Annotated in this window: 48 protein-coding genes, 1 pseudogene and 1 riboswitch (1 of these 50 only partly in view); of the genes and pseudogenes, 24 read left to right on the top strand and 25 right to left on the bottom strand. The window is 57.0% G+C overall.

Annotated elements, in window-relative coordinates; all coding sequences use genetic code 11:
- Positions 1-62: 62 nt before the first annotated feature.
- Positions 63-167, bottom strand: a pseudogene (locus tag ABLU87_RS02405) (hypothetical protein); the annotation flags it as partial.
- Between the two features lie 69 nt (positions 168-236).
- Here ABLU87_RS02405 and nadA point away from each other — a divergent pair.
- Together nadA and pnuC are read left to right on the top strand one after the other, a co-directional pair.
- Positions 237-1,280 carry a quinolinate synthase NadA gene (gene nadA, locus ABLU87_RS02400; protein WP_004848967.1) on the top strand — a complete coding sequence of 348 codons (1,044 nt, stop codon included), beginning with the start codon at positions 237-239 and terminating at the stop codon, positions 1,278-1,280.
- A 35-nt stretch (positions 1,281-1,315) separates the two neighbouring features.
- Positions 1,316-2,035 (top strand): nicotinamide riboside transporter PnuC, encoded by a 720-nt coding sequence (pnuC, locus tag ABLU87_RS02395; RefSeq protein ID WP_014228459.1) that lies wholly within the window; start codon positions 1,316-1,318, stop codon positions 2,033-2,035.
- Here pnuC and zitB read toward each other — a convergent pair.
- Together zitB and ABLU87_RS02385 are read right to left on the bottom strand one after the other, a co-directional pair.
- Positions 2,032-2,976, bottom strand: coding sequence for a CDF family zinc transporter ZitB (gene zitB, locus ABLU87_RS02390; RefSeq protein ID WP_014228460.1), 945 nt, complete (start codon positions 2,974-2,976; stop codon positions 2,032-2,034). The two genes, pnuC and zitB, sit on opposite strands and share 4 nt — an antisense overlap.
- A 117-nt stretch (positions 2,977-3,093) precedes the next feature.
- Complete coding sequence (locus tag ABLU87_RS02385) at positions 3,094-3,465, bottom strand: YbgS-like family protein (RefSeq protein ID WP_109241428.1); 372 nt, start codon at positions 3,463-3,465, stop codon at positions 3,094-3,096.
- A 314-nt stretch (positions 3,466-3,779) separates the two neighbouring features.
- Here ABLU87_RS02385 and aroG point away from each other — a divergent pair, with 314 nt between their 5' ends.
- Positions 3,780-4,832, top strand: a complete 1,053-nt coding sequence (aroG, locus tag ABLU87_RS02380; protein WP_048261185.1) for a 3-deoxy-7-phosphoheptulonate synthase AroG — start codon at positions 3,780-3,782, stop codon at positions 4,830-4,832.
- Positions 4,833-4,899: 67 nt separating this feature from the next.
- Here aroG and gpmA read toward each other — a convergent pair whose 3' ends face one another.
- The 7 genes from gpmA to modE form a co-directional block, all read right to left on the bottom strand.
- Positions 4,900-5,652, bottom strand: coding sequence for a 2,3-diphosphoglycerate-dependent phosphoglycerate mutase (gene gpmA, locus ABLU87_RS02375; protein ID WP_004100351.1), 753 nt, complete (start codon positions 5,650-5,652; stop codon positions 4,900-4,902).
- Positions 5,653-5,908: 256 nt separating this feature from the next.
- The gene (galM, locus tag ABLU87_RS02370; protein WP_064377840.1) at positions 5,909-6,952 is read right to left on the bottom strand and encodes a galactose-1-epimerase; all 1,044 of its coding nucleotides are present in this window, start codon (positions 6,950-6,952) and stop codon (positions 5,909-5,911) included.
- On the bottom strand, positions 6,946-8,094 hold the full coding sequence (gene galK / locus ABLU87_RS02365) for a galactokinase (protein ID WP_004848984.1): 1,149 nt from the start codon (positions 8,092-8,094) through the stop codon (positions 6,946-6,948). Before galK ends, galM begins: the two co-directional genes overlap by 7 nt.
- Before the next feature lie 2 nt (positions 8,095-8,096).
- Entirely contained in the window at positions 8,097-9,143 is a 1,047-nt protein-coding gene (gene galT / locus ABLU87_RS02360; protein ID WP_048261180.1) for a galactose-1-phosphate uridylyltransferase, read from the bottom strand.
- Between the two features lie 9 nt (positions 9,144-9,152).
- Positions 9,153-10,169, bottom strand: a complete 1,017-nt coding sequence (gene galE / locus ABLU87_RS02355) for a UDP-glucose 4-epimerase GalE (RefSeq protein WP_032694537.1) — start codon at positions 10,167-10,169, stop codon at positions 9,153-9,155.
- Positions 10,170-10,380: 211 nt separating this feature from the next.
- Entirely contained in the window at positions 10,381-11,850 is a 1,470-nt protein-coding gene (modF, locus tag ABLU87_RS02350) for a molybdate ABC transporter ATP-binding protein ModF (RefSeq protein WP_046878471.1), read from the bottom strand.
- Between the two features lie 67 nt (positions 11,851-11,917).
- Positions 11,918-12,706, bottom strand: a complete 789-nt coding sequence (gene modE / locus ABLU87_RS02345; protein WP_004848991.1) for a molybdenum-dependent transcriptional regulator — start codon at positions 12,704-12,706, stop codon at positions 11,918-11,920.
- 153 nt (positions 12,707-12,859) lie between these two features.
- Here modE and ABLU87_RS02340 point away from each other — a divergent pair, with 153 nt between their 5' ends.
- From ABLU87_RS02340 to modC, 4 genes are all read left to right on the top strand, one after another.
- Positions 12,860-13,009, top strand: a complete 150-nt coding sequence (locus ABLU87_RS02340) for an AcrZ family multidrug efflux pump-associated protein (protein WP_004848993.1) — start codon at positions 12,860-12,862, stop codon at positions 13,007-13,009.
- 144 nt (positions 13,010-13,153) lie between these two features.
- Positions 13,154-13,927, top strand: a complete 774-nt coding sequence (modA, locus tag ABLU87_RS02335) for a molybdate ABC transporter substrate-binding protein (RefSeq protein WP_064374983.1) — start codon at positions 13,154-13,156, stop codon at positions 13,925-13,927.
- Positions 13,927-14,616, top strand: coding sequence for a molybdate ABC transporter permease subunit (gene modB / locus ABLU87_RS02330; protein WP_004848997.1), 690 nt, complete (start codon positions 13,927-13,929; stop codon positions 14,614-14,616). Before modA ends, modB begins: the two co-directional genes overlap by 1 nt.
- Before the next feature lie 2 nt (positions 14,617-14,618).
- Entirely contained in the window at positions 14,619-15,677 is a 1,059-nt protein-coding gene (modC, locus tag ABLU87_RS02325) for a molybdenum ABC transporter ATP-binding protein ModC (protein WP_064374984.1), read from the top strand.
- Here the strand turns inward: modC and ABLU87_RS02320 are convergent, their stop codons facing one another.
- Positions 15,678-16,496 carry a pyridoxal phosphatase gene (locus ABLU87_RS02320; protein WP_048261177.1) on the bottom strand — a complete coding sequence of 273 codons (819 nt, stop codon included), beginning with the start codon at positions 16,494-16,496 and terminating at the stop codon, positions 15,678-15,680.
- A gap of 221 nt (positions 16,497-16,717) precedes the next feature.
- Here ABLU87_RS02320 and pgl point away from each other — a divergent pair, with 221 nt between their 5' ends.
- Entirely contained in the window at positions 16,718-17,713 is a 996-nt protein-coding gene (gene pgl / locus ABLU87_RS02315) for a 6-phosphogluconolactonase (protein WP_014228470.1), read from the top strand.
- A gap of 58 nt (positions 17,714-17,771) precedes the next feature.
- Here the strand turns inward: pgl and ABLU87_RS02310 are convergent, their stop codons facing one another.
- Positions 17,772-18,248, bottom strand: coding sequence for a GNAT family N-acetyltransferase (locus ABLU87_RS02310; protein WP_038424232.1), 477 nt, complete (start codon positions 18,246-18,248; stop codon positions 17,772-17,774).
- A gap of 133 nt (positions 18,249-18,381) precedes the next feature.
- Here ABLU87_RS02310 and ABLU87_RS02305 point away from each other — a divergent pair, with 133 nt between their 5' ends.
- Positions 18,382-19,851 (top strand): PLP-dependent aminotransferase family protein, encoded by a 1,470-nt coding sequence (locus tag ABLU87_RS02305; RefSeq protein WP_025108125.1) that lies wholly within the window; start codon positions 18,382-18,384, stop codon positions 19,849-19,851.
- Positions 19,852-20,094: 243 nt separating this feature from the next.
- Here ABLU87_RS02305 and ABLU87_RS02300 read toward each other — a convergent pair whose 3' ends face one another.
- The 3 genes from ABLU87_RS02300 to ycgZ all read right to left on the bottom strand — a co-directional run bounded on the left by ABLU87_RS02300 (position 20,095) and on the right by ycgZ (position 21,103).
- Positions 20,095-20,361, bottom strand: a complete 267-nt coding sequence (locus ABLU87_RS02300; RefSeq protein WP_004849010.1) for a biofilm development regulator YmgB/AriR family protein — start codon at positions 20,359-20,361, stop codon at positions 20,095-20,097.
- 54 nt (positions 20,362-20,415) lie between these two features.
- Positions 20,416-20,739, bottom strand: coding sequence for a hypothetical protein (locus ABLU87_RS02295; RefSeq protein WP_025108124.1), 324 nt, complete (start codon positions 20,737-20,739; stop codon positions 20,416-20,418).
- A 121-nt stretch (positions 20,740-20,860) separates the two neighbouring features.
- Complete coding sequence (ycgZ, locus tag ABLU87_RS02290; protein ID WP_004849015.1) at positions 20,861-21,103, bottom strand: regulatory protein YcgZ; 243 nt, start codon at positions 21,101-21,103, stop codon at positions 20,861-20,863.
- Positions 21,104-21,438: 335 nt separating this feature from the next.
- Between ycgZ and ABLU87_RS02285 the strand changes: the two genes are divergently transcribed.
- Positions 21,439-22,662, top strand: coding sequence for a diguanylate phosphodiesterase (locus ABLU87_RS02285; RefSeq protein WP_064374985.1), 1,224 nt, complete (start codon positions 21,439-21,441; stop codon positions 22,660-22,662).
- A 188-nt stretch (positions 22,663-22,850) separates the two neighbouring features.
- On the top strand, positions 22,851-23,582 hold the full coding sequence (locus ABLU87_RS02280) for a MerR family transcriptional regulator (protein ID WP_014228475.1): 732 nt from the start codon (positions 22,851-22,853) through the stop codon (positions 23,580-23,582).
- 94 nt (positions 23,583-23,676) lie between these two features.
- Here the strand turns inward: ABLU87_RS02280 and ABLU87_RS02275 are convergent, their stop codons facing one another.
- The 3 genes from ABLU87_RS02275 to ABLU87_RS02265 form a co-directional block, all read right to left on the bottom strand.
- Entirely contained in the window at positions 23,677-24,231 is a 555-nt protein-coding gene (locus tag ABLU87_RS02275; RefSeq protein ID WP_004849021.1) for a LuxR C-terminal-related transcriptional regulator, read from the bottom strand.
- 58 nt (positions 24,232-24,289) lie between these two features.
- Positions 24,290-24,508: a hypothetical protein gene (locus ABLU87_RS02270; RefSeq protein ID WP_014228477.1), complete on the bottom strand. Its 219-nt coding sequence runs from the start codon at positions 24,506-24,508 to the stop codon at positions 24,290-24,292.
- A 413-nt stretch (positions 24,509-24,921) separates the two neighbouring features.
- On the bottom strand, positions 24,922-26,205 hold the full coding sequence (locus ABLU87_RS02265) for a putative acyl-CoA thioester hydrolase (RefSeq protein ID WP_014228478.1): 1,284 nt from the start codon (positions 26,203-26,205) through the stop codon (positions 24,922-24,924).
- Between the two features lie 176 nt (positions 26,206-26,381).
- On the opposite strand from ABLU87_RS02265, the gene hutI reads away from it, so the two are divergent.
- From hutI to ABLU87_RS02240, 5 genes are all read left to right on the top strand, one after another.
- Positions 26,382-27,653: an imidazolonepropionase gene (hutI, locus tag ABLU87_RS02260; protein ID WP_241181492.1), complete on the top strand. Its 1,272-nt coding sequence runs from the start codon at positions 26,382-26,384 to the stop codon at positions 27,651-27,653.
- Between the two features lie 140 nt (positions 27,654-27,793).
- Positions 27,794-28,519 carry a histidine utilization repressor gene (locus ABLU87_RS02255; RefSeq protein ID WP_025108120.1) on the top strand — a complete coding sequence of 242 codons (726 nt, stop codon included), beginning with the start codon at positions 27,794-27,796 and terminating at the stop codon, positions 28,517-28,519.
- 143 nt (positions 28,520-28,662) lie between these two features.
- On the top strand, positions 28,663-30,351 hold the full coding sequence (gene hutU / locus ABLU87_RS02250; protein WP_004849031.1) for a urocanate hydratase: 1,689 nt from the start codon (positions 28,663-28,665) through the stop codon (positions 30,349-30,351).
- A complete protein-coding gene (gene hutH / locus ABLU87_RS02245; protein ID WP_122117454.1) occupies positions 30,348-31,871 on the top strand; it encodes a histidine ammonia-lyase in 1,524 nt (507 codons plus the stop codon). Before hutU ends, hutH begins: the two co-directional genes overlap by 4 nt.
- Before the next feature lie 112 nt (positions 31,872-31,983).
- The gene (locus ABLU87_RS02240) at positions 31,984-33,366 is read left to right on the top strand and encodes an amino acid permease (RefSeq protein WP_004849033.1); all 1,383 of its coding nucleotides are present in this window, start codon (positions 31,984-31,986) and stop codon (positions 33,364-33,366) included.
- A gap of 99 nt (positions 33,367-33,465) precedes the next feature.
- On the opposite strand, the gene ABLU87_RS02235 is transcribed toward ABLU87_RS02240, so the two are convergent.
- Together ABLU87_RS02235 and bioA are read right to left on the bottom strand one after the other, a co-directional pair.
- A complete protein-coding gene (locus ABLU87_RS02235; RefSeq protein WP_009653774.1) occupies positions 33,466-33,942 on the bottom strand; it encodes a kinase inhibitor in 477 nt (158 codons plus the stop codon).
- A gap of 69 nt (positions 33,943-34,011) precedes the next feature.
- On the bottom strand, positions 34,012-35,301 hold the full coding sequence (gene bioA / locus ABLU87_RS02230; protein ID WP_122117457.1) for an adenosylmethionine--8-amino-7-oxononanoate transaminase: 1,290 nt from the start codon (positions 35,299-35,301) through the stop codon (positions 34,012-34,014).
- An 85-nt stretch (positions 35,302-35,386) separates the two neighbouring features.
- Here bioA and bioB point away from each other — a divergent pair, with 85 nt between their 5' ends.
- From bioB to bioD, 4 genes are read left to right on the top strand one after another with little or no spacing between them, the layout of a single operon-like run.
- Entirely contained in the window at positions 35,387-36,427 is a 1,041-nt protein-coding gene (gene bioB / locus ABLU87_RS02225) for a biotin synthase BioB (RefSeq protein WP_014228484.1), read from the top strand.
- A complete protein-coding gene (gene bioF / locus ABLU87_RS02220; protein WP_102803320.1) occupies positions 36,424-37,581 on the top strand; it encodes an 8-amino-7-oxononanoate synthase in 1,158 nt (385 codons plus the stop codon). The genes bioB and bioF overlap by 4 nt, the downstream gene beginning before the upstream one ends.
- The gene (gene bioC, locus ABLU87_RS02215) at positions 37,565-38,320 is read left to right on the top strand and encodes a malonyl-ACP O-methyltransferase BioC (protein WP_196942103.1); all 756 of its coding nucleotides are present in this window, start codon (positions 37,565-37,567) and stop codon (positions 38,318-38,320) included. The genes bioF and bioC overlap by 17 nt, the downstream gene beginning before the upstream one ends.
- The gene (gene bioD, locus ABLU87_RS02210; protein ID WP_122117189.1) at positions 38,313-39,035 is read left to right on the top strand and encodes a dethiobiotin synthase; all 723 of its coding nucleotides are present in this window, start codon (positions 38,313-38,315) and stop codon (positions 39,033-39,035) included. The genes bioC and bioD overlap by 8 nt, the downstream gene beginning before the upstream one ends.
- On the opposite strand, the gene ABLU87_RS02205 is transcribed toward bioD, so the two are convergent.
- Positions 38,977-39,699 (bottom strand): ATP-binding cassette domain-containing protein, encoded by a 723-nt coding sequence (locus ABLU87_RS02205; protein ID WP_122117188.1) that lies wholly within the window; start codon positions 39,697-39,699, stop codon positions 38,977-38,979. The two genes, bioD and ABLU87_RS02205, sit on opposite strands and share 59 nt — an antisense overlap.
- A gap of 711 nt (positions 39,700-40,410) precedes the next feature.
- On the opposite strand from ABLU87_RS02205, the gene uvrB reads away from it, so the two are divergent.
- Positions 40,411-42,426 carry an excinuclease ABC subunit UvrB gene (gene uvrB, locus ABLU87_RS02200; RefSeq protein ID WP_004849041.1) on the top strand — a complete coding sequence of 672 codons (2,016 nt, stop codon included), beginning with the start codon at positions 40,411-40,413 and terminating at the stop codon, positions 42,424-42,426.
- 300 nt (positions 42,427-42,726) lie between these two features.
- On the opposite strand, the gene pmrB is transcribed toward uvrB, so the two are convergent.
- The 4 genes from pmrB to yvcK form a co-directional block, all read right to left on the bottom strand.
- Positions 42,727-43,824, bottom strand: a complete 1,098-nt coding sequence (gene pmrB, locus ABLU87_RS02195) for a two-component system sensor histidine kinase PmrB (protein ID WP_014228490.1) — start codon at positions 43,822-43,824, stop codon at positions 42,727-42,729.
- A gap of 4 nt (positions 43,825-43,828) precedes the next feature.
- Positions 43,829-44,500, bottom strand: a complete 672-nt coding sequence (gene pmrA, locus ABLU87_RS02190) for a two-component system response regulator PmrA (protein WP_004849045.1) — start codon at positions 44,498-44,500, stop codon at positions 43,829-43,831.
- On the bottom strand, positions 44,497-46,140 hold the full coding sequence (gene eptA / locus ABLU87_RS02185; RefSeq protein WP_025108112.1) for a phosphoethanolamine transferase EptA: 1,644 nt from the start codon (positions 46,138-46,140) through the stop codon (positions 44,497-44,499). Before eptA ends, pmrA begins: the two co-directional genes overlap by 4 nt.
- A 110-nt stretch (positions 46,141-46,250) precedes the next feature.
- Positions 46,251-47,156: a uridine diphosphate-N-acetylglucosamine-binding protein YvcK gene (gene yvcK, locus ABLU87_RS02180; protein ID WP_014228492.1), complete on the bottom strand. Its 906-nt coding sequence runs from the start codon at positions 47,154-47,156 to the stop codon at positions 46,251-46,253.
- A 209-nt stretch (positions 47,157-47,365) separates the two neighbouring features.
- Positions 47,366-47,504: riboswitch (molybdenum cofactor riboswitch) on the top strand.
- Between yvcK and moaA the strand changes: the two genes are divergently transcribed.
- The 3 genes from moaA to moaC form a co-directional block, all read left to right on the top strand.
- Positions 47,492-48,481: a GTP 3',8-cyclase MoaA gene (gene moaA, locus ABLU87_RS02175; protein WP_014837864.1), complete on the top strand. Its 990-nt coding sequence runs from the start codon at positions 47,492-47,494 to the stop codon at positions 48,479-48,481. Its footprint overlaps the riboswitch before it by 13 nt.
- A gap of 21 nt (positions 48,482-48,502) precedes the next feature.
- On the top strand, positions 48,503-49,015 hold the full coding sequence (gene moaB / locus ABLU87_RS02170) for a molybdenum cofactor biosynthesis protein B (RefSeq protein ID WP_009653795.1): 513 nt from the start codon (positions 48,503-48,505) through the stop codon (positions 49,013-49,015).
- Between the two features lie 3 nt (positions 49,016-49,018).
- Positions 49,019-49,082, top strand: the beginning of a protein-coding gene (moaC, locus tag ABLU87_RS02165) for a cyclic pyranopterin monophosphate synthase MoaC (protein ID WP_014228494.1). The gene runs 425 nt beyond the window's last position; only the first 64 of its 489 coding nucleotides appear in the window; its start codon is at positions 49,019-49,021; the stop codon falls past the right edge of the window.

Below are 49,082 nucleotides of genomic sequence, written 5' to 3'. Positions count from 1 at the left end.
GGGCGGCGCTTGACGCGCCTTGCCCGGGCTACAGATTCGTGCGTTCTGCAGGTTTGGCAGCCCGGACAGATGCGTAGCATCGCCTCCGGGAAATGCTTCCTGAGGGAAAAATTCCTCACGACATTTTCTGCACAATCGGCTATCTTGTTTAGCATATAAAACACCATGACCGATTAATACCTTTCTTCAGGCATTATTACGGTCTGAAAGTTAAGCCAGTGAAACGAGACTGCAAGATGAGCGTAATGTTTGACCCGGAAGCGGCGATTTATCCTTTTCCTCCGAAGCCCATGCCGTTAAACCGCGATGAGAAGCACTTTTATCGCGAAAAAATTAAACGCCTGCTGCGCGAGCGCGATGCGGTGATGGTGGCCCATTACTATACCGACCCCGAAATTCAGCAGCTGGCCGAAGAGACCGGCGGCTGTATCTCCGATTCTCTGGAGATGGCGCGCTTCGGCGCCCGACATTCTGCCTCGACGCTGTTGGTTGCCGGCGTGCGCTTTATGGGAGAAACGGCGAAAATCCTCAGCCCGGAAAAAACCATCCTGATGCCCACGCTCCACGCGGAGTGCTCGCTCGATCTGGGCTGCCCGATCGAGGAGTTTAGCGCTTTCTGCGATGCGCATCCGGATCGTACGGTCGTGGTCTACGCCAATACTTCAGCGGCGGTAAAGGCGCGCGCCGACTGGGTTGTGACGTCGAGCATCGCCGTGGAACTCATTGAGCATCTTGATAGCATGGGTGAAAAAATCATCTGGGCGCCGGACCGCCATTTAGGCAGCTATGTGCAGAAACAGACCGGCGCCGACGTACTGTGCTGGCAGGGCGCCTGCATCGTTCATGATGAATTCAAAACTCAAGCGCTGGCGAGAATGCGGGCGCTTTATCCGCAGGCCGCGGTGCTGGTTCACCCGGAATCACCGCAGGCGATTGTCGATATGGCTGACGCGGTGGGGTCAACCAGCCAGTTGATCAATGCCGCTAAAACGCTGCCGCACAAGCAGCTCATCGTCGCCACCGACCGCGGCATTTTCTACAAAATGCAGCAGGCGGTACCGGAAAAAGAGCTGCTGGAAGCGCCTACGGCAGGCGAAGGGGCAACCTGTCGCAGCTGCGCCCACTGTCCGTGGATGGCGATGAACGGCCTGCAGGCGATTGCGGAGGGGCTGGAAAAGGGAGGCGTTGAACATGAAATTCACGTTGATGAACAGCTGCGAACCGGGGCGCTGGTTCCGCTAAACAGAATGCTCGATTTTGCGGCTACACTTCGGGGATAGCTCATTACTGCGTTACAGAACGCTCTGGGGATAAGATGGATTTTTTTAGTACGCAGAACATATTAGTGCATATACCCATTGGCGCCGGAGGATATGACCTGTCGTGGATTGAAGCGGTAGGCACCGTCGCAGGATTGCTGTGCATCTGGCTGGCGAGCCTGGAGAAGATTGCCAACTATGCCTTTGGGCTGATCAACGTCACGCTGTTTGCCATTATCTTCTTTCAGATCCAGCTCTACGCCAGCCTTCTGCTGCAGATCTTTTTCTTCGCGGCCAACGTCTACGGCTGGTACGCCTGGTCACGACAAACCAGCGATAACCAGGCGGAACTGCAAATCCGCTGGCTGCCGCTGCCGAAAGCGTTAGGCTGGCTGGCGGCCTGCGTGGTGGCGATTGGCCTGATGACGGTATTTATCGATCCGGTTTTTGCGTTTCTGACCAGGATTGCCGTCGCGCTGATGCACACCCTGGGCCTGCAGGTTGCTATGCCGGCGCTGCAGCCAGACGCTTTCCCGTTCTGGGACTCCTGCATGATGGTTCTCTCGGTTGCGGCGATGATCCTGATGACGCGCAAATACGTCGAAAACTGGCTGCTGTGGGTGATTATCAACGTCATCAGCGTGGTTATTTTCGCCCTGCAGGGCGTTTATGCGATGTCGCTCGAATATCTGCTGCTGACCTTCATCGCCCTCAACGGCAGCCGTATGTGGATTAACAGCGCGCGTGAGCGCGGCTCTCACGCGTTTTCCCGCTAATGGTGATGATGATGTCCATGCCCGGCGTGCGTCATGTTCAGACGGCACTCCGGGCCGCTGCAGGGCTGATACTCCATCTGAACCGTAATGTGTTCAATTTCATACTTATGCTGTAAGAAGCCCTGGATTCGTTCAAGCAGGCCGTCGTGATCGTGCGGCGGTACCACCTGCACGTGCAGCGTCATCACCGTTTTTTCTCCAACCAGCCACGCATGAACGTGGTGTACGTCGCGAACTTCCGGTATCGAGCGGCGCAAATCGCGCTTTAAGGCGTCGACGTCAAGCGAACGCGGCGCGCCCTCCAGCAGCTCATTAACGCTCTCCTGCAGCAAACGCCATGCGCTGCGCAGAACCAGGCACGATACCAGCACGGACAGAATAGGATCGATAGGCGTCCAGCCGGTGGTGATGATCACGATTGCGGCAATAATAGCCCCAACCGAACCGAGTAGATCCCCCAGCACATGCAGAGCGGCGGCCCGCACGTTGAGGTTACGCTCTTCACTGCCGCGATGGAGGATCCAGAAGGCCAGAATATTGGCCAGCAGGCCGGCAACGGCGATGATCATCATGGTTTTACCGGCTACCGGTTGCGGATGATGAAAACGCTGAATGGCCTCCCAGACGATTAATATCGTAATGACCACCAGGGCGATAGCATTGAGAAAGGCCGCCAGCGTGGTCAGCCGCAGCCAGCCAAAGGTGTGTTGAGCATTAGGCGGGCGACTGGCGAAACGCACGGCCAGAAAGGCGAACAGCAGCGCTGCGGCGTCCGTCAGCATATGCCCGGCATCGGCCAGCAGCGCCAGCGAACCTGAAATGAGTCCGCCTGCAACCTCAACCAACATGAATCCGGCCGTGACGCAGAACGCCAGCAGCAGCCGACGGGCATTATTATCTTCGGTGGATTGCGGAGAATTATGCGAGTGTGATTGCCCCATGGTGCCATCCCTACATTATTATTTTGATGATTACTTTATGACATGATTCACCTCTTGGGGTGAATAAAATGAAAAAAGGAGAGCCTTAGCTCTCCTTCCGGGCGGATACCGCGCAGATTATTGAGTGGTACCGTCGGTTTTCGTCGCCTCGTCCTGGCCGACCTTTTTATCGGTATCCGGGCAGCGGCCATCTTTGCACATTGAGTTCTTGTGGACTTCATCGCTCGACATCCCGTCGTGGTTCATGGTCGAGCCGTTGGGGTGGAGCATGGTGCCGCCGGTATCGGTGGAACCGGCGTTAATTTTACCGTTGTCCACGTTGTTTGGCGCCACGTTTTCACGCGCGTCTGGGGCGACCTGACCCGCGTCGGCTGCCGAATTGGCCTGCCCGTTATTCGACTGCGCGCCGGTATCGGCGGCCAGCGCCGCGCCGCTGGCCATGCCCAGGGTTGCTGCGAGGAGAAGACTGGTTAGCTTGTTCATTTTCATTGGATGCTCCTGTTATATCGATTTACCGAATTACCTCTTCCAACAGTGCATTGCCGGAGGTTCTACTCGTTGTGGTTAAAGCTTCGCTGTTAGCGAGCGGCATTAATATATAATGCTGAATGCTAAAGAAAATTAAGTTCTAACAGTTAAAAATTATAGCTTGTGGCCACTATTCCGCGACTTTATGGCGTTTTTTAGCCTATTTCCAGGAATATTCTGCCGCTACTGTAAAATCACGTTTACACTTTTTGAGTGAAGAGATAGATTGGAGGGATTGCATTTAACTAGATAAGTATGGCAACGCTGGAAATAAGATGAATTATCAGAACGACGATTTACGCATTAAAGAGATCAACGAATTATTACCTCCCGTTGCGCTCCTGGAAAAATTCCCCGCTACCGAAAACGCCGCCAACACCGTTGCGCATGCGCGCAAAGCGATCCACCAGATCCTGAAAGGTCATGACGATCGGCTGCTGGTCGTGATCGGTCCATGCTCCATTCACGATCCGGCGGCGGCAAAAGAGTATGCCGAGCGTCTGCTCGCGCTTCGCGAAGAGCTTAAAGGCGAGCTGGAAATCGTGATGCGCGTGTATTTTGAAAAACCGCGCACCACCGTGGGCTGGAAAGGGCTGATCAACGATCCGCATATGGATAACAGCTTCCGCATCAACGATGGTCTGCGGATCGCGCGCAAGCTGCTGCTTGATATTAACGACAGCGGACTGCCAGCGGCCGGGGAGTTCCTCGATATGATCACCCCGCAGTATCTTGCCGACCTGATGAGCTGGGGCGCGATTGGCGCGCGTACCACCGAGTCACAGGTGCACCGCGAACTCTCTTCCGGCCTCTCCTGCCCGGTAGGCTTTAAAAACGGCACAGATGGCACCATTAAAGTCGCTATCGACGCCATCAATGCCGCCGGCGCGCCGCACTGTTTCTTGTCGGTGACCAAATGGGGACATTCGGCGATTGTGAACACCAGCGGCAATAGCGATTGCCATATTATCCTGCGCGGCGGTAAAGAGCCGAACTACAGCGCGCAGCACGTGGCAGAAGTGAAGGTGGGTCTGGAGAAAGCAGGCCTGCCCGCTCAGATCATGATCGATTTCAGCCATGCCAACTCCAGCAAACAGTTTAAAAAGCAGATGGATGTCGGCACAGACGTATGCCAGCAGGTTGCCGGCGGCGAGCGGGCGATTATGGGCGTGATGATCGAAAGCCATCTGGTGGAAGGCAATCAGAGCCTCGACAGCGGTGAGCCGCTGGCCTACGGTAAAAGCATTACTGATGCCTGTATCGGGTGGGAAGATACCGATACGCTGCTTCGTCAGCTGGCGAATGCGGTAAAAGCGCGCCGCGGTTAGGTTTTACGGCGAGTCTCAAAATAAAAAAGCGTGGAGTGCTCCACGCTTTTTTTACATCCCGCGAAAATTACTTCGCTTTACCCTGGTTCGCTACGGCAGCGGCTTTCGCGGCGATCTCGTCGGCGTTACCCAGATAGTAATGTTTAATAGGCTTGAAGTTCTCGTCGAACTCATACACCAGCGGTACGCCGGTCGGGATGTTCAGTTCGAGGATCTCTGCTTCGCCCATATTGTCGAGGTATTTCACCAGCGCGCGCAGGGAGTTACCGTGAGCGGCGATAATCACGCGCTCACCGCTTTTCAGACGCGGCAGAATGGTTTCATTCCAGTACGGTACGACGCGGTCGATGGTCAGCGCCAGGCTCTCGGTGGTAGGCAGCTCAGCGTCGGTCAGTTTTGCATAGCGCGGATCGTGACCCGGGTAGCGCTCGTCGTCTTTGGTCAGCTCCGGCGGCGTTACCGCAAAGCCGCGACGCCACTGCTTAACCTGCTCGTCACCGTATTTTTCAGCGGTTTCCGCTTTATTGAGGCCCTGCAGCGCACCGTAGTGACGCTCGTTCAGTTTCCAGGACTTTTCTACCGGCAGCCAGGCCTGATCCAGTTCGTCCAGCACGTTCCACAGGGTGTGGATGGCACGTTTCAGCACAGAGGTATAAGCAAAGTCGAAGCTGAAGCCTTCTTCTTTCAGCAGCTTACCGGCCGCTTTTGCTTCACCCACGCCTTTTTCAGACAGGTCAACGTCATACCAACCGGTGAAACGGTTTTCGTTGTTCCATTGGCTTTCGCCGTGACGAACGAGTACCAGCTTAGTTACAGCCATACACTTACTCCTCAATACACGTCATCTTTCTCGCCGCCTTGATGCGACCCGAAATCTGTAGTGTGTATATTTATTGATTGATAACTATTCTCATTATATTGCCGCGACTTACCTCACGGCAATGCTTATCCCTAACCATAGCGAAAATAGTCGCTCAGTGTAAGGTGCTTGTAAAACAGAGGTTATGTTTTTGTCTGTAAGTGGCGTATTTTTCAGCGAAAGGATAAAAAAAGCCCTCCATCAGGAGGGCTGGGTATTATTTCGCAATAAACTGATATTCCGTCAGGCTGACGTACTCTTCGCCGGGGCGCAGTACGCAGTCCGGCTGCGGCCATTCCGGATGGTTCGGTGAATCCGGCAGGAACTCGCTCTCCAGAGCCAGACCTTGCCAGTCAGCGTAAGGCTGCGCCGTGCGCGACGGCGTGCCGGCCAAATAGTTGCCGGAGTAGAACTGCAGCGCCGGAGCGGAGGTATAGACCGTCATCTGCAGCTTTTCGTCCTGCGACCAGACGTGAGCCGCAGGGCTTTTGGCATTGCCCAGCGCCTGGAGCAGAAAGGCGTGGTCGTAACCTTTGACCTTTTGCTGGTCTTCATCGCGCAGGAAATCGTCCGCCAGCATCTTCGGCGTGCGGAAATCGAAGCTGGTCAGGGTGACGTTTTGCAAATCGCCTCCTGGAATACCGTCGCTCTCAACGGGCAGATACGCATCGGCAAAGATTTGCAGCTTATGGCTACGCACGTCGCTCTGCACGCCATCAAGGTTGAAATAGACGTGGTTGGTCAGGTTTACCGGGCAGGGCTGATCAACGGTGGCGCGATACTCGATGGCGATACGATTATCGTCGGTCAGGCGGTAGTGCGCCGTAGCCGTCAGATTGCCGGGGAACCCCTGATCGCCATCGTGGGAGGAGAGTGAAAACAGCGCGTGACGATCGTCGGCGCTGACAATCAGCCAGCGGCGCTTATCAAAACCTTCAGGACCGCCGTGCAGCTGATGGCCGGCCTCGTTGGAGGGCGTCAGATTAACGCTACGGCCATCAAGGGAAAAGCGGCTGTTGGCGATACGGTTCGCGTAACGGCCTACGGAAGCGCCGAGATAGGCGGCCTGGCGCGTATAGTCGCCAGGGGTCGCGCAGCCGAGCAGCGCTTCGCGTACGCTGCCGTCGGCCAGCGTCACGCGCGCGGAGAGCAGCGTCGCGCCCCAGTCCATTACGGTGACCGTCATGCCTGCGTCGTTACGCAGGGTGTGGAGATTCCACGGCTGGCCGTCCGGCGCCAGCTCCGTTGTTGGGTTTAGCATTGTCCAGCTCCCTGCGACGGTTTGCAGACGTAAAAGGTCTCTTTGATACCGGTTTTCGCTTCATACTCTTTGGCAACGGCCTGCTGTACGGTCTCGACCAGATCTTCCGGCACCAGGGCGACGATACAGCCGCCGAAACCGCCGCCGGTCATGCGAACGCCGCCTTTATCGCCGATGGTCGCCTTGACGATGTCCACCAGGGTATCAATCTGCGGGACGGTGATTTCAAAATCATCGCGCATGGAGGCGTGGGATTCCGCCATCAGCTCGCCCATCCGCAGCAGGTCGCCTTTTTCCAGCGCCGCAGCGGCTTCTACGGTACGGGCGTTTTCAGTCAGCACGTGGCGAACGCGTTTGGCGACCACCGGGTCAAGCTCGTGGGCGACGGCGTTGAACTCTTGCAACGTGACGTCGCGCAGGGCCGGCTGCTGGAAAAAACGCGCGCCGGTTTCACACTGTTCGCGGCGAGTGTTGTATTCGCTGCCGACCAGAGTGCGTTTAAAGTTACTGTTAATAATCACCACCGCGACGCCTTTCGGCATCGAGACCGCTTTGGTCCCCAAGGAGCGGCAGTCGATCAGCAGCGCGTGATCTTTTTTACCGAGCGCGGAGATCAGCTGGTCCATAATGCCGCAGTTGCAGCCGACGAACTGGTTTTCCGCTTCCTGGCCGTTCAGCGCGATTTGCGCGCCGTCGAGCGGCAGATGGTACAGCTGCTGGAACACGGTGCCGACGGCGACTTCCAGCGAAGCCGAAGAGCTTAACCCCGCGCCCTGCGGCACGTTGCCGCTGATGACCAGATCCGCGCCGCCGAAAGCGTTATTCCGCTGCTGGAGATGCTTCACCACGCCGCGGACATAGTTTGACCACTGCTGGGTATCGTGGCTGGTAATCGGCGAGTCGAGAGAGAATTCATCGGTCTGATTGTCGTAATCGGCGGCAATCACCCGCACGGTACGATCGTCGCGCGGCGCACAGGCGATGACCGTCTGGTAATCAATGGCGCAGGGCAGCACGAACCCATCGTTATAGTCGGTATGCTCGCCGATCAGGTTAACGCGGCCAGGGGCCTGGATAACATGGCTGGCCGGATAGCCAAATTTCTCAGCAAACAGGGCTTGGGTTTTCTCTTTCAGACTCATAGTTATACTCCGGATTCGCGAAAATGGACGTCGCTCACAGCGCGCAGACGTTCGGCGGCCTGCTCGGCCGTCAGGTCACGCTGGGTTTCAGCCAGCATTTCATAGCCGACCATAAATTTACGCACCGTCGCGGAGCGCAGCAGCGGCGGATAAAAATGCGCGTGCAGCTGCCAGTGATTATTCTCTTCATCGTTAAACGGCGCGCCGTGCCAGCCCATAGAGTAGGGGAATGAGCACTGGAACAGGTTGTCGTAACGGCTGGTCAGCTTTTTCAGCGCCAGCGCGAGGTCGCTGCGCTGGTCATCGGTTAAATCAGTCAGGCGCTGTACGTGCGCTTTCGGCAACAGCAGCGTCTCGAAGGGCCACGCTGCCCAGTAAGGGACCACCGCGAGCCAGTGTTCGGTCTCGACGACGGTGCGGCTACCGTCGGCTAATTCTCGCTGCGCGTAATCCACCAGCATCGGCGCGCCGTGCCCGGTGAAGTACGCTTTTTGCAGACGATCTTCGCGTTCCGCCTCGTTAGGCAGAAAGCTGTTTGCCCACACCTGGCCATGCGGATGTGGGTTGGAGCAGCCCATTGCCGAGCCTTTATTTTCAAAGACCTGCACCCACGGGTAGGTTTTTCCGAGGTCGGCGGTCTGCTCCTGCCACGTTTTAACCACGCCTTCCAGCGCCTCTACGCTCAGTTCCGGCAGCGTTTTGCTGTGGTCTGGCGAGAAGCAGATGACCCGGCTGGTACCGCGGGCGCTCTGACAGCGCATAAGCGGGTCGTCGCTTTCCGGGGCGTCAGGGGTATCGGTCATCAAAGCCGCAAAGTCATTGGTAAAAACAAACGTACCGGTGTAGTTCGGGTTTTTGTCGCCGGTGACGCGGGTATTACCCGGGCACAGGAAACAGTCCGGGTCGTGCGCGGGCAAGGTCTGTTTTGCCGGCGTTTCCTGCGCCCCCTGCCAGGGGCGCTTGGCGCGATGCGGAGAAACCAGAATCCACTGCCCGGTTAACGGGTTATAACGACGATGTGGATGGTCGACGGGGTTAAATACGCTCATGAAGGTTCCTTAGTCGGGATAACCCTGCGGATGACGGGACTGCCAGTGCCAGGTGTCCTGCGCCATTTCGTCAAGGTTGCGCGTCACGCGCCAGTTCAGCTCGCGATCGGCCTTTTCAGCGTCCGCCCAGTAGGCCGGGAGGTCGCCTTCGCGGCGCGGTGCGAAGTGGTAGTTAATCGGTTTGCCGCAGGCTTTGCTAAATGCGTTGACCACGTCGAGCACGCTGCTGCCGACGCCTGCGCCAAGGTTGTAGATATGCACGCCGGCTTTATCGGCCAGTTTTTCCATCGCCGCGACGTGGCCGTCTGCCAGGTCCATCACGTGAATGTAGTCGCGCACGCCGGTGCCATCTTCGGTTGGGTAGTCGTTGCCGAATATCGCCAGCGATTCACGGCGGCCAACCGCGACCTGCGCGATATACGGCATCAGGTTGTTCGGAATACCCTGCGGATCTTCCCCCATATCGCCCGACGGATGCGCGCCGACCGGATTGAAGTAGCGCAGCAGCGCGATGCTCCAGTCCGGCTGCGCTTTTTGCAGGTCGGTCAGGATCTGCTCAACCATCAGCTTGCTTTTACCGTAAGGGCTCTGAGGCGTACCGGTCGGGAAGCTTTCGACGTAAGGGATTTTGGGCTGGTCGCCGTAGACGGTCGCGGAGGAGCTGAAAATAAAGTTTTTCACGCCCGCGGCGCGCATGGCGGAAACGAGTTTCAGTGTGCCGGTTACGTTGTTGTCGTAGTACTCCAGCGGCTTAGCGACGGATTCCCCGACGGCTTTCAGGCCGGCGAAATGGATCACCGCTTCAATGGCGTGATCGTGGAGAATTTCCGTCATCAGCGCTTCGTTACGAATGTCGCCTTCGACAAAGGTGGCGCTTTTCCCGCCGAGACGTTCAATGATCGGCAATACGCTGCGCTTACTGTTGCAGAGATTGTCGAGAATAATCACTTCGTGTCCCTGCAGTAGCAGTTGAACGCAGGTGTGACTTCCAATGTAACCGCTACCACCTGTAACCAGTACTTTCATGATTCGCTCCAATAGGCTTATCGTGTGAGAAGAAGATAGCATACCAAAGAAGCCAAAAGTGTGACACAGGCCAAATTGGTGGAATCGTTTACACTAAAATTTTTAAACAGCCCATTTGAGTTTTTTTGTTTTAAAAACAGGGTGATGTTATGTCTGGTAGCTATTATTCTGAAAAAAACAGGGATCAGCAGACCCCTGTACAGGCTTAATTTTACAGCGGATCCAGCTGGTAAGTGTAACCGTCTCCACTACTCACAAAGGCCAGTCGGTGGGTGATACAGTCCGGGGCGTCTTCGGCGTGATGAGAGACAAACAGCAGCTGCGTCGCCCCTTCGCCAATCAGCACATCAACGAAGCGGCGCACCAGCTGGCGGTTGAGCGGGTCCAGCCCCTGCAGCGGTTCGTCAAGGATCAGCAGAGTGGGATGTTTGACCAGGGCGCGGACGATCAGCGCCAGCCGCTGCTGCCCCCAGGAGAGGCTATGGAACGGCGCATCGGCGGTGCGTTTGTCGATACCCAGAATATCCAGCCAGTTCTGCACCAGCTTATGCTGCTTGTCAGATACGGCCTGATAGATGCCGATTGAGTCGAAGTAGCCGGAGAGAATCACGTTACGCACGTTGGTGCTGACGCGGTATTCAAGGTGCAGGCTGCTGCTGACGTAGCCAATATGCTTTTTGATATCCCAGATGGTTTCACCGCTGCCGCGGCGGCGGCCAAACAGGGTCAGGTCGTTGCTGTATCCCTGAGGATGGTCGCCGGTAATCAGGCTGAGCAGCGTGGATTTACCGGCGCCGTTGGGGCCGACTATCTGCCAGTGTTCGCCAGGGTTCACCGTCCAGCTCAGGCGGTTAATGATCGGACGATCGTTGTACGAAACCACGCCGTCGTTCAGCACGATGAGCGGCGCTTCGGCGTCCAGCGCAAGACGCGCTGCCGGTGCGTCCGGCTCCGGCAGCGTCATGCCGTCAAGCTTTTCGCTATGGGCGAGCTGGGCAATAAGCGCCTGCTGCAGCAGGGCCTGCTTTTCGCCGGTTTCGCTCAGCACGCAGTCCGCCAGCACCCCGGCATACTGAACGAACGCCGGGATCTCGTCAAAACGATTGAGGACCAGCACCAGGGTGATACCTTCGCCGTTCAGCGCGGCCAACATCCCGGCGAGCTGCTGGCGCGAGGCGACATCAAGACCGTCGAACGGCTCATCAAGAATAAGCAGGTCGGGATCGCCCATCAGCGCCTGGCACAGCAGGGTCTTGCGCGTTTCGCCGGTTGAGAGATATTTAAAACGGCGTTCGAGCAGGTGGCTAATTGCAAACTGTTCAGCAAGGCGAGCGCAGCGGGAGGGGTCTTTAAACTCATCCTGGATAATTTCCGCCGTCGTGCGGCCGGTGTCTTCTTCTCCCGGGCTGAGCAAATCGGTGTTATTGCGCTGCCACTCATCGCTGACCAGCTTTTGCAGCTGCTCAAAAGAGAGACGGGTGATGCGCGAGAAGGTGCACTCACGCTGCCCGCTTAGCAGGGTCAGCTCGCCGGAGAGCGCCCGCGCAAGCGCCGATTTCCCGCTGCCGTTGCTGCCGACGAAAGCCCAGCTCTCGCCAGCCTGCACGCGGAGGTGTTCAATATTTAACGTTTTTGTATCGCTAAGACGAAACGTGCCTTGCGAAATTTGCAACAATGACATTGTGTATCCCACTTTTTGCAGCGATTTGCTTCAGGGATACGTCTTCGCGAGCGCAATGTCAATGCCGTTAGCACAACGTGGCAAGAATGATGCGATCGGCATTAAAATATGCTATCACCTCCGCCCCTTCCGCCAGATCGCGCGTCTGTTCCACCGGCAGGGTGGCGCAAAGGCTCTGCCCATCCGGGAGCGCCATCAGCACTTCACACTGTTCCGGCCCGCGTTCGATGTGGTTGATACGTCCGGCCAGCTGGTTGTCGGCCCGTTCCGCCTGTGCGGCATCCTGAGTAATGCCAACCCACGGCGCTTTCAGCAGCACCAGTACCTCCTGGCCTTCCTCAAGGCCCAGACGATCGGCGCTTTGGGCGGTAATCGCGACCTTAAAGCGGGTTTGGCCGTCGGCCAGCAGAACGTCAACGTGCTGCTGGACCTGCTGATGGTCGCGGCCGGTAATGGTGCCAAACCACTGGTTGCGCGCGCTGGTCTGCAGAGAGAATCGCGAAATGGCAGCCAGCAGGCTGTCGAGGGGAAGGGCGTCATCATCGCTCAGGACATCGAACGCTTTTTGCTGAATCTGCGCCAGCAGGTCGTAGAGCTGAATCAGCCGCTGCCCGTAGCGGGTGAGGACCGCGCCGCCGCCGCCTTTGCCGCCGGTCGCCCGGTCAACCAGGGTTTGCTCGCTGAGCTGATTCATTTCATTAATCGCATCCCAGGCGCTTTTATAGCTAATGCCCGCGTTTTTTGCCCCCTGGCTAATCGAGCCGGTCTGTTCAATCTGTTTCAGCAGGGCGATACGGCGAGGATCGGCGAACAGGCGCTGCTGTAATTTGAGGGTAAGAAGAATTTCAGCCTGCATAATCATATCCTGATGAAAAAGGGTATTGTGACCGATAGCGGTCATCTTGCAAGATGCATCTCTCACGGTGGCCAGCGGGGCACCGCACAAATGGGGCGTGTTTTTCCGGCTGAATTGGTTACAATAAACTATTCGTACTTTCTGGAGCCAACCATGTTAGAGCTATTGAAAAGTCTGGTTTTTGCCGTAGTCATGGTCCCTGTGGTGATGGCGGTCATTCTGGGCCTGATTTACGGGCTGGGCGAAGTGTTTAACCTCTTCTCCGGAGCCGGTCATAAAGACAGCAGACCGCAAAATCACTGATTTCCCCCGCGCCCGGTTCTGCCGGGCGTTCTTATTTCTTCCCCCCTCCATTTTTCGAACGCTGATTACCCCTAATTTTCGCTGGGAAAAACCTGGCGCTATCGTTATATTGTCTATTACATAACGAACCGACGGGAGATTCAGATGACAGGTCAATGGTTACGCTTTTTTGCCGGAGCAACGTTAACGCTCTCCGTTGCGGGCCACGCGCTGGCGGAAGAGGGCAAAGTGACGGTTTTTGCCGCGGCATCGCTCACCAACGCCATGCAGGATATCGCCAAAGAGTATAAAAAAGAGAAGGGCGTGGAGGTGGTTTCTTCATTTGCCTCTTCATCGACTCTGGCACGGCAGATTGAAGCGGGGGCGCCGGCGGATCTGTTTATCTCCGCCGATCAAAAATGGATGGATTACGCGGTCGAGAAAAAGAGCATTGATACCGCCTCGCGCGCGACCCTTCTCGGTAACAGCCTGGTTGTCGTGGCGCCAAAAGCCAGCGCGCAGGGCGAGATAAACATCAGTGATAAAACCGACTGGACCAGCCTGCTGAAAGGCGGCCGCCTGGCCGTAGGTGACCCGGAACACGTGCCTGCTGGCATCTATGCGAAAGAGGCGCTGCAAAAGCTGGGAGCCTGGGAAATCCTGTCGCCGAAGCTGGCGCCGGCAGAAGACGTGCGCGGCGCGCTGGCCCTGGTTGAACGCAGCGAAGCGCCGCTGGGGATCGTTTACGGCTCCGATGCGGTCGCCAGCAAGGGGGTAAAAGTTGTCGGTACCCTCCCGGAAGATTCGCATAAGAAAGTGGAATATCCGCTGGCAATCGTCGACGGCCATAAAAATGCCACGGTCAGCGCGTTTTATGACTATTTAAAAGGGCCGGAAGCGTCCGCCATCTTTACACGTTACGGATTTACTACCCACTAATGTTCTTAAGCGATCCTGAATGGCAGGCGGTACTGCTGAGCCTGAAAGTCTCCTCCCTGGCGGTGGTACTGAGCTTGCCTTTTGGCATCTTTTTCTCCTGGCTGCTGGTGCGACGAGATTTTCCCGGTAAAGCGCTGCTCGATAGCATTCTCCACCTGCCGCTGGTATTGCCACCGGTGGTGGTAGGGTATCTCTTGCTGATCGCGATGGGGCGACGCGGTTTTATCGGCAGCTGGCTGTATGACTGGTTTGGTCTGAGCTTCGCGTTTAGCTGGCGCGGCGCGGTACTGGCGGCGGCGGTGATGTCCTTTCCGCTGATGGTGCGGGCCATTCGCCTCGCGCTGGAAGGGGTGGACATCAAGCTCGAGCAGGCGGCGCGTACCCTCGGAGCTGGCCGCTGGCGGGTGTTTTTCACTATTACGTTACCGTTGACGCTACCCGGCATTATCGTTGGCACCGTCCTGGCTTTCGCCCGCTCGCTGGGCGAGTTCGGCGCCACCATCACGTTTGTTTCCAATATTCCCGGCGAAACGCGCACCATTCCTTCGGCCATGTATACCCTGATCCAGACCCCCGGGGGAGAAGGCGCGGCCGCGCGTTTATGCTTGATTTCGATTGCGCTGGCGCTGGTATCGCTGCTGATTTCCGAATGGCTGGCCCGCCTCAGCCGTCAGCGGATGGGGAAATAAACATGCTTGAGCTCGATTTTACCCAGACGCTGGGTAGCCACTGTCTGCAAATTCGCGAGACGCTTCCCGCCAGCGGAATTACGGCGGTGTTCGGCGTCTCCGGCGCGGGTAAAACCTCGTTGATTAACGCCATTAGCGGCCTGACGCGCCCGCAGCAGGGGCGCATCGTCCTCAACGGCAGAGTGCTGAACGACGTTGATAAAGGTATCTGCCTGGCGCCGGAAAAGCGCCGCATTGGCTACGTTTTTCAGGACGCGCGCCTGTTTCCGCACTATAAAGTGCGCGGCAATCTGCAATATGGCATGGCGAAGTCTATGGCGGCGCAGTTTGACAAGCTGGTGGCGCTGCTCGGCATTGCGCCGCTGCTTGACCGCCTGCCGGGCGGCCTCTCCGGTGGGGAGAAACAGCGGGTGGCGATTGGCCGGGCGCTGCTTACCGCGCCGGAGCTGCTGCTGCTGGATGAGCCGCTGGCATCGCTGGATATTCCGCGCAAGCGCGAGCTGTTGCCCTATCTGCAGCGTCTGGCGCGCGAAATCAAGATCCCGATGCTGTACGTCAGCCACTCTCTGGATGAAATCCAGCATCTGGCGGATAACGTGCTGGTGCTGGAAGAGGGGAAAGTGAAAGCCTTTGGCTGTCTGGAAGAGGTGTGGAGCAGCAGCGTGATGCACCCCTGGCTTCCCCAGGAGCAGCAAAGCACGATCCTGAACGTGACCGTTGCCGCTCAGCATCCGAAGTATGCCATGACCGCGCTGGCGCTGGGGGATCGGCAGATATGGGTTAACCGTCTTGACAGGCCGCAGGGCGAAAGCGCGCGGATCCGCATTCAGGCCTCGGACGTTTCTCTGGTACTGCAGCCCGCTCAGCAAACCAGTATCCGCAATATTTTACCCGCGCAGGTCATGCAGTGTATTGAAAGTCATGGGCAGGTTGAGGTCAGGCTGGAGATAAGCGGTCGTACCCTGTGGGCGCGCATCAGCCCCTGGGCTCGCGATGAGCTGGGGGTGACCCCGGGCCAGCGGCTGTATGCGCAGATAAAAAGCGTGTCGATAGCCGCCTGATTACAGCAGGTGGCGATAGATGTAGTCGGCGATGCTGGTGGTTTCGTTTTCACCGATCACCACGTTGGCGCGCGCTTTGACCTCTTCCACCGCGTTGCCCATCGCCACGCCGGTACCGGCGGCTTCCAGCATGCTGAGGTCGTTATAGTTGTCGCCGAAGGCGATAACATCCTGCATCGCCAGGCCCTGCGACGCGACCCACTGCGCCAGGCGTTTACCTTTGCTGTTGCCTTCCCGGGCAATGTCCACCTGATCGTGCCACGACCATTCGCACTCCAGACCCAGCGTCTGGCCAACGTGTTGGGCAAAGCGCTGCAGTTTGGCGGTATCTTCATCGGTCAGGGCGAATTTCCACACGGCGTTAACTTCCCGGGCCGCCTGCGCCAGAGAATCGACCTGAGTGAATACCGGACGCTGCTCGACGGGGAGCGATTGCGCCCAGCTGGCGGTGCGGATAACGTGCCCGGTCGGCTGCTCGTACAGCATGGCGTCATCGACGTACATCAGGCCGTGAATATCATGCTCGTTCAGCATTTCCGTCAGGCTCAGGGCTTTATCTACCGGCATCGGGTCGGATTCAAGCACCTTTTTTGCATGATAATCATACAAATAAGTGCCATTGCAGCAAATTGCAGGTGTATCCAGCGCCAGCGCCTGATAAAAAGGATGGATAGCGACGTGATGTCGGCCGGTGACGACGATGATCTGATATCCCGCGTCTTTGGCGCGAGCCAGCGCATCGAGCGAGGCGGGGAGGATGGTCTTTTTGCCGGTTAAGAGCGTGCCGTCTAAATCGAGGGCAATCACGCGTGAGGTCATGGGTTGTTTCCGGTTAATGATGAAAAGTTAGCAGGCTATGATGGTACACCGCTGTGCCATTCCGGCAAACTTTTCAGCATCTACCGCTAAAGAGCCGATACACTTGATCTTTCAGGCTGCCAGGAGGCAACCTGAAGAGCGTTGTGTATGCATATTGTGTTTTTCAGGGTGTCGTTAGTCTGAAAAATGAAATTTCCACGTGCAGTGAGGAAGGAGTATTCATGAAACAAACCGTTTATACCGCCAGCCCGGAAAGCCAGCAGATTCACGTCTGGGATCTGGATCTTGAGGGGAAACTGACCCTGGTGCAGGTTGTTGATGCCCCGGGCCAGGTGCAGCCGATGGTGGTGAGCCCGAACAAAGAGTTTCTCTACGTCGGCGTGCGTCCGGAGTTTCGCGTACTGGCCTACCGCATTGCGCCCGATAATGGCGCCCTGACTTTCGCCGGCGAAGCCGCGCTGCCGGGTAGCCCAACGCATATTTCTACCGATCGTCAGGGGCGCTTTGTGTTCAGCGCTTCCTATAACGCGGGCTGCGTGAGCGTTACGCCGCTGGTGGACGGCCTGCCGCGAGAAGCGGTGGCGGTGGTTGAAGGTCTGGAAGGCTGCCACTCGGCAAATATCTCTCCCGATAATCGCACCCTGTGGGTACCGGCGCTGAAGCAGGATCGTATCTGCCTGTTTACCCTGAGCGACGACGGTTTCCTCGCAGAACAGGAGCCGGCTGAAGTGACCACCGTTGAAGGCGCGGGCCCGCGTCACATGGTGTTCCATCCGAATCAGCAATACGGCTACTGCGTCAACGAACTGAACAGCTCCGTTGACGTCTGGGAGCTGAAAGATCCGTACGGAAAAATCGAATGCGTGCAGACGCTGGACATGATGCCGCCTGATTTTGCCGGCGTGCGCTGGGCGGCGGATATTCATCTGACCCCGGATGGCCGTCATCTCTACGCCTGCGATCGTACCGCCAGCATTATCACTATCTTCAGCGTCTCGGAAGACGGCAGCGTGCTGTCCATCGAAGGCTATCAGAATACCGAGACCCAGCCGCGCGGCTTTAACCTCGATCATAGCGGCAAATATCTGATCGCCGCCGGTCAGAAATCGCATCATATCGCGGTGTATGAAATCAAAGGCGAGCAGGGGCTGCTCCAGGAAAAAGGGCGCTATGCCGTAGGCCAGGGCCCGATGTGGGTCGTGGTCAACGCTCGCTAAGTTCTCTGTCAGTGACGAAACCTCGCCGCGGCGAGGTTTTTTTACGCCTGCGCAGGGGCTACTTCACCCGCATACGATACTCAATCATGCCGCTTTTCTCCGCGACCCAGTTATACAGACGCTGGCCCCGAAGGTTGGTCTCATGCGTGTGCCAGTACAGGCTGGCTGCGTGACGTTTGCGCGCCTGCAGCTGAACATACTCAATCAGCTGCTTGCCGATATGCTGACCGCGAACGGCCGGGTCAACGAAGAGGTCCTCCAGATAGCAGTAGTCGCTTTCGGCCCAGGTGGAGCGGTGGAAGAGATAATGTACGAAACCCACTATCCTGCCTTCCTGTTTTGCCACTGCGCAGAACATCGGCTCGGTGGGATGGAAAAAGCGCTTCCAGGTGAGCTGCGTGATGCTTTCCGGGATGTCGACGCGATAAAACGTCTGGTAGCTTTTCCACAGCGGCAGCCACTGGGCAAAGTCGCTTTCAGCCGCGGGGTGGAGGGTTACCTGCGCGAGGTTAACGTCGGTTTTGTTGCTATTCATGGCTGTTCCTTATTTTTATCAACCGGGTGATTTGACCTGGCGCTATGGTAGGTGCTGTTCTGGTTCCTAAAAAGTGACACTTTCTGTATATTTATAGGATCCACTTTTATGCCGTCGATGCCCGCTGCCGCTCATGCCAAAACCCATTGCCCCTCTGTTTCAGGAACTGTTATTAGCCCGCGGCGTGATTAAAGATCAGGTCTACCACGCCCTGCGTCAGGCGATTCTGGATGGCCGATTGTCGGCGGGTTCAAAAATCCCCTCCAGCCGGGCGCTGGCTGAGATGATGGCGATCTCGCGAAACTCGGTTATTGCCGGTTTTGACCGCCTGATGGATGAGGGGTACCTCGTCACGCGCAAGGGGGCGGGCACTTTTGTCTGCGAGCATATCCCGGATAACCTCATTAGCGAGTATGACGCGTCGACGCCGCCCGAAACGGCAATAGCCGCCGCAGGGCCGCTTAATCCTGATGTCGCCGCACTGGTTTCATCATGGTCAGAAAGAGAGGACAGCGGCGAAATGCGTCAGGTTTTTGCCGTCGGTATCGGCTGTACCGATCTCTTCCCTCATGCTTTATGGGGGCGGCTGCTGGGGCGCGTCTGGCGGCAATCGCGTCGTGAGCTGGGAGCGCACGCCACGCCCTATGGATATCAACCTCTACGCCAGGCGATTAGTCGCTATATTCAGGCGACGCGCGGCGTCAATTGCCACGAAGATCGGGTGATCATTGTCAACGGTATTCAGCAAGCGCTTTCCATCACCGCTCAGGCTTTACTGGAAAAGGGCGATGAAGTCTGGCTCGACGATCCCGGATACAACGGCGCCCGCGGCGCATTCGCCGCCAGGGGAGCGGTGGTCCGGCCCGTTCGGGTTGACGAGGAGGGCATGGATATTCAGGATGGCATTCGCCATTACCCGCAAGCTAAGCTGGTCTATACCGCGCCGTCGCACCAGTTCCCGCTCAGTGGAACGCTTAGCCTGCCCAGAAGGCTCGCCTTACTGGAATGGGCGGAAGCCCATCGGGCGTGGATATTTGAAGACGATTACAATAGCGAATTCCGCTATGCCGCCCGCTCTCTGCAGGCGTTGCAGGGGTTAGATAATCATCAGCGGGTCATCTACGCGGGCACATTTTCTAAGATGATGTATCCGGAGTTCCGGCTGGGCTTTTTAGTGGTCCCCGAGCATTTGCGTGAACAGTTTGCCATGACGAAATATTACACCGATCTCTGTAGTGGGTATCTCGAACAGGCCGTCCTGGCCCGTTTCATCAGCGAGGGGCACTATGCCAGCCACGTCCGTCGTATTCGCAAAGCCTGTTTTGAGCGAAAAAGCGCGCTGGAGGCGGCTATTGCCCGCTACTTTGCCGGGCGCATGGTCGTACATCCAACGGATTCGGGTATTCACATAGTCTGCTGGCTATCAGCGGGTTTAAAGGCAGAAGAGGTCGTCGCTAAGGCGCGCCAGCCAGGTTTCGGCGTGCAGACGTTTGAGCGCTATTGTCAGCGGCCGATGTCGCGCGAAGGAGTTCTATTCGGTTTTGCAAACCATCCCCCAGCGGTTTTGACCGAGGGAATTCGCCGCCTGGCTGCGATGTTTTAGCTCAGCAATACGGGAAATATTTTGCAGGGGATTAATGGCATTCATTGCCGGATTATATTGCAGACAATGATTATCTTTTTGGAAAACCTGCCCCGTCCTGATTATTCATCTGACAACAGGGGCAGAGTTTTAAAAAGAGAGATACCGCGCCTGGATTTAACGTATATCCACGGCTTCTGTAATAATATAACCATTCGCTTAGCGATATGTGACTTCCCTGTTTAATTACAGCCGGTTAATAAATCAGATATCATCCATGGTGTAGCTGACGACGATTTCCAGGGTTTTGCGGATAACGTCTGCAGTTACGACATCGCTGGTGGTTTCCAGCGCCGTAATTAACCACAAAATAATCGCCTTGTTGCTGAGGTGACCCTCAGACTCAAGGATGCTGCTGATAGCCAGCGACATCACCGCTGATTCATCGATCAGTCTGTCGCCTGCGTTGCGGAAATATTCAGAGAGTGCGGTATCGTTCAGGCCTGCGTAAATATCCGGTTGCTGATGCATAGTCTGTCTCATCATATTCTCTACTTTGTAAGTTAAACATTAGACCAGTAGTGGTCAGTGTATTTTATTCGTACCTGGCTGCTGAGGAGAACCTAATAACGAATTCGGCTCATCCCAATTATGCTTAGCGCCTGAAGTACCCACGGTATTGTTTTTTCCACGGCGAGCTACCATATTACTGATTTCATCGATAATACGCCCAAGTGCATTCCGCCGTTTTTTATCCTGTTCCCCAGCCTGCATGGCCTGGAGTTTCCCGATCAGTGCTTGTTTACTAATAGGCCCCTTATTTTTGAGTAGAGAGAGGACAGCCTCTCCAATCAATAAATCGGTTAGTGGATCATAATCATTGCGATTCATAACGGTATCTCTGATCATTGTCATCTCCTTGACTGGGAATTTAGTAGCAAGCCGGTAATCCGTGTCAGATACTGGCCCATCCCTTATATTTCCTCATTCAGTAACGACTTAAATCACCAGATAGCTGAAGCCACTTTTATCACTGATGCTCAAACAAGAGACCAATCAACGTTTGATAATGGTTTTCTTCTTCAGGTTCTGAAGCCACTTCAAGGCGACCCAGCAGTTTCGTACACAGGGATTTGCGATTCAGGTTGCGTCCTTCATTAAGGATATCCATTACAATCTGCCCTAACGTCTCCTGCTGCGAAGGTAACGACGCTTTATTGAAGTAGTGGGCAATAGCGTTAGCCGTGTCAGGAATGTAACCGTTCTGCTGCATATGTGCTCCTGTAAGTTCAATTATCAGTGAAGTTGCGATTAAAGTTATACAATGTTTATCAACTTGTACATAGGAAATGGAAAAAATATGTTAATTTTCTTAATGTTTTTTATAACGTATTGATTTATATGGTTTTAAAATTGTACAAATCTTAAGGTAAACATCGAGTGGAGATGTACGAATTGTACAGGTATACAGGAAGGCAAGAACGCCAGCGAAAAGAGGGTGTTAATGTGATTTATTTGTTAATGATTCGGGCGCTTTTACAGGACTTATGCGGGTAGACCTGCTACTGTAATATCTTATTAGCTTTCATCTCTTCTGTCGGAAACTTCATGCTCACTACCATTATTTATCGCAGCCATATCTGCGACAACGTGTCAATTAAATCGCTCGAAAGCATGGTTGCTGAAGCAAATGTCAAAAATAGTCAGGAAAACGTGTCGGGTATTCTGCTTTTTAACGGCACCCACTTTTTTCAGCTATTAGAAGGACCTGAAGAGAAGGTTGAGGAAATTTACCGTCTTATCTGCGCAGACCCGCGGCACCATAACCTCGTGGAGCTGCTCAGGGATCATGGACCGATGCGGCGCTTTGGTAAAATTGGCATGGAACTCTTTGATTTACGAGAGTTTGACCGCGATGAAGTGCTGCAGGCTGTGCTGGATAAAGGGACCACAAAATATCAGCTCACCTATGACGACAGAGCGCTCCATTTTTTCCGTACCTTCGTCGAAGCCACGGAAAAGGAAAACTATTACGAAATTCCTGAGGCTGAAAGCTGGGAGTTTGTGATAGAAGACGCTGCCTGCTACCCTGAAACTCCGCTGCAAGAGGCCGAATGCAGCTTTGCTTTTCAGCCGGTCATCGATCCGTTTGCCAAAGAGGTCGTCTCCTACGAAGCGCTGCTGCGCACGACTTCCGGTGATTCGCCAGCGGTCTATTTTGACGGACTTTCGCGAGAGGAAATCTACTGGACGGATCTCCACAGCAAGCGCATTGCCTTCGCCATGGCGGGACTTTTGCACCTCCGTGGACGCACGTTGTCGATTAATCTGCTGCCCATGACGCTGGTGAATGTTCCCAACGCTGTCGAATTTCTGTTAGCGGAAATTGAAGCCAGCGGTTTGATCCCTGAGCAAATTATTGTGGAATTTACCGAAAGCGAAGCCATTTCCCGTCTTGATGAATTCACCGATTCCGTGCGTAAGCTCAAGTCTGCGGGAATTCGCGTGGCTATCGATCATTTTGGCGCCGGGTTTGCCGGGTTATTGCTGCTGGCTCAGTTTCAGCCGGATCGCATCAAGATTAATCGCCAGCTGGTCAAAGATATCCATAAGCACGGCCCAAAACAGGCAATCGTTCAGGCGATTATTAAATGCTGTCACTCCCTGGAAATCGCCATTTCTGCGGTAGGTATCGAGCAGGCGGAGGAGTGGATGTGGCTGGAGTCAGCGGGGATTACGCATTTCCAGGGAAATTTATTTGCCAGTCCGTGTCTGGGAGGCATTCCGCCGGTAGCATGGCCAGAGAAAAAAGTAGCGTGTGAGCTTCTTTAAATTTTGACCCCGGCTCAGCGCAGCGTGTCGGTTAAAAAGCGGTGTATAACGGTAAAATAAGCCCTGTTTTTTGCCCGGTATATCGGCGCCCGACCTGTTTATTTTAGCTGTACAAGAAAAGTTAATTGTACAACCAGGCTAAATTCGTTAATTTAGTCGGTAAAGTATTATCAGGTTAGAGGGCGCTAATGGCATATTACAGCATCGGTGAGGTTGCCGAACGTTGCGGAATCAACCCCGTGACTTTGCGTGCATGGCAGCGAAGATATGGTTTGCTAAAGCCGCAGAGAAGCGAGGGAGGCCACCGCCAGTTTGACGAGGAGGACGTTCAGCGCATTGAGGAAATCAAACGCTGGATCGATCGCGGAGTCTCCGTGGGCAAGGTTAAGGCGCTTCTGGAAGGCCATCAACCTGAAACGCAAGACGCTGCCGTCCTGCTCCAGGAAGAGATGATGACGCTTCTGCGAGGCGTCCAGCCCTCAAAATTACGCACCCGCATCATGTCCCTCAGCCATGAATATCCCGTAGATAAACTGATTGACCGGCTCTTTGTCCCCGTCCGCAGTAAGCTCAATCTCGATCCGAATACCTCCATGGCGATTATCAGTATGCTGGACGGTATCCTGATTGATTGCGTAGCGTCCATTCTTGCGGAATCGCGCAAAAAGGTGGGGAAAGAGACGCTGCTGGTGGGGTGGGGTAATGAAGACCGTACCCGTCTGTGGCTGGAAGCGTGGCGTTTATCGCAGCGCGCCTGGCACGTCAACGTGCTGGCGGAGCCGCTGGATTCTCCTCGCCCGGAACTGTTTCCTGGTCAGCACATTTTTGTCTGGACCGGCCGCGCGCTGACCCCCTTGCAGGCAGAATTACTTAGCCACTGGCAAAGCCAGGGCTTCACCATTGAGTTTCACGGAGAGTAAGCGTCTTAGAGGGTTAGCAGCGGAACATTTTTAGAGATGTTATTCCGCCGCTTGTCTTCCTGAAGCATGGCAACATGCGCTGGCAGGTAAATTATCAGAAATTGAGCTGGGTCCAGGCTTTAAACGTTTCGCTGCGGCTAATATTAAAAAAATCTGTCCGACCCGAGCAGCCGAGCTTTTTGATTAAGGTCAGGCGAATTTGATAAATTGTTTTAATATGTAAATTCAGCGACTTCCCTATATTTGCCATCGCTTCACCATCGTTCATCAGGCGAATCACTTCTTTTTCGCGATTGGTAAAAACGATACTTTCAGATTCCCGGTCAGGCTTCTTACCGAACAAGGTGGGGCGGAGAATAAACGATTTTATCTCAGCGGGCGTTGAGCGCGCTGGGATTCTGTACATTGGTATTTCGCTCAGGAAGTTCAAATCATTACCGTCGGTGAGCAGGACAAAACGAACTCTTTTGCGATCGTAATGATGATTAAGCACCGCATAATAGTTATCGCTGGTGAAAAAGACATATTTTCCATGAAAACAGCCTGGTGATAATGAATCGAGTACAAGCTGTAATCCTTGACGAAGAAGGTTATTGTTAATCCAAAGATCGTAATGATTAAAAAAGTGACCTTGCTTGTCGTTATTCATTTGTCCTCCGAGGTAGAAGTGTTAATAATGGCTTAATTTAACAAATCACATATCATGCTTAGTGATGGTTTTTACCACGTAGCACATGCAGCGTTTGGATATATAAATCGGCGAGTATTTCATTTTTCTCGAGATTCAGGCGCCGCTGAACCTCAACGATTAAACGCTCGTGGCTAACGGCTTCGCTCTCCGTCTGGGTCTGCACCATGTGTTCGATATTTTTCAGCAAAGCAGAGTTAGAAATAAACTCTGCAGGAATAGTATTTTTAATCTGCATGGTATATCTCGGGTTATGTTAGACAATAAATCAACAAACAAAGATGCGGGATAAAAATCATCTTTGCTCTACGGTTCTTCACCATTTCAAAGGAAATGGTGTGCATTTTTTTAAATCATAAGAATGCTGTAATGCAGAATTTAAAACTTACGTAATAACTATAGTCACGATCTTCAGGATGTACAATTTTTCCGAATTAATTTTGTACATTTAGTTGGTTTTTTTAACATTGACTTATAAGATATTGTTTTGTAGAGTTATTTTTTGTAAAGATAATGTGAAAAAGTTGTACAGAACGGCGTCTGTACAGGGATAACCTACAGGATGAGGGGATAGCGGTGAAGAAGCGGGAAGGGCACAGCGGGAAGAGAAAGAGACAAAGGGGGAATAGCTTCCCCCTTTTGGCGTAAGCGTTACTGCTTCGGTTCAGCGACGACAAAGCTTCCCACGCCGCGGTTGTTGTATTCCCACATGCGGTTGAAGTTAGCGTCATTCAGGTTACGCTGCGGGTTGCCTTTGGCATCCGCAGTACCGGTGTTGCCGCTAAACGGACGGTTTGAACCGACGGCATCAGCCCACGGTTTGGCAATATTAAAGCCTTCATTAATGACGCTATCGCGAATAACGACCTGGCCATTGGTGTTGCCGTCAACGTCCAGAGAGCGGCCCAGCTGCGCGACGTTATCGCCGGAAGCGGTAAAGCGGCTGTTGATCGCCAGGAAGCCGTAGGTCACGCTCTTCAGGGTCGCTGGCGCAAAGACGTAGCCCTCTTTCTGGGTGCGCGAATTGACCACGCGGAAGTCGGTATTGTCGAACACGACCGCCCCACGACCGGAAACGATATCGACGTCGCCTTCAATATAGCTGTTGCTGACCAGGGTTCGGGTCTGACGGTTATCCTGCAGGCGGTTTTGTACGCCGCTGTTGGTCACGAAAAAGGTGTTCTGGCGACCGAGGATATTCACCTTGTTAATCTGTACCCGATCGCCATCGCTACGCAGCGCCACGGCCTGATGGGTGCCCGCGTCTACGCTGTCGCCGAGGTTGTTGGCGATAGTCAGGTTCTGTAGCTGGAGATCGTTATTCTGCGACCAGAATACCGCTGAGCACATCACGCCAACGGTGGCGGCACGTCTGCTCTGGCAGCTGTCGTACATATACCAGGCCGGTTTGCCCGGCATATATTTGCCGCCCGGATTAACCTGGTGACGCCAGGAGACCGGATCCATTTCTGAATCAATCGCTGCGCTGATTTTTACATCAATCGGCTTCTCACCGGTGCCGTACAGGGTCAGCGCGCCAGGCGCCGCCGGAACGTATACGGTGCCCGCATATTCACCCGGCATGATGGCGATAAACTGACGACGATTGGAGTGGCGGGTAATCGCTGCATCCACCGCGGCCTGAATCGTGGTGTGGGTTACCCCCTGGGTACCCGCAGGACCCACAACAAAATCCGGCTGCGCCGGGAGGCTGATGGCGGACGGGCTCCACGCCGCGGCGTTAGGATCGAGAGACTGGAAATAGCTCGCCGGTAAGAAGTTTTTCGCCTCATCGGCGGTTAAAACTGGACGAGAGGCCGTGCCCGGCGCTGTTTGCGTTGAGGGCTGTTGATCGGCAGGCGTCGAACTACAGGCGGACAACGTCACGCCAAAGGCCAGCGCCAGCGCCAGGCGGGAAACGGAATATGTGTTCATGTTGCTCCGGGCAAGAATAAATTAAGGGTATAGGTCCTTTAAAGCCTGCTGTTTTATACCAACTTAAGCGAAACGGGAAGACGTAGCGCAAAAAAGTTGTTTCTTTACATAATAAGAGCCGGAAACGAGCCGCTTTTGATCACAAATAAATAACATTTGCCGGGGGCTGAGTTGACATTTCTCGCGTAATCAAAATAAATGTCTATACAACCCATGACAAGTTGACCGCTATGACACACACACCTTCCGAACGCCTAATCTGGCGAAACGTCCGTCTGGCCACGCTCGATCCGCGTTTCTCTCAGCCGTATGGACTCGTGGAGCATCATGCGCTGCTGGTGCGCGATGGGCGCATTGAAGCCATTGTGCCCGAAAGCGAGGCGCCCGCAGGGCAGAGTATTGACCTCGGCGGCAGGCTGCTCACGCCGGGGCTGATTGATTGCCACACGCACCTGGTCTTCGGCGGCAGCCGGGCGCAGGAGTGGGAGCAGCGCCTCAACGGCGTCTCCTACCAGACCATTAGCGCCAACGGCGGCGGCATTAACGCGACCGTGCGCGCCACCCGGGAAAGCAGCGAAACGGTGCTGCTGGCGCTGGCCCGGCAGCGGCTGGCTCGTCTGCTGCGCGAAGGGGTCACCACCCTGGAGATCAAGTCCGGCTACGGGCTGGATCTCGCAAACGAACGTAAAATGCTGCGGGTTGTACAACAGCTTGCCGCAACGCATACCGTTGAGATTTCCCCCACGCTACTCTCCGCCCACGCCACGCCGCCGGAATATAAAGGCGACCCGGACGGCTATATCAATCTGGTATGCGAAACCATTCTGCCCACGCTGTGGGAAGAGGGGCTATTTGAAAGCGTCGATGCCTTCTGCGAAAACGTCGGCTTTACCCCCGCGCAGACTGAACGGGTTTACAGTACGGCCCAGGCATTAGGTATCCCGGTAAAAGGTCACGTTGAGCAGCTCTCTTCGCTGGGCGGCGCCGAATTAGTGAGCCGCTATAAAGGCCTGTCCGCCGACCATATTGAATACCTGACCCCAGAGGGCGTGGCGGCGATGAGCCGCAGCGGCACCGTGGCGGTGCTCCTGCCCGGCGCGTTCTATTTCCTTAACGAAACCCGCAGGCCGCCGGTTGAACTGCTGCGCGAATATCAGGTTCCGATGGCGGTGGCGACGGACTACAACCCCGGCACCAGCCCCTTCGCCAGCCTGCATCTGGCGATGAATATGGCCTGCGTGAAATTTGGCTTAACGCCGGAGGAGGCGTGGGCAGGCGTAACCCGTCATGCGGCGCAGGCGCTGGGCCGCCAGGCGAGCCACGGCCGGCTGGCGCCGGGCTTCGTTGCTGATTTTGCTATCTGGGACGCGGAGCATCCGGTTGAGATGGTTTACGAGCCGGGGCGCAGCCCGCTCTGGCAGCGCGTGGTGCGAGGAGAAATCGCATGAAGCTATGACAACCGACGGCCGCCGGGATTTGTCAGGGGCGCGACCACAGCGCGGAGGCGCGGCAAATCGCCCATTGGTGGCAGTAGCGATTCAGTATATTCTGGACGTTTCGCCGCCCATTCGCACAAGGAAGCCCGGCCATGTTCTCATCGCAACCTCGTTCCGCGCCTGCGCCTTTCTATGAAAAGGTGAAACAGGCTATTAGCGAAAAGATCCACAGCGGCGTCTGGCGTCCGCACGATCGCATTCCTTCGGAGGCGGAGCTGGTGGCGCAGTTTGGCTTTAGCCGGATGACCATCAATCGGGCGCTGCGCGAGCTGACCGATGAAGGCCGGCTGGTGCGATTACAGGGGGTGGGGACGTTTGTCGCGGAGCCGAAAGGGCAGTCGGCGCTGTTTGAAGTGCGCAGCATCGCGGAGGAAATTACCTCTCGTCATCATCAGCACCGCTGCGAGGTGGTGCTGCTGGAGGAAACGCAGGCGGATCTGATTCAGGCCGCGGCGCTCAACGTGGCCGCCGGTACGCGGATTTTCCATTCGCTGATGGTGCATTTTGAAAATGAGGTCCCGGTACAGATTGAGGACCGCTGCGTCAACGCCTCCGTGGTGCCGGACTATCTGCGTCAGGACTATACCGCGACCACGCCCCACGACTATCTGTCGCTGATCGCCCCTCTGACCGAAGGGGAGCACATTGTTGAGGCGGTGCAGGCAACGGCGGAGGAGTGCGCGCTGCTGCATATTCACGCGCACGACCCGTGTCTGCTGATCCGCCGCCGCACCTGGTCCACCACCCATATCGTTTCCCACGCGCGCCTGATTTTCCCCGGCAGCCGCTACCGTCTGCAGGGCCATTTTGGTTCCTGATCTTCCTGCGCGTCGGCAAAACGTGATTGCTGACGCAATATAACAAAAATGTATCTTTTGTGTTAAATCCTGGCTTGCGTATGCTTGTATAGACAAGTATATGTATCTACGTACACAACGTTAATTGTCAGGAGAAACCCCCGATGTCGCAAAGCAAATACCGCCAGCAGGACGTACGTGCACCGCGTGGCACAACGTTAAATGCGAAGAGCTGGCTGACCGAAGCTCCGCTGCGTATGCTCATGAATAACCTCGACCCGGATGTCGCCGAAAACCCGCATGAGCTGGTGGTGTATGGCGGCATCGGACGCGCGGCGCGCAACTGGGAATGCTATGACGCTATCGTGAAGGCGCTGAAAAACCTGGAGAGCGACGAAACGCTGCTGGTGCAGTCCGGTAAGCCGGTGGGTGTATTCAAAACCCATGAAAACTCGCCGCGGGTGCTGATCGCCAACTCCAACCTGGTGCCGCACTGGGCAACCTGGGAACACTTTAACGAGCTGGATGCCAAAGGGCTGGCGATGTACGGCCAGATGACCGCCGGCAGCTGGATCTACATTGGCAGCCAGGGCATCGTGCAGGGCACCTATGAAACCTTCGTTGAGGCAGGCCGCCAGCACTACCAGGGCAGCCTGAAGGGGCGCTGGGTGTTGACCGCCGGTCTGGGCGGCATGGGCGGCGCGCAGCCGCTGGCCGCGACCTTAGCGGGCGCCTGCTCGTTGAATATCGAATGCCAGCAGAGCCGCATCGATTTCCGCCTGCGAACCCGCTACGTTGACGAACAGGCGACGTCGCTGGATGACGCGCTGGCGCGCATCAAAAAATACACCGCCGAGGGCCGGGCAATCTCTATCGCACTGTGCGGCAATGCGGCAGAGATCGTGCCGGAAATGGTCAAACGCGGCGTGCGCCCGGATATGGTGACCGATCAGACCAGCGCCCACGACCCGCTGCACGGCTATCTGCCGAAAGGCTGGAGCTGGGAAGAGTACCAGGCTAAGGCCGAGTCGGACCCGCAGGGCACTATCCTGGCGGCGAAACGCGCAATGGCCGACCACGTGCAGGCGATGCTGGCATTCCACGAAATGGGCGTGCCGACGTTTGACTACGGCAACAACATTCGCCAGATGGCCCAGGAGATGGGCGTTGGCAACGCGTTTGCTTTCCCAGGCTTCGTTCCCGCCTATATCCGCCCGCTATTCTGCCGCGGCATCGGCCCGTTCCGCTGGGTTGCCCTGTCCGGCGACCCGCAGGACATCTATAAAACCGACGCGAAAGTGAAAGAGATCGTTAAAGACGATAAGCACCTGCATCACTGGCTGGATATGGCCCGCGAGCGTATCAGTTTCCAGGGGCTACCGGCGCGTATCTGCTGGGTAGGCCTCGAATGGCGGCAGAAGCTGGGGCTGGCGTTTAACGAAATGGTCCGCAGCGGCGAAGTCTCCGCGCCGATCGTCATTGGCCGCGACCATCTTGACTCCGGCTCCGTCGCCAGCCCGAACCGCGAGACGGAAGCGATGCGCGATGGTTCCGACGCCGTCTCCGACTGGCCGCTGCTCAACGCCTTACTGAATACCGCCAGCGGGGCGACCTGGGTGTCGCTGCATCACGGCGGCGGCGTCGGGATGGGCTTTTCGCAGCACTCCGGCATGGTTATCGTCTGCGACGGTACCGATGAAGCGGCGGCGCGCATTGCCCGCGTCCTGCACAACGACCCGGCGACCGGCGTGATGCGTCATGCCGACGCGGGCTACGATATCGCGATTGAGTGCGCGACAGAACAAGGTTTGAATCTTCCGATGGTGGCAGCAACGCAGGGGCACGCTAAATGAACGCTTTAACACTGATTCCGGGTCAACTCAGCCTGTCGCAGCTGCGCGACGTCTACAGCCAGCCGCTGAACATTACGCTAGACGAAAGCGCGTTCGCGGCGATTGATGACAGCGTTGCCTGCGTCAACGCGATTCTGGCGGAAGGCCGCACCGCCTACGGTATCAACACCGGTTTTGGCCTGCTGGCGCAGACGCGCATCTCAACCGAAGATCTGGAAAACCTTCAGCGATCGCTGGTGCTTTCGCACGCGGCGGGGATTGGCGAACCGCTGGATGATGACCTCGCGCGTCTGATTATGGTGCTGAAAATTAACAGCCTGTCGCGCGGCTTTTCCGGCATTCGCCTGAGCGTGATTCAGGCGCTGATTGGCCTGGTCAACGCGGGCGTGACGCCGTGGATCCCGGCGAAGGGATCGGTCGGCGCCTCCGGCGACCTCGCGCCGCTGGCGCATATGTCTTTAACCCTGCTTGGCGAAGGGAAAGCGCGCGTGCGCGGCGGGGAGTGGCTGCCGGCGACGGAAGCGCTGCGTCAGGCGGGGCTTGAGCCGATTACTCTGGCGGCGAAAGAGGGGCTGGCGCTGCTCAACGGCACGCAGGCGTCGACGGCGTTTGCCCTGCGCGGCCTGTTCGAAGCCGAAGACCTGTTCGCTTCCGCGGTAGTTTGCGGGTCGTTAACCACCGAAGCGGCGCTCGGTTCGCGTCGTCCGTTTGATCCGCGCATTCACGAAGCGCGCGGTCAGCGCGGGCAGATTGACGCCGCGGCGCTCTATCGCCATCTGCTGACCGACGACAGCGCGATTTCCCAGTCGCACCATAACTGCACCAAGGTGCAGGACCCGTACTCCCTGCGCTGTCAGCCGCAGGTGATGGGTGCCTGCCTGACCCAGCTTCGCCAGGCGGCGGAAGTGCTGCTGGTTGAAGCCAACGCGGTATCCGATAACCCGCTGGTGTTCGCCAGCGAGAACGACGTGATTTCCGGCGGTAACTTCCACGCCGAACCGGTGGCGATGGCGGCGGATAATATCGCGCTGGCGATTGCCGAAATCGGATCGCTGTCGGAGCGCCGTATCGCGCTGATGATGGACAGCCATATGTCGCAGTTGCCCCCTTTCCTGGTCAAAAACGGCGGCGTCAACTCCGGGTTTATGATTGCCCAGGTGACGGCGGCGGCGCTGGCCAGCGAGAACAAAGCGCTGTCGCACCCGCACAGCGTGGACAGTCTGCCGACCTCCGCTAACCAGGAAGACCACGTCTCGATGGCCCCGGCCGCCGGCCGCCGCCTGTGGGCGATGGCGGAAAATACCCGCGGCGTACTGGCCGTGGAGTGGCTGGCAGCCGCGCAGGGTCTGGATATGCGCGAAGGCCTGAGCAGCAGCCCGCTGCTGGAAGAGGCGCGCCACCTGCTGCGCGAACGGGTGACCCATTACACCGAGGACCGCTTCTTCGCCCCGGACATCGAAAACGCCATTGCGCTCCTGGCGGCGCGTCATCTGACGCGGCTGCTGCCTGCCGTGCTCTGAGACCAACGCTAAACCATCGCTGTTCTCTGTACCTGCGCCGGGAGGATCTCTTCCTCCCGGCCACCCTACACGCATATTTGTCGTCGTATAAAAACTATCAGGACACTTGCATATGCAACAACAAAACAAGCCACATCTGCTGCGCGGGCTGAATGCCCGGCACATTCGTTTTATCGCCCTCGGCTCCGCCATCGGTACCGGGCTGTTCTACGGCTCGGCATCGGCGATCAAGGCCGCGGGCCCGGCGGTACTGCTGGCCTATCTGATCGGCGGCGCGGCGGTGTTTATCGTGATGCGGGCGCTGGGGGAAATGGCGGTACGCAACCCCGTTTCCGGCTCCTTCAGCAGCTACGCGCGCCAGTATCTTGGCCCGCTGGCGGGTTTTATTACCGGGTGGACCTACACCTTTGAGATGGTGATCGTCGCCCTCGCGGACGTTACCGCGTTCGGCATCTATATGGGGCTGTGGTATCCCGATGTTCCCCGCTGGATCTGGGTGTTGAGCATTATCTTTTTTATCGGCGCCATGAACCTGTGCAGCGTGCGCGTTTTCGGCGAGATGGAGTTCTGGCTGTCGCTGATCAAAGTGGTGGCGATTATTGCCATGATTGTGGCGGGCGGCAGCATCATTTTCTTTGGATTCGGTAACGCCTTTCCGGCAACCGGGCTGGAGAATTTGTGGAGCCACGGCGGCTTTGCCCCTAACGGCTGGGAGGGGATTATAGCCTCGCTCGGTATCGTGATGTTTGCCTTTGGCGGCGTCGAGATTATCGGCGTGACCGCGGCGGAAGCGAAGAATCCGCAGAAGGTGATCCCGCAGGCGATCAATACTATCCCGCTGCGAATCGTGCTGTTCTATGTCTGCACCCTGGCGATTCTGATGGCGATTTTCCCGTGGAACAGCTTCGGCGAGCGGGGCAGTCCGTTCGTGCTGATTTTTGATGGTCTGGGGATTCCGGCGGCGGCCACTATCCTGAATATCATCGTGATCAGCGCCAGTATTTCGGCGATTAACAGCGATATTTTTGGCGCGGGGCGCATGATGTACGGCATGGCGAAAGAGGGGCTGGCGCCGAAGAGCTTCCAGCGCATCGCCAGCAACGGGGTGCCGTGGATGACGGTGGTGGTGATGGGCGTGGCGCTGCTGGCGGCGGTGGTGCTGAACTACCTGATGCCGGAGCAGGTGTTTGTGCTGATTGCCTCGCTGGCGGCCTTCGCGACGGTGTGGGTCTGGCTGATGATCCTGCTGGCCCACTTTGCGATGCGTCGCGGCCTGTCCGCTGAAGAGCGCGGCAATATCGCGTTCCCGGTACCGTTCTGGCCGGTGGCGCCGCTGCTGACGCTGCTGTTTATGGGACTGGTCATCGCGGTGCTGGGGATGGTGGAGGAGACGCGGATTGCGCTTATCGCCGGTCTGGTATGGCTCGGGCTGCTGACGGCGGTGTGGTTTGCGCGGGTGCGCAAAAACGCCGTGCAGGCGGTGACGGAGTCGTGATTGTTTTGGTTTACCCGGGTTGCGGCTGACGCCTTACCCGGGCTACCCAATCGCACTCACCTGTAGCCCGGATAAGGCGTTTACGCCGCCATCCGGGGATTAGCTAAACAGGGCGGTAATCGACGCGCTGCCGAGGCTGTGGAAATGGACGTTAAAGCCGACCATCGCGCCGCTTGCGCCCTCATCGACCGCAATTTTTTCGACGTCCAGCGCGTGGACGGTAAAGATATAGCGATGGGTCTCGCCTTTTGGCGGCGCCGCGCCGCCGTATCCGGCCTGGCCAAAATCGGTACGGGTCTGAATCGCTTCTTCGGGCAGTTCCGCCTGTCCGGAGCCGGCTCCCTGCGGTAACACGCGGGTATCGGCCGGAAGATTGGCCACCAGCCAGTGCCACCAGCCGGAGCCGGTTGGCGCATCGGGATCGAAGCAGGTCACCACAAAGCTTTTGGTTCCGGCCGGCACATCGTCCCACGCCAGATGCGGCGAGATATTATCGCCATCGTAGCCCATGCCGTTAAAGACATGACGATTGGGCAGCTTCTCACCATCCTGTAAATCATGACTGATTAATTTCATCGTCTCTCCTCGTAGTCATCCGCTGATTAGCCAGAAAGTGTAGCGCGAGAGAGGCGCCATTACCGTCGCTTATTCGCTAAAAAATGTTTCTTCCTGAACCGCGGCGTTTACCGCCCGCGTCAGGCGGCTCAGCTGCTCCGGCGTAATGATGTACGGCGGCATCAGGTAAATCAGGCGACCGAACGGGCGGATCCACACGCCTTGTTCGACGAAAAAGCGCTGCAGGGCGGCCATATTCACCGGCCGATGCGTCTCGATAACGCCAATCGCTCCCAGCACCCGCACATCGGCAACCTGCGCGGATTCGTGCGCCGGCACCAGCTCGACGCTGAGCTGCGCTTCAATGGCTGCCACCTGCTGCTGCCATTCGCCGCTTTCCAGCAGGCGCAGACTCTCGGTCGCCGCCGCGCAGGCCAGCGGATTGCCCATAAAGGTCGGGCCGTGCATAAAGCAGCCGGCTTCCCCGTCGCTGATAGTTTCTGCCACCTGACGGGTGGTGAGGGTGGCGGAGAGGGTCATGGTGCCGCCGGTCAGCGCTTTGCCGAGGCACAGAATATCCGCCGCAATCCCCGCGTGCTCGCAGGCGAACAGCTTACCGGTTCGACCAAAGCCGGTGGCGATCTCATCGGCGATCAGCAGGATGCCCTCGCGATCGCACATCCTGCGGATCCGCCTGAGCCACTCGGGGTGGTACATCCGCATTCCGCCCGCGCCCTGAACAATCGGCTCGAGGATCACCGCGGCGATTTCATGGCGGTGGGCGGCCATCAGGCGGGCGAACGGCACCATATCCCGCTCATCCCAGTCGCCGTCGAAGCGGCTCTGCGGCGCCGGGGCGAAGAGGTTATCCGGCAGATAGCCCTGCCACAGGCTGTGCATTGAGTTCGTCGGATCGCAGACCGACATCGCGCCGAAGGTATCGCCGTGATAGCCGTTGCGGAAGGTGAGAAAGCGCTGGCGCGGGTCGCCTTTCGCCTGCCAGTACTGCAGCGCCATTTTCATCGCCACTTCGACGGCGACGGAGCCGGAATCGGCGAGGAACACGCATTCGAGGCTTTCCGGGGTCATCGCCACCAGCTGGCGGCACAGGGCGACCGCGGAAGGGTGGGTAATCCCACCGAACATGACGTGCGACATCTGGTCAATCTGCGCTTTCATCGCCGCGTTCAGGCGCGGGTGATTATAGCCATGAATGGCCGCCCACCAGGACGACATGCCGTCAACCAGCTGCCCGCCGTCGGCGAGGGTCAGCTCACAGCCGTGGGCGGCCACGACCGGATAGACCGGCAGCGGCGAAGTCATTGAAGTGTAAGGGTGCCAGATGTGGCGCCGATCGAAAGCGAGATCGTCCGTTGTCATAATCGACTTGTAAACCATTTTGAAAACATTTAGGTTTACGAGTATAAACCGAACCAACAATTAACAAAACCCTTTGGAGAGGCTAATGGCTCACCACCCCCGCTGGACAATGTCGCAAGTTACTGAGTTATTTAATAAACCCTTTCTGGATCTGCTGTTTGAAGCGCAACAGATCCATCGCCAGCACTTCGACCCGCGCCAGGTTCAGGTCAGCACGCTGCTGTCGATTAAGACCGGCGCCTGCCCGGAAGACTGCAAATACTGCCCGCAAAGCGCGCGCTATAAAACCGGTCTGGAATCCGAACGCCTGATGGAGGTTGAACAGGTGCTTGAGTCGGCGCGACAGGCGAAACAAGCCGGTTCAACCCGCTTCTGTATGGGGGCGGCGTGGAAGAATCCGAACGATCGCGATATGCCGTATCTTGAGCAGATGGTGAAAGGGGTAAAAGCGCTGGGGCTGGAAGCGTGCATGACCCTTGGCACGCTCAACGATAGCCAGGCCCAGCGTCTGGCCGGCGCCGGTCTGGATTACTACAACCACAACCTCGATACCTCGCCGGAATTCTACGGCAATATCATCACCACCCGCACCTACCAGGAGCGCCTCGATACCCTCGATAAAGTGCGCGATGCCGGAATTAAAGTGTGCTCCGGCGGTATTGTCGGGCTGGGGGAAACGGTCAAAGACCGCGCCGGGCTGCTGCTACAGCTGGCCAATCTGCCGACGCCGCCGGAAAGCGTGCCGATCAACATGCTGGTGAAGGTCAAAGGCACGCCGCTGGCGGATAACGACGACGTGGACGCCTTTGATTTTATTCGTACTATCGCCATTGCGCGCATCATGATGCCGACCTCGCACGTGCGCCTCTCCGCCGGTCGTGAACAGATGAACGAACAGACCCAGGCAATGTGCTTTATGGCCGGGGCGAACTCGATTTTCTACGGCTGCAAGCTGCTGACCACGCCAAACCCGGAAGAGGACAAAGACCTGCAGCTGTTCCGCAAGCTGGGGATTAATCCGCAGCAGACCGAGGTACTGGAAGGCGATAACGCCCAGCAGCAGCGGCTGGAGCAGGCGTTGATGAACCCGGATACCGAGGAATATTACAACGCGGCGGCGCTATGAGCTGGCAGCACCGCATCGAGCTGGCGCTGGCGGAACGGCAGGCGGCGGATGCCTTGCGCAGTCGCCTGCCGGTGACGCTGGGCGCAGGACGCTGGCTCAGCCGCGAAGGGCGGCGCTGGCTCAATTTTTCCAGCAACGATTATCTTGGCCTCAGCCAGCATCCGGCTATCGTCAAGGCCTGGCAGCAGGGCGCGGATCGCTATGGCGTCGGCAGCGGCGGCTCCGGCCACGTCAGCGGCTATAGCGAGGCGCACCGCGCGCTGGAGGAGCTGCTGGCCGACTGGCTGGGCTATCCGCGCGCGCTGCTGTTTATTTCCGGCTTTGCCGCGAATCAGGCGGTGATTGCCGCGCTGGCGGGCAAAGAGGATCGGATTGTCGCCGACCGTCTCAGCCACGCTTCGCTGCTGGAAGCCGCCAGCCTAAGCCCGGCGCAGCTGCGGCGTTTTCAGCACAACGACAGCCGCCATCTTGACGATTTGCTGGCGAAACCGCTATCCGGCCAGCAGCTGGTGGTGACCGAAGGCATTTTTAGCATGGACGGCGATAGCGCGCCGCTGGCTGAGGTTTCTCAGGCGGCGCGGGCGGCCGGCGCGCTTCTGCTGGTTGACGACGCGCACGGTATCGGCGCGCTCGGCGAAGAGGGGCGCGGCAGCTGCTACGCGCAGCAGGTACGCCCGGATCTGCTTATCGTCACCTTCGGTAAAGCGTTTGGCGTCAGCGGCGCGGCGGTGCTGTGCAGCGAGGCGCTGGCGGATTATCTGCTGCAGTTTGCCCGCCATCTGATTTACAGCACCGCCATGCCGCCGGCGCAGGCGGTGGCGCTGAGCGCCGCGCTGGCCGTGATTCGCAGCGACGAGGGTCAGCAGCGGCGGGAAACGCTGGCCGGCCATATCGCCGACTTTCGCCGGGGAATGTCCCACTATCCCGGGGAGCTCACTGATTCCGGCAGCGCGATCCAACCGCTGATCGTCGGCGACAACGCCCGCGCGCTGCGGCTGGCGGCGCGTCTGCGTGAGGAAGGCTGCTGGGCGACGGCCATTCGCCCGCCGACGGTTCCCGTCGGCAGCGCGCGGCTGCGCCTGACGCTGACCGCCGCGCACGAGTCTGCCGATATCGCCCGCCTGCTGGAGGTGCTGCATGACGGCGGTGAATAAGCGCGCCGTCGCGGCGGCGTTTGGCCGCGCGGCGGGACATTACGCTCAGCACGACGAATTACAGCGCCTTAGCGCCTCTCTGCTGCTGGAACAGCTCGATATCAGGACCTTTCCTGAGGTGCTGGACGCGGGCTGCGGTCCCGGCAGCATAAGCCGCTTCTGGCGCGATGCAGGGAGCCGGGTGACGGCGCTGGATCTTTCCGTCGACATGCTGGCGGAGGCCCGCCGCGGAACCTGCGCGCACCGCTACGTCGAGGGCGACATCGAAGCGCTGCCGCTGGCGGACGGCTGCGTTGATCTGGCATGGAGCAACCTTGCGGTTCAGTGGTGCGACAATCTCGCGACCGCCATTGATGAGCTGTCCCGGGTAGTGCGGCCCGGCGGCCGCGTGGCGTTTAGTACGCTGCTGTCAGGTTCGTTACCTGAGCTCAATCAGGCCTGGCGAGCCATCGATGAGCGGCCGCACGCCAACCGTTTTCTCAGCGAGCAGGCGGTGCGTCAGGCGCTGGCCGAACGCCGCGCCAGCGGCCACGTCCACGCCATCACGCTGCCGTTTCCCGACGCGCTCAGCGCGATGCGCTCGCTTAAAGGCATTGGCGCGACCCATCTGCACCACGGGCGCAGCCCTGCGCCGCTCAGCCGCGGCAAGCTGCGGCAGCTCCAGCTCGCCTGGCCGCAGCAGCAGGGCCAGTGCCCGCTGACGTATCATCTTTTTACAGGAGTTATCGAACGTGACTAAACGTTTCTTCGTTACCGGCACCGACACCGAGGTGGGGAAAACCGTCGCCAGCTGCGCGCTGCTGCAGGCGGCCAATCGCGAGGGATTTAAAAGCGCTGGCTACAAACCGGTGGCTTCCGGCAGCGACTATACGGCCCAGGGATTACGTAATGAGGATGCGCTGGCTTTACAGCGCAATAGCCGCGTGGCGCTGCGCTACGAGCAGGTCAATCCGTTCACCTTTGCTGAACCGACGTCACCGCATATTATCAGCGCCGATGAAGGGAGACCGATTGACGCCGCCGCGATTTCTGCTGGCCTGCGCGAGCTGGAAGCGCTGTCCGACTGGCTACTGGTGGAAGGGGCGGGGGGCTGGTTTACGCCGCTGTCAGAAACGCTGACCTTTGCCGATTGGGTAGAGGAAGAGCGGCTGCCGGTGATTTTAGTGGTCGGCGTTAAGCTGGGGGGCATCAACCATGCCATGCTCACCGCTCAGGCGGTGCTGCAGGCCGGACTGCCGCTGGCGGGCTGGATAGCCAACGATATCCAGCCGCCCGCCAGGCGCCACCCTGAATATCTGGCAACGCTGAAACGCGTGCTGCCCGCGCCGTTTCTTGGCGAGATCCCGTGGCTGGCGGAGGCGGCTCAGCGCGAGGATCTCGGTCAGTATCTCGACCTCAGCGCGCTGGATCGGGCGTCATCCACTTCGCCAGCAGCGGGGCATCCAGCTGGATAACGTCTCCCTGGGCTACGCTGCGTCCACAGTGCAGCAGACAGAAACGATCCGCCACCCGACGAATAAACGGCAGGTGCTGTTCGGCGATCAGCACCGTCAGGCCAATATCGCGGTTCAGGCGCATCAGTAAATCCCCGAGCTTGTGCAGGAAGCGCTGGCCGCCGCCGCGCGAAGGTTCGTCGAGGATCAGCAGGCGCGGACGGGTTATCAGCGCCCTGGCCAGCGCCAGCTGGTACTGATCGTCGGCGCTCAGGGTAATCCCTTTACTTTGGCGCAGAGCGTACAGCTCGGGGAACAGATCGTAAATCTCTCCGGCGACCGCTGACGCCGGTTCGCCGCCCGCCGCAAGGGCAATGTGCAAATTTTCCTCCACGCTCAACTGCGAAAAGATCCGTTTATCCTGCGGTACATAGCCAATGCCGATGGCGCTGCGCGACTGCGCGGAGAGCGGCATCAGGTCATAGGGCGCCGAACCTCCGTCCTGCCAGGTGATACTGCCGCTGGCCACCGGTAGATGACCGGTAATACAGTTGACGAGCGTGGTTTTCCCCATTCCCTGGCGCCCCATGACGCAAGTGCATTTACCGGGTTTGAGCTCAAGGTCAACATTCCACAGCGTGTGCTGGCTTCCGTAATAGTGGTTCACGGCGCGTAGACTCAACATAGACGTTTTCTCCTTTCCTGGGATAGCAGGCGACGAGAAGATTCTGCAAATCTCTTGCCAGGAAAAAGAACTCTCGGTATTTGCTGGTCAATACAGGTGCGACCGGGCGCAAGCGGACCGACCTTGCACTTTCCCGGTGCCCGCGCGCTGAAATGTGGTGCAAAAAATAACAAAAAATCTAGCCACTCTTCGCCAATAAACAGCAAAAAAAATTCAATTAATTTTTTTCGCGGCGAGTTTGGCCGGGGCGACGGGTTTTGTTCGGGTGGCTCAGGTCATGGGCTACAGACAGTTATCCACTATTCCTGTGGATAACCTTGTGTATTAGAGTTAGAAAACTTGCGGTAAGCTAGAGAGTACGCGGCCTGCGGCCGAATTGGCGCGAAACCCGTCTTTTATTAAATTCTATTAAATATCAATTATTTAAATAAAATCAATGCCTGTAAGAAAAGTGTCACCGACTGCCATAAAACATTCATCCCCTCGCTTGACAAATGTTAAATGGCCATACTTTTTGGGGATAACCCTGAGGCGTGGTCGATTATCCCGTAAAGCGGTTTTTATTCGTCCATGTTGGCGGTAAAAAGCGCTAATTAGTCCGACTACGATAATATGGTACTGTTTTTATATCCAGTATTTTTTATTGGCAAAAGCTGAGCCGGCGAGTAGAATTAAACACCTGCCGTTCAACCCTTCTTCAGGTTCTGATTGATGAGTAAACCGTTCAAGCTGCATTCTGCTTTCCGTCCCTCCGGCGATCAGCCGGAAGCCATTCGTCGCCTGGAAGAGGGGCTGGAAGATGGCCTGGCGCATCAAACCCTGCTCGGGGTCACCGGCTCAGGTAAAACGTTTACCATCGCCAACGTCATTGCTGACCTGCAGCGCCCGACGATGGTGCTGGCGCCAAACAAAACCCTGGCGGCGCAGCTATACGGCGAAATGAAAGAGTTCTTCCCGGAGAACGCGGTGGAGTATTTCGTCTCGTACTACGACTACTACCAGCCGGAAGCCTACGTGCCAAGCTCGGACACCTTCATCGAGAAAGATGCGTCGGTGAACGAACATATTGAACAGATGCGTCTGTCGGCGACCAAAGCGCTGCTGGAGCGTCGCGACGTGGTGGTGGTGGCCTCGGTCTCCGCTATCTACGGTCTGGGCGATCCGGATCTGTATCTGAAAATGATGCTGCATCTGACGGTCGGCATGATTATCGACCAGCGCGCTATTTTGCGCCGCCTGGCCGAGCTGCAGTATACCCGCAACGATCAGGCCTTCCAGCGCGGTACCTTCCGCGTGCGCGGCGAGGTGATTGATATCTTCCCGGCGGAGTCTGACGATATCGCGCTGCGCGTTGAGCTGTTCGATGAGGAAGTTGAGCGCCTGTCGCTGTTCGATCCGCTGACCGGTCATATTGAGTCGACGATCCCGCGCTTCACCGTTTATCCCAAAACCCACTACGTCACCCCGCGCGAGCGCATCGTCCAGGCGATGGAAGAGATTAAAGTTGAACTGTCGGAGCGGCGTAAGGGACTGCTGGAGAACAACAAGCTGCTGGAAGAGCAGCGTCTGAGCCAGCGTACGCAGTTCGACCTCGAAATGATGAACGAGCTGGGCTACTGCTCGGGGATTGAAAACTACTCGCGCTATCTGTCGGGCCGTGGGCCGGGCGAACCGCCGCCGACGCTGTTTGACTACCTGCCGGCCGATGGTCTGCTGGTCATCGATGAGTCCCACGTCACGATCCCGCAGATCGGCGGTATGTACCGCGGGGACCGGGCGCGCAAAGAGACGCTGGTGGAGTACGGTTTCCGCCTGCCGTCGGCGCTCGATAACCGTCCGCTCAAGTTTGAAGAGTTTGAGGCCCTGGCGCCGCAAACCATCTATGTTTCGGCGACGCCGGGAGCCTATGAGCTGGATAAATCCGGCGACGAGGTGGTGGACCAGGTCGTCCGTCCTACAGGGCTGCTGGATCCGGTCATCGAAGTGCGTCCGGTAGGCACCCAGGTCGACGATCTGCTCTCGGAAATTCGCATCCGCACCGCGATCAACGAGCGCGTGCTGGTCACGACGCTGACCAAACGCATGGCGGAAGATTTAACCGAATATCTGGAAGAGCACGGCGAGCGGGTGCGCTACCTGCACTCGGACATCGACACCGTGGAGCGCATGGAGATTATCCGCGACCTGCGCCTCGGCGAGTTTGACGTGCTGGTGGGGATCAACCTGCTGCGTGAAGGTTTGGATATGCCGGAAGTTTCGCTGGTGGCGATCCTGGATGCCGATAAAGAAGGCTTCCTGCGCTCTGAACGCTCGCTGATTCAGACCATTGGCCGCGCGGCGCGAAATATCAACGGCAAAGCGATTCTCTACGGCGATAAAATCACCCCGTCGATGGCGAAAGCGATCGGGGAAACCGAGCGCCGCCGCGAGAAGCAGCAGGCGTACAACGAAGAGCACGGTATCGTTCCGCAGGGTCTGAATAAGAAAGTGGTCGATATTCTGGCGCTCGGTCAGAATATCGCGAAAACCAAAACCAAGGGGCGCGGCAAGTCTCGCTCACCGGTTGAGGCGGATGTCGTCGCGCTAACGCCGAAGGCGCTCCAGCAGAAGATTCACGAACTGGAAGGGCAGATGATGCAGCACGCGCAGAACCTGGAGTTTGAAGAGGCGGCGCAAATTCGCGACCAGCTTCACCAGCTGCGCGAGCTGTTTATCGCCGCTTCGTAGCGGCGTTGCCAGATAAATATCGCCCGGGCCTTACCGGGTCTTCGGGCGATGGACGGGATGTGTTTTTCGTAGGTCGGGTAAGGCGCCAGCCGCCACCCGACAGAAAAGCGGGCACATGAGCCGAAACGCTTTGGTTATTTGTTGCCCCTCTGTCGCGATTTTCCGTGATGCTTAATGTTGGCTTAATCTTGTTTGGCGAAACTATCCTCACTTTACTGAGGATAGCGCCATGCAAAAATTAACCTTCCGCGAATACCTGGCAGTCACCTGCGCGTTTGTTATCGTCGTTGCCTTTTTCCATCAGTGGGTGCTGACGTTCTGACGCGAAGCTTTAGGGAAGAGTACCCAGGCGCGAACGCCGGGCCCGGGCTGTCGGTTATGTAAAAAGAACTGCGCGTCGTGCAGCTGGGCGATGCGGGTGACGATGCTTAACCCGAGACCAATACCGCCATAGCGGCTGTCCATGCGGACGAACGCTTTGCTTAACTCACCGCTTTTAGCCTCATCAATTCCCGGGCCTTCATCCTCAACGGCCAGAATGGGCGTTGGGCCAGGCGCTATCGACACTTTAATCGTCGACCCCGTCGGGCTATAACGATGCGCGTTTTCGACCAGGTTACGTAAAATAACCTGCACCAGCGTGGCGTCGCCCGACACGATTGCCTCTCCATCCTTGACGTTGATCGCCAGCGTCTGCTGGCGCTGCTGCAGCATAGTCTCAAGCTCGCTCTGCAGCGGTTCGATTACATCCTCTTTCAGCGCAACCTGCTGATAGCTTCCGGCGGAGAATGACTGGCCAACGCGCGCCAGCTGAAGCAGCTGGGTAATGCTATTGGTCATTTGATCGAGACGCTGAATTAGCGGGTCCACGCTAACGCCATGCACTTTCGCCAGAAGCTCCAGGTGCAGACGCAGCCCGGCCAGCGGCGTGCGCAGCTCATGGGCGACGTCGGCGGTAAACAGACGCTCGCGATCGAGGGTTAAATTCAGGCGGGACACCAGCTGATTAATCGCGGTGGTCACCGCGGTGACTTCAGGAACCGATTCCTTCAGCGTGATAGGCTGCAGGTTGTCCGGGGTGCGGCTTTCCAGCTCGAGCTGCAGTCTGGAAAGCGGCTTTGTGATTTTTTTCACCGCCAGCAGGGAGATATACAGCGCCAGGCCGATAATCAGCAGGCTTGGGATCAGCAGGCTGGCTACCGCTTCGCGAACCTCATGCTCAATATGCTTCTGATTGTTATGCCCTTCAATGGCGCTGGCGACCAGCAGCTGAATCTGCTCCTGACTTTCATGCCACAGCCAGAACACGCTGATGAGCTGACAAACGGCCAGAATAGCGCCAATTGTCAGCAGCAGCCGATGACGCATAGTCCAGTTTTCACTGACAAAAAAAGCCATAGCGTTATTCGGTCTCCGCGTTATCAACCAGCATATAGCCAAAGCCCCGGACGGTGCGGATGCGTGATTTGCCGACTTTATCGCGCAGATTATGGATATGCACCTCCAGCGTGTTGGTGGCCGGTTCGTTGTCCCAGCTGTAAATGTCGTTGTAGAGAATTTCGCGATGCACCGGGCTGCCCGCTTTCATCATCAGGCGTGAAAGCAGAGCGTACTCTTTGGGCGTTAAATCCAGGGACTGCTCGCCGAGCCAGACCAGCCGCCGGGTGACGTTCAGGCGCAGATTGCCGACGGACAGTTCGTTATCGCCCTGATTATTGTGACGACGCAGCAGGGCGCGAATGCGCGCGTTCAGCTCTTCCAGCGCAAACGGCTTAACCAGGTAGTCATCCGCGCCGGTATCCAGGCCGCTGATGCGGTCATCCACGGTATCGCGGGCGGTGAGGATCAGTACCGGCTGGCTGAACTTCTCCCGTCGCATGCGCGCCAGGAAGTGCAGACCGTCTTCATCCGGCAGGCCGAGGTCGAGAACCACCAGGCTGTAGTGGTTGCTGGCCAGAGAGAGGGCGGCTTCGTGGGCGGTTGATACGCCGTCGCAAACGTAGCCCTCGCTTTGCATCGCCAGAATTAACCCTTGTAACAGGAGCGCATCGTCTTCAATGACTAAAATTTTCATCGGCCTGCCTCTCTACATGGCGTTAAAATATCGTCTGTTGCCTGGTACTCGCGGGTGCTGACCCCGAGCAGACCGAGCAGGGTGGAGAAAAGATTATCCTGCGAATACGCTTGCGTTTTCGCTTTTTGCTGCAAACACTGGCTGGACACGCCATAGCGCTGTTGATAATCCGCTGACAGCCACAGCAGCATCGGGACGTGTTTTTGCGTCTCCGGGGCGATGGACCACGGTAGCCCGTGTAAATACACCCCATCCTCGCCAAGCGACTCGCCGTGATCCGAGAGATACACCAGGCTGGTGGTAAATTTATCCTGCTTTGACTGCAGTAATTTTATCGCTTTGTCGACCACATAATCGACATACAAAATCGTATTATCGTAGGTATTGGTGAGCTGCTGCTGGGTACAGCTCTGAATCTCGTTGGTGTCGCAGGTGGGCGTAAACTGTTTAAACTGCGCCGGATAACGATTGTAGTAGGTTGGGCCGTGGCTGCCGATAGTGTGCAGAACGATAATCCCGTCCTGCTGCAGATTATCGATATAGTTCTCCAGGTTATGGAACAGCACCTCATCGTAGCACTCGCCGTCGATGCACTGGCCGCTAAGCTTGAGATCGGTGACGTTCTGGTGCGGTACCCGGTCGCAGGCTCCTTTACAGCCGCCGTCGTTATCATTCCACTGAACCTGAATTCCCGCGCGCTGCAGGATATCCAGCACGCCTTCCTGATGGTGCGCCAGCTCTTCATCATAGTGGGCGCGCGGCATATTAGAGAACATGCACGGTACAGAAACCGCGGTCGCGGTGCCGCAGGACGTGGTGTCGGGGAAATAGATAACATTATCCTGTTTCAGGCGCGGGTTGGTCTCGCGGGCGTAGCCGTTCAGGGAAAAGTTTGCCGCCCTTGAGGTTTCGCCTAACACCACGATAGTCAGGTTTTTCCGCGGTCCGCTGCGCATCTCCGGCTTCTGAACCGCGTCTTCGCCAATTTTGACCAGCGGAAGATTATCCATCCTGTTATGCGCATACCAGGAGTTCACGGCCACAATGCTGTTTGACGGGCTCAGGGACTTAACCAGCTCTTTATTATTGCGAAACAGCGAGGCGTAATCTTTATAGAAAAATGCCGCGACCAGAATAATCAGTAGCGCTGAAACCACGATGCTCAACAGCCTTACCGCCACGCTGCGCCACAGGGTTGCCGGTTTGCGGATTTTAACCCACCAGGCCACGACCACCGCCAAAATGCCGGAGAGTCCCAGGATCAGGACCATTTTTCCGGAGAGTAGCGCAAAGCTTTCGGCGGGAGTGGTATCGAGAATATTGGTGATCATCGCCCGATCGATAACCACGCCAAAGGTCCAGATAAAATACTGGGCCGAGGCGCTAAGCAGAATAAACAGGCTGATAACGAGGCGGTCAAGCTTAAGAAATGACGCTAGCGTGGTGATGATATTCATCACGCTGATAGCCACTATCGGCATACTGAGGAACACCAGCCAGTTATGCAGGCCGTTGACCGGCAGCAGGGTAAACGCCTGGCGATAGAAAGCGATGTTCAGCGCCAGGCCAATATAGCAGGCGAACAGAATCAAATAGACCGTACGGTTAAGCATTGGCCGACGTAAAGAAAATAACGACATAGCGAAGTCCACATAAAGAGATGTTCGCTATGCTGCCCGTTTTTTTTTAAGACAACCTTAAGATTTTAAGCCTGCCTGTTTTTGTCGCGAGGATAAGGCCGCGTTGAGGATTAGCCTAAGGCCTGAATCGCTTTATCCAGCGCGCGGCGCAACAGCTGGCGATCGTGACGATAGGGCACATCGCTGGCGTCCAGCGGCGTCTGAATGACGACCCGATCCTTAACCCCTGCGATATCGGCTTTCGGGCCGACAACCAGCGCGTCAATCACCCGTTTACCAATCTGCTGCTCCATAATGGCGACCCTGTCCGCCAGCGTCAGGCTGGCTGCCGGGCTATGCTCTTTGCCAAGGTTATCGATAAACACCATTGGCGCGGGCGTGCGGCGCAGCGCCTTCGCCATCTCATCAAGCAGCAGAATCGGCATCAGGCTGGTATAGAAGCTGCCGGGGCCAATCAGGATTAAATCGGCTTCGGCGATGGCTTCTATCGCTTCACGGGTGGTGGGCACCGGCGGGGAGAGCATAAGCTCGCGCGGCACGCTGGCAAGCTGATCGATATTCACTTCACCGTAAACTTCGTGCCCTTCATGGTCGATGGCCATAAGATCGACCGGTTGTTCCGACATCGGGATCAGAAACGCGTCGACCTTAAGAAGATTCCTGATCAAATTGATCGCTTCAAGCGGACGTACGCTCAGGTGATCCAGCGCCTTAAGCATCAAATTGCCGAGGTTATGCCCGGAAAGCTCGCCGTTGCCGCTAAAACGGTACTCAAACATCGCCGAGGCCACGCTGGGTTCGGCGATGAGCTGATTAATACAGTTGCGCATATCGCCCCAGGCGATGCCGCCTTCCGCGCGACGAATGCGCCCCGTAGAGCCGCCGTTATCGGTCGTGGTGACGATGCCGGTGAGGCGTGAACCGAGCGAAGAGAGGGATGACATTACCCGGCCCAGCCCGTGCCCGCCGCCGAGTGCCACCACGCGATCCAGATCGGCGAAAGTGCGATTGCGCATAAAAATCCCTTATAACCATTTATCGGGCTCACAGTAACCGATCTACCCCTAAAAGACGATGGGCTGAATCTGACAAACTGACCGACATCAATGCAAAAGCGTGGTTTTTAGCTATTCTGTAGCGAAAATACGCGATCGTATCGATATATACATTATTATATAACGAAACTGGAAATGGCATAACCGTTATTAAAGCGCTACTATTCGGCGTAACCCACTAACACTCTAGCCTCTGTGCCTGTGTCGAAAGATATGGTGCTTTGGCCGTGACAACCTCGGTTGCCACCAGGGCGCGAAAAGAAATGACCGCGTCTCCCGTATTTGGAAAGGTGTCTATGGCTTCACAGCTTACCGATGCATTTGCGCGGAAGTTTTACTATCTGCGTTTATCAATTACCGACGTATGCAACTTTCGTTGCACCTACTGTCTCCCCGATGGCTATAAGCCCGGCGCCGTCACCAATAAAGGCTTTCTCAGCGTTGATGAAGTTCGCCGCGTGACGCGCGCGTTCTCCGCCCTGGGGACGGAAAAGGTGCGCCTGACCGGCGGCGAACCCTCGCTGCGTCGCGATTTTACCGACATCATCGCCGCGGTGCGGGAAAACCCTTCTATTCGCCAGATTGCGGTCACCACCAACGGCTACCGGCTGGCGCGCGACGTTGAAAGCTGGCGCGATGCCGGGCTGACGGCGATTAACGTCAGCGTGGATAGCCTCGATGCGCGTCAGTTTCACGCCATCACCGGCCAGGACAAGTTTCATCAGGTGATGGACGGCATCGATGCCGCATTTGCCGCTGGCTTCGAAAAAGTGAAGGTCAATACCGTGCTGATGCGCGACGTTAACCATCACCAGCTCGACACTTTTCTGGCGTGGATCCAGCCGCGCCGCATTCAGCTGCGTTTTATTGAATTGATGGAAACCGGCGAAGGCAGCGATCTGTTCCGCCGCCATCATATCTCGGGCATGGTGCTGCGCGATGAGCTGCTGCGTCGCGGCTGGATCCATCAGATCCGCCAGCGTAGCGACGGCCCGGCGCAGGTGTTTTGCCATCCGGATTATGCCGGGGAAATCGGTCTGATTATGCCTTATGAAAAAGACTTCTGCGCTACCTGTAACCGTCTGCGCGTCTCTTCCGTGGGTAAATTGCACCTGTGCCTGTTCGGCGAAGGCGGCGTCGATCTGCGCGATCTGCTCGCCGATGAGCAGCAGCAGCCGGCGCTGGAGGCGCGCATATCCGAGGCGTTAACGCACAAAAAACAGACCCACTTCCTGCATCAGGGCAACACCGGTATTACCCAGAACCTGTCCTATATTGGCGGATAATTCATTTTAAGGAGCGATCAGATGAGCCAGGCCAGCGCTGAGTTTATCCCGACCCGTATTGCTATTCTCACCGTCTCCAGCCGACGTGGCGAAGAGGACGACACCTCCGGACACTGGCTGCGCGACGCGGCTGAGGAGGCGGGGCACGTCATCGTCGATAAGGCGATTGTGAAAGAGAACCGCTACGCCATTCGCGCTCAGGTGTCGGCGTGGATTGCCGGCGATGAGGTGCAGGTGGTGCTGATTACCGGCGGCACCGGTTTTACCGACGGCGACCAGGCGCCGGAAGCGCTGCTGCCGCTGTTTGACCGCGAAGTGGAAGGTTTCGGCGAGGTGTTCCGCATGCTCTCCTTCGAAGAGATCGGTACCTCGACCCTGCAGTCCCGCGCCGTTGCCGGGGTGGCGAACCGCACGCTGATTTTTGCGATGCCCGGCTCAACCAAAGCCTGTCGTACCGCATGGGACAATATTATTGCGCCGCAGCTCGATGCGCGCACGCGCCCGTGCAACTTTATCTCTCATCTTAAGAAGTAATTTATGACGCAGCTGACCCATATTAACGCCGCCGGCGAAGCGCACATGGTCGATGTCTCAGGGAAAG

The organism is Klebsiella sp. CB_Kp196 (assembly GCF_040061575.1).
GTDB lineage: Bacteria > Pseudomonadota > Gammaproteobacteria > Enterobacterales > Enterobacteriaceae > Klebsiella > Klebsiella michiganensis.
Note: the sequence above shows the minus strand (reverse complement) of the source record. Positions and strands in the feature narration are given on the sequence as shown.

Excerpts from the sequence above, each read along its gene's own strand:
- zitB (WP_014228460.1), bottom strand. The coding sequence starts at position 2,976 with ATGGGGCAATCACACTCGCATAATTCTCCGCAATCCACCGAAGATAAT.
- uvrB (WP_004849041.1), top strand. The coding sequence starts at position 40,411 with ATGAGTAAACCGTTCAAGCTGCATTCTGCTTTCCGTCCCTCCGGCGAT.
- ABLU87_RS02310 (WP_038424232.1), bottom strand. The coding sequence starts at position 18,248 with ATGAATAGCAACAAAACCGACGTTAACCTCGCGCAGGTAACCCTCCAC.
- ycgZ (WP_004849015.1), bottom strand. The coding sequence starts at position 21,103 with ATGCAGCAGAACGGTTACATTCCTGACACGGCTAACGCTATTGCCCAC.
- pmrB (WP_014228490.1), bottom strand. The coding sequence starts at position 43,824 with ATGGCTTTTTTTGTCAGTGAAAACTGGACTATGCGTCATCGGCTGCTG.
- bioA (WP_122117457.1), bottom strand. The coding sequence starts at position 35,301 with ATGACAACGGACGATCTCGCTTTCGATCGGCGCCACATCTGGCACCCT.
- ABLU87_RS02305 (WP_025108125.1), top strand. The coding sequence starts at position 18,382 with ATGCCAAAACCCATTGCCCCTCTGTTTCAGGAACTGTTATTAGCCCGC.
- moaA (WP_014837864.1), top strand. The coding sequence starts at position 47,492 with ATGGCTTCACAGCTTACCGATGCATTTGCGCGGAAGTTTTACTATCTG.
- ABLU87_RS02385 (WP_109241428.1), bottom strand. The coding sequence starts at position 3,465 with ATGAAAATGAACAAGCTAACCAGTCTTCTCCTCGCAGCAACCCTGGGC.
- ABLU87_RS02300 (WP_004849010.1), bottom strand. The coding sequence starts at position 20,361 with ATGCATCAGCAACCGGATATTTACGCAGGCCTGAACGATACCGCACTC.
- yvcK (WP_014228492.1), bottom strand. The coding sequence starts at position 47,156 with ATGCGCAATCGCACTTTCGCCGATCTGGATCGCGTGGTGGCACTCGGC.
- ABLU87_RS02285 (WP_064374985.1), top strand. The coding sequence starts at position 21,439 with ATGCTCACTACCATTATTTATCGCAGCCATATCTGCGACAACGTGTCA.
- hutU (WP_004849031.1), top strand. The coding sequence starts at position 28,663 with ATGTCGCAAAGCAAATACCGCCAGCAGGACGTACGTGCACCGCGTGGC.
- galM (WP_064377840.1), bottom strand. The coding sequence starts at position 6,952 with ATGCTAAACCCAACAACGGAGCTGGCGCCGGACGGCCAGCCGTGGAAT.
- ABLU87_RS02320 (WP_048261177.1), bottom strand. The coding sequence starts at position 16,496 with ATGACCTCACGCGTGATTGCCCTCGATTTAGACGGCACGCTCTTAACC.
- bioB (WP_014228484.1), top strand. The coding sequence starts at position 35,387 with ATGGCTCACCACCCCCGCTGGACAATGTCGCAAGTTACTGAGTTATTT.
- ABLU87_RS02235 (WP_009653774.1), bottom strand. The coding sequence starts at position 33,942 with ATGAAATTAATCAGTCATGATTTACAGGATGGTGAGAAGCTGCCCAAT.
- bioC (WP_196942103.1), top strand. The coding sequence starts at position 37,565 with ATGACGGCGGTGAATAAGCGCGCCGTCGCGGCGGCGTTTGGCCGCGCG.
- ABLU87_RS02255 (WP_025108120.1), top strand. The coding sequence starts at position 27,794 with ATGTTCTCATCGCAACCTCGTTCCGCGCCTGCGCCTTTCTATGAAAAG.
- galT (WP_048261180.1), bottom strand. The coding sequence starts at position 9,143 with ATGAGCGTATTTAACCCCGTCGACCATCCACATCGTCGTTATAACCCG.
- ABLU87_RS02240 (WP_004849033.1), top strand. The coding sequence starts at position 31,984 with ATGCAACAACAAAACAAGCCACATCTGCTGCGCGGGCTGAATGCCCGG.
- ABLU87_RS02340 (WP_004848993.1), top strand. The coding sequence starts at position 12,860 with ATGTTAGAGCTATTGAAAAGTCTGGTTTTTGCCGTAGTCATGGTCCCT.
- modF (WP_046878471.1), bottom strand. The coding sequence starts at position 11,850 with ATGTCATTGTTGCAAATTTCGCAAGGCACGTTTCGTCTTAGCGATACA.
- modA (WP_064374983.1), top strand. The coding sequence starts at position 13,154 with ATGACAGGTCAATGGTTACGCTTTTTTGCCGGAGCAACGTTAACGCTC.
- aroG (WP_048261185.1), top strand. The coding sequence starts at position 3,780 with ATGAATTATCAGAACGACGATTTACGCATTAAAGAGATCAACGAATTA.
- bioF (WP_102803320.1), top strand. The coding sequence starts at position 36,424 with ATGAGCTGGCAGCACCGCATCGAGCTGGCGCTGGCGGAACGGCAGGCG.
- pgl (WP_014228470.1), top strand. The coding sequence starts at position 16,718 with ATGAAACAAACCGTTTATACCGCCAGCCCGGAAAGCCAGCAGATTCAC.
- ABLU87_RS02270 (WP_014228477.1), bottom strand. The coding sequence starts at position 24,508 with ATGCAGATTAAAAATACTATTCCTGCAGAGTTTATTTCTAACTCTGCT.
- modE (WP_004848991.1), bottom strand. The coding sequence starts at position 12,706 with ATGCAGGCTGAAATTCTTCTTACCCTCAAATTACAGCAGCGCCTGTTC.
- pnuC (WP_014228459.1), top strand. The coding sequence starts at position 1,316 with ATGGATTTTTTTAGTACGCAGAACATATTAGTGCATATACCCATTGGC.
- ABLU87_RS02205 (WP_122117188.1), bottom strand. The coding sequence starts at position 39,699 with ATGTTGAGTCTACGCGCCGTGAACCACTATTACGGAAGCCAGCACACG.
- ABLU87_RS02280 (WP_014228475.1), top strand. The coding sequence starts at position 22,851 with ATGGCATATTACAGCATCGGTGAGGTTGCCGAACGTTGCGGAATCAAC.
- ABLU87_RS02275 (WP_004849021.1), bottom strand. The coding sequence starts at position 24,231 with ATGAATAACGACAAGCAAGGTCACTTTTTTAATCATTACGATCTTTGG.
- galK (WP_004848984.1), bottom strand. The coding sequence starts at position 8,094 with ATGAGTCTGAAAGAGAAAACCCAAGCCCTGTTTGCTGAGAAATTTGGC.
- gpmA (WP_004100351.1), bottom strand. The coding sequence starts at position 5,652 with ATGGCTGTAACTAAGCTGGTACTCGTTCGTCACGGCGAAAGCCAATGG.
- ABLU87_RS02265 (WP_014228478.1), bottom strand. The coding sequence starts at position 26,205 with ATGAACACATATTCCGTTTCCCGCCTGGCGCTGGCGCTGGCCTTTGGC.
- eptA (WP_025108112.1), bottom strand. The coding sequence starts at position 46,140 with ATGTCGTTATTTTCTTTACGTCGGCCAATGCTTAACCGTACGGTCTAT.
- pmrA (WP_004849045.1), bottom strand. The coding sequence starts at position 44,500 with ATGAAAATTTTAGTCATTGAAGACGATGCGCTCCTGTTACAAGGGTTA.
- hutH (WP_122117454.1), top strand. The coding sequence starts at position 30,348 with ATGAACGCTTTAACACTGATTCCGGGTCAACTCAGCCTGTCGCAGCTG.
- modB (WP_004848997.1), top strand. The coding sequence starts at position 13,927 with ATGTTCTTAAGCGATCCTGAATGGCAGGCGGTACTGCTGAGCCTGAAA.
- modC (WP_064374984.1), top strand. The coding sequence starts at position 14,619 with ATGCTTGAGCTCGATTTTACCCAGACGCTGGGTAGCCACTGTCTGCAA.
- moaB (WP_009653795.1), top strand. The coding sequence starts at position 48,503 with ATGAGCCAGGCCAGCGCTGAGTTTATCCCGACCCGTATTGCTATTCTC.
- galE (WP_032694537.1), bottom strand. The coding sequence starts at position 10,169 with ATGAAAGTACTGGTTACAGGTGGTAGCGGTTACATTGGAAGTCACACC.
- nadA (WP_004848967.1), top strand. The coding sequence starts at position 237 with ATGAGCGTAATGTTTGACCCGGAAGCGGCGATTTATCCTTTTCCTCCG.
- ABLU87_RS02295 (WP_025108124.1), bottom strand. The coding sequence starts at position 20,739 with ATGATCAGAGATACCGTTATGAATCGCAATGATTATGATCCACTAACC.